This is a genomic window from Arthrobacter sp. Ld5, assembly GCF_051172775.1.
Taxonomy (GTDB): domain Bacteria; phylum Actinomycetota; class Actinomycetes; order Actinomycetales; family Micrococcaceae; genus Arthrobacter_D.
In genome coordinates this window covers 1-56,067 of the sequence record NZ_JBPKBO010000002.1, presented here as the reverse complement: position 1 = coordinate 56,067, position 56,067 = coordinate 1, and the positions used below count along the sequence as shown (strand labels likewise).

General features: G+C 70.3%; 52 protein-coding genes (1 of these 52 only partly in view). 26 read left to right on the top strand and 26 right to left on the bottom strand.

Annotated elements, in window-relative coordinates:
• Positions 1–900 carry the 5' portion of an APC family permease gene (locus ACSGDB_RS00640; protein ID WP_434992166.1) on the bottom strand. The gene continues 567 nt to the left of window position 1, outside the view, so only the first 900 of its 1,467 coding nucleotides appear in the window; its start codon is at positions 898–900; the stop codon falls past the left edge of the window.
• A gap of 143 nt (positions 901–1,043) precedes the next feature.
• Between ACSGDB_RS00640 and ACSGDB_RS00635 the strand changes: the two genes are divergently transcribed.
• Complete coding sequence (locus ACSGDB_RS00635) at positions 1,044–1,715, top strand: pentapeptide repeat-containing protein (RefSeq protein ID WP_434991988.1); 672 nt, start codon at positions 1,044–1,046, stop codon at positions 1,713–1,715.
• Here ACSGDB_RS00635 and ACSGDB_RS00630 read toward each other — a convergent pair.
• Positions 1,662–2,699 carry a CPBP family intramembrane glutamic endopeptidase gene (locus ACSGDB_RS00630; protein ID WP_434991986.1) on the bottom strand — a complete coding sequence of 346 codons (1,038 nt, stop codon included), beginning with the start codon at positions 2,697–2,699 and terminating at the stop codon, positions 1,662–1,664. The two genes, ACSGDB_RS00635 and ACSGDB_RS00630, sit on opposite strands and share 54 nt — an antisense overlap.
• 4 nt (positions 2,700–2,703) lie before the next feature.
• Positions 2,704–3,426 carry a YoaK family protein gene (locus ACSGDB_RS00625; RefSeq protein WP_434991985.1) on the bottom strand — a complete coding sequence of 241 codons (723 nt, stop codon included), beginning with the start codon at positions 3,424–3,426 and terminating at the stop codon, positions 2,704–2,706.
• Between the two features lie 131 nt (positions 3,427–3,557).
• Between ACSGDB_RS00625 and ACSGDB_RS00620 the strand changes: the two genes are divergently transcribed.
• Together ACSGDB_RS00620 and ACSGDB_RS00615 are read left to right on the top strand one after the other, a co-directional pair.
• A complete protein-coding gene (locus ACSGDB_RS00620; RefSeq protein WP_434991983.1) occupies positions 3,558–5,366 on the top strand; it encodes a gamma-glutamyltransferase family protein in 1,809 nt (602 codons plus the stop codon).
• 23 nt (positions 5,367–5,389) lie between these two features.
• Entirely contained in the window at positions 5,390–6,115 is a 726-nt protein-coding gene (locus ACSGDB_RS00615; protein WP_434991982.1) for a GntR family transcriptional regulator, read from the top strand.
• Here the strand turns inward: ACSGDB_RS00615 and ACSGDB_RS00610 are convergent.
• The 3 genes from ACSGDB_RS00610 to ACSGDB_RS00600 are packed head-to-tail and all read right to left on the bottom strand — an operon-like array spanning position 6,084 to position 8,903.
• Positions 6,084–7,340 carry a phospholipase D-like domain-containing protein gene (locus ACSGDB_RS00610; protein WP_434991980.1) on the bottom strand — a complete coding sequence of 419 codons (1,257 nt, stop codon included), beginning with the start codon at positions 7,338–7,340 and terminating at the stop codon, positions 6,084–6,086. The genes ACSGDB_RS00615 and ACSGDB_RS00610 overlap by 32 nt on opposite strands.
• Positions 7,341–7,392: 52 nt before the next feature.
• On the bottom strand, positions 7,393–8,136 hold the full coding sequence (locus ACSGDB_RS00605; RefSeq protein ID WP_434991978.1) for an MBL fold metallo-hydrolase: 744 nt from the start codon (positions 8,134–8,136) through the stop codon (positions 7,393–7,395).
• A 32-nt stretch (positions 8,137–8,168) separates the two neighbouring features.
• On the bottom strand, positions 8,169–8,903 hold the full coding sequence (locus tag ACSGDB_RS00600) for an SOS response-associated peptidase (RefSeq protein WP_434991976.1): 735 nt from the start codon (positions 8,901–8,903) through the stop codon (positions 8,169–8,171).
• Between the two features lie 211 nt (positions 8,904–9,114).
• Here ACSGDB_RS00600 and ACSGDB_RS00595 point away from each other — a divergent pair, with 211 nt between their 5' ends.
• Complete coding sequence (locus ACSGDB_RS00595; RefSeq protein WP_434991974.1) at positions 9,115–10,035, top strand: phosphodiesterase; 921 nt, start codon at positions 9,115–9,117, stop codon at positions 10,033–10,035.
• Between the two features lie 39 nt (positions 10,036–10,074).
• On the opposite strand, the gene ACSGDB_RS00590 is transcribed toward ACSGDB_RS00595, so the two are convergent.
• From ACSGDB_RS00590 to ACSGDB_RS00580, 3 genes are all read right to left on the bottom strand, one after another.
• The gene (locus ACSGDB_RS00590; RefSeq protein WP_434991972.1) at positions 10,075–10,878 is read right to left on the bottom strand and encodes an MSMEG_6728 family protein; all 804 of its coding nucleotides are present in this window, start codon (positions 10,876–10,878) and stop codon (positions 10,075–10,077) included.
• Between the two features lie 42 nt (positions 10,879–10,920).
• A complete protein-coding gene (locus ACSGDB_RS00585; RefSeq protein ID WP_434992163.1) occupies positions 10,921–12,336 on the bottom strand; it encodes a stealth family protein in 1,416 nt (471 codons plus the stop codon).
• Positions 12,337–12,627: 291 nt separating this feature from the next.
• A complete protein-coding gene (locus tag ACSGDB_RS00580; RefSeq protein ID WP_434991971.1) occupies positions 12,628–13,263 on the bottom strand; it encodes a DUF1684 domain-containing protein in 636 nt (211 codons plus the stop codon).
• A 74-nt stretch (positions 13,264–13,337) separates the two neighbouring features.
• On the opposite strand from ACSGDB_RS00580, the gene ACSGDB_RS00575 reads away from it, so the two are divergent.
• Together ACSGDB_RS00575 and ACSGDB_RS00570 are read left to right on the top strand one after the other, a co-directional pair.
• Complete coding sequence (locus ACSGDB_RS00575) at positions 13,338–14,090, top strand: TSUP family transporter (RefSeq protein ID WP_434991970.1); 753 nt, start codon at positions 13,338–13,340, stop codon at positions 14,088–14,090.
• Positions 14,091–14,167: 77 nt separating this feature from the next.
• The gene (locus ACSGDB_RS00570) at positions 14,168–15,448 is read left to right on the top strand and encodes a cell division protein PerM (RefSeq protein WP_434991968.1); all 1,281 of its coding nucleotides are present in this window, start codon (positions 14,168–14,170) and stop codon (positions 15,446–15,448) included.
• Between the two features lie 17 nt (positions 15,449–15,465).
• Here the strand turns inward: ACSGDB_RS00570 and ACSGDB_RS00565 are convergent, their stop codons facing one another.
• On the bottom strand, positions 15,466–15,927 hold the full coding sequence (locus tag ACSGDB_RS00565) for a hypothetical protein (protein ID WP_434991966.1): 462 nt from the start codon (positions 15,925–15,927) through the stop codon (positions 15,466–15,468).
• A 39-nt stretch (positions 15,928–15,966) separates the two neighbouring features.
• On the opposite strand from ACSGDB_RS00565, the gene purN reads away from it, so the two are divergent.
• Together purN and ACSGDB_RS00555 are read left to right on the top strand one after the other, a co-directional pair.
• Positions 15,967–16,557 carry a phosphoribosylglycinamide formyltransferase gene (gene purN, locus ACSGDB_RS00560; RefSeq protein WP_434991965.1) on the top strand — a complete coding sequence of 197 codons (591 nt, stop codon included), beginning with the start codon at positions 15,967–15,969 and terminating at the stop codon, positions 16,555–16,557.
• Position 16,558: 1 nt separating this feature from the next.
• Complete coding sequence (locus ACSGDB_RS00555) at positions 16,559–17,575, top strand: magnesium and cobalt transport protein CorA (RefSeq protein ID WP_434991964.1); 1,017 nt, start codon at positions 16,559–16,561, stop codon at positions 17,573–17,575.
• A gap of 72 nt (positions 17,576–17,647) precedes the next feature.
• Here the strand turns inward: ACSGDB_RS00555 and ACSGDB_RS00550 are convergent, their stop codons facing one another.
• The gene (locus ACSGDB_RS00550) at positions 17,648–20,365 is read right to left on the bottom strand and encodes an alpha-amylase family glycosyl hydrolase (protein ID WP_434991962.1); all 2,718 of its coding nucleotides are present in this window, start codon (positions 20,363–20,365) and stop codon (positions 17,648–17,650) included.
• A 154-nt stretch (positions 20,366–20,519) separates the two neighbouring features.
• Between ACSGDB_RS00550 and ACSGDB_RS00545 the strand changes: the two genes are divergently transcribed.
• Entirely contained in the window at positions 20,520–21,122 is a 603-nt protein-coding gene (locus tag ACSGDB_RS00545) for a DUF6318 family protein (protein ID WP_434991961.1), read from the top strand.
• A gap of 40 nt (positions 21,123–21,162) precedes the next feature.
• On the opposite strand, the gene ACSGDB_RS00540 is transcribed toward ACSGDB_RS00545, so the two are convergent.
• Positions 21,163–22,515, bottom strand: coding sequence for an MFS transporter (locus ACSGDB_RS00540; RefSeq protein WP_434991960.1), 1,353 nt, complete (start codon positions 22,513–22,515; stop codon positions 21,163–21,165).
• A gap of 178 nt (positions 22,516–22,693) precedes the next feature.
• On the opposite strand from ACSGDB_RS00540, the gene ACSGDB_RS00535 reads away from it, so the two are divergent.
• From ACSGDB_RS00535 to ACSGDB_RS00515, 5 genes are all read left to right on the top strand, one after another.
• Positions 22,694–23,677, top strand: a complete 984-nt coding sequence (locus ACSGDB_RS00535) for an endonuclease domain-containing protein (protein WP_434991958.1) — start codon at positions 22,694–22,696, stop codon at positions 23,675–23,677.
• A 125-nt stretch (positions 23,678–23,802) separates the two neighbouring features.
• Positions 23,803–25,404, top strand: coding sequence for a bifunctional phosphoribosylaminoimidazolecarboxamide formyltransferase/IMP cyclohydrolase (gene purH / locus ACSGDB_RS00530; protein ID WP_434991957.1), 1,602 nt, complete (start codon positions 23,803–23,805; stop codon positions 25,402–25,404).
• A gap of 139 nt (positions 25,405–25,543) precedes the next feature.
• Positions 25,544–27,766 (top strand): NADP-dependent isocitrate dehydrogenase, encoded by a 2,223-nt coding sequence (locus tag ACSGDB_RS00525; RefSeq protein WP_434991955.1) that lies wholly within the window; start codon positions 25,544–25,546, stop codon positions 27,764–27,766.
• A 134-nt stretch (positions 27,767–27,900) separates the two neighbouring features.
• Positions 27,901–28,974: a hypothetical protein gene (locus tag ACSGDB_RS00520; protein WP_434991953.1), complete on the top strand. Its 1,074-nt coding sequence runs from the start codon at positions 27,901–27,903 to the stop codon at positions 28,972–28,974.
• Between the two features lie 88 nt (positions 28,975–29,062).
• Positions 29,063–30,628 (top strand): hypothetical protein, encoded by a 1,566-nt coding sequence (locus tag ACSGDB_RS00515; protein WP_434991951.1) that lies wholly within the window; start codon positions 29,063–29,065, stop codon positions 30,626–30,628.
• Positions 30,629–30,691: 63 nt separating this feature from the next.
• Here the strand turns inward: ACSGDB_RS00515 and ACSGDB_RS00510 are convergent, their stop codons facing one another.
• The 8 genes from ACSGDB_RS00510 to ACSGDB_RS00475 form a co-directional block, all read right to left on the bottom strand.
• Positions 30,692–31,771, bottom strand: a complete 1,080-nt coding sequence (locus tag ACSGDB_RS00510; RefSeq protein WP_434991950.1) for a Gfo/Idh/MocA family protein — start codon at positions 31,769–31,771, stop codon at positions 30,692–30,694.
• 114 nt (positions 31,772–31,885) lie between these two features.
• A complete protein-coding gene (locus tag ACSGDB_RS00505) occupies positions 31,886–32,980 on the bottom strand; it encodes a substrate-binding domain-containing protein (RefSeq protein WP_434991949.1) in 1,095 nt (364 codons plus the stop codon).
• Positions 32,981–33,048: 68 nt separating this feature from the next.
• Entirely contained in the window at positions 33,049–34,350 is a 1,302-nt protein-coding gene (mmsB, locus tag ACSGDB_RS00500) for a multiple monosaccharide ABC transporter permease (RefSeq protein WP_434991947.1), read from the bottom strand.
• Positions 34,351–34,374: 24 nt separating this feature from the next.
• Positions 34,375–35,913: a multiple monosaccharide ABC transporter ATP-binding protein gene (mmsA, locus tag ACSGDB_RS00495; protein ID WP_434991946.1), complete on the bottom strand. Its 1,539-nt coding sequence runs from the start codon at positions 35,911–35,913 to the stop codon at positions 34,375–34,377.
• A gap of 125 nt (positions 35,914–36,038) precedes the next feature.
• Positions 36,039–37,262 (bottom strand): ROK family transcriptional regulator, encoded by a 1,224-nt coding sequence (locus ACSGDB_RS00490; RefSeq protein ID WP_434991945.1) that lies wholly within the window; start codon positions 37,260–37,262, stop codon positions 36,039–36,041.
• Positions 37,263–37,294: 32 nt separating this feature from the next.
• The gene (locus ACSGDB_RS00485; protein ID WP_434991944.1) at positions 37,295–37,816 is read right to left on the bottom strand and encodes a gamma carbonic anhydrase family protein; all 522 of its coding nucleotides are present in this window, start codon (positions 37,814–37,816) and stop codon (positions 37,295–37,297) included.
• Positions 37,817–37,859: 43 nt separating this feature from the next.
• Positions 37,860–38,720, bottom strand: coding sequence for a formyltetrahydrofolate deformylase (gene purU, locus ACSGDB_RS00480; protein ID WP_434991942.1), 861 nt, complete (start codon positions 38,718–38,720; stop codon positions 37,860–37,862).
• Positions 38,721–39,845, bottom strand: coding sequence for an FAD-dependent oxidoreductase (locus tag ACSGDB_RS00475; RefSeq protein WP_434991940.1), 1,125 nt, complete (start codon positions 39,843–39,845; stop codon positions 38,721–38,723). It lies immediately after the preceding gene.
• A 325-nt stretch (positions 39,846–40,170) separates the two neighbouring features.
• Here ACSGDB_RS00475 and glyA point away from each other — a divergent pair, with 325 nt between their 5' ends.
• The 6 genes from glyA to ACSGDB_RS00445 are packed head-to-tail and all read left to right on the top strand — an operon-like array spanning position 40,171 to position 45,207.
• A complete protein-coding gene (gene glyA, locus ACSGDB_RS00470; RefSeq protein ID WP_434991938.1) occupies positions 40,171–41,472 on the top strand; it encodes a serine hydroxymethyltransferase in 1,302 nt (433 codons plus the stop codon).
• A complete protein-coding gene (locus ACSGDB_RS00465; RefSeq protein ID WP_434991936.1) occupies positions 41,466–41,648 on the top strand; it encodes a hypothetical protein in 183 nt (60 codons plus the stop codon). The genes glyA and ACSGDB_RS00465 overlap by 7 nt, the downstream gene beginning before the upstream one ends.
• Positions 41,626–42,516, top strand: a complete 891-nt coding sequence (locus ACSGDB_RS00460) for a bifunctional methylenetetrahydrofolate dehydrogenase/methenyltetrahydrofolate cyclohydrolase (RefSeq protein ID WP_434991934.1) — start codon at positions 41,626–41,628, stop codon at positions 42,514–42,516. Before ACSGDB_RS00465 ends, ACSGDB_RS00460 begins: the two co-directional genes overlap by 23 nt.
• A gap of 54 nt (positions 42,517–42,570) precedes the next feature.
• The gene (locus tag ACSGDB_RS00455; protein ID WP_434991933.1) at positions 42,571–43,512 is read left to right on the top strand and encodes an ABC transporter ATP-binding protein; all 942 of its coding nucleotides are present in this window, start codon (positions 42,571–42,573) and stop codon (positions 43,510–43,512) included.
• Positions 43,505–44,377 carry an ABC transporter permease gene (locus tag ACSGDB_RS00450; protein WP_434991932.1) on the top strand — a complete coding sequence of 291 codons (873 nt, stop codon included), beginning with the start codon at positions 43,505–43,507 and terminating at the stop codon, positions 44,375–44,377. The genes ACSGDB_RS00455 and ACSGDB_RS00450 overlap by 8 nt, the downstream gene beginning before the upstream one ends.
• Complete coding sequence (locus tag ACSGDB_RS00445) at positions 44,374–45,207, top strand: ABC transporter permease (RefSeq protein ID WP_434991930.1); 834 nt, start codon at positions 44,374–44,376, stop codon at positions 45,205–45,207. The genes ACSGDB_RS00450 and ACSGDB_RS00445 overlap by 4 nt, the downstream gene beginning before the upstream one ends.
• 8 nt (positions 45,208–45,215) lie before the next feature.
• On the opposite strand, the gene ACSGDB_RS00440 is transcribed toward ACSGDB_RS00445, so the two are convergent.
• Complete coding sequence (locus tag ACSGDB_RS00440; protein WP_434991929.1) at positions 45,216–45,926, bottom strand: class F sortase; 711 nt, start codon at positions 45,924–45,926, stop codon at positions 45,216–45,218.
• Between the two features lie 15 nt (positions 45,927–45,941).
• The gene (locus tag ACSGDB_RS00435) at positions 45,942–46,721 is read right to left on the bottom strand and encodes a hypothetical protein (RefSeq protein WP_434991928.1); all 780 of its coding nucleotides are present in this window, start codon (positions 46,719–46,721) and stop codon (positions 45,942–45,944) included.
• A 169-nt stretch (positions 46,722–46,890) separates the two neighbouring features.
• Between ACSGDB_RS00435 and ACSGDB_RS00430 the strand changes: the two genes are divergently transcribed.
• Genes ACSGDB_RS00430 through ACSGDB_RS00410 form a run of 5 tightly spaced genes read left to right on the top strand, consistent with a single transcriptional unit; the run spans position 46,891 to position 50,958 of the window.
• Entirely contained in the window at positions 46,891–47,391 is a 501-nt protein-coding gene (locus tag ACSGDB_RS00430; RefSeq protein ID WP_434991927.1) for a hypothetical protein, read from the top strand.
• Positions 47,392–47,413: 22 nt separating this feature from the next.
• A complete protein-coding gene (locus tag ACSGDB_RS00425; RefSeq protein ID WP_434991925.1) occupies positions 47,414–48,247 on the top strand; it encodes an exodeoxyribonuclease III in 834 nt (277 codons plus the stop codon).
• A 16-nt stretch (positions 48,248–48,263) separates the two neighbouring features.
• Positions 48,264–49,307: a tryptophan--tRNA ligase gene (trpS, locus tag ACSGDB_RS00420; protein WP_434991923.1), complete on the top strand. Its 1,044-nt coding sequence runs from the start codon at positions 48,264–48,266 to the stop codon at positions 49,305–49,307.
• Between the two features lie 60 nt (positions 49,308–49,367).
• Positions 49,368–49,910 (top strand): 2'-5' RNA ligase family protein, encoded by a 543-nt coding sequence (locus ACSGDB_RS00415; RefSeq protein ID WP_434991921.1) that lies wholly within the window; start codon positions 49,368–49,370, stop codon positions 49,908–49,910.
• Positions 49,870–50,958, top strand: a complete 1,089-nt coding sequence (locus ACSGDB_RS00410; protein WP_434991920.1) for a YihY/virulence factor BrkB family protein — start codon at positions 49,870–49,872, stop codon at positions 50,956–50,958. The genes ACSGDB_RS00415 and ACSGDB_RS00410 overlap by 41 nt, the downstream gene beginning before the upstream one ends.
• Positions 50,959–51,041: 83 nt before the next feature.
• Here the strand turns inward: ACSGDB_RS00410 and ACSGDB_RS00405 are convergent, their stop codons facing one another.
• The 4 genes from ACSGDB_RS00405 to sdhC form a co-directional block, all read right to left on the bottom strand.
• The gene (locus ACSGDB_RS00405; RefSeq protein ID WP_434991919.1) at positions 51,042–51,830 is read right to left on the bottom strand and encodes a succinate dehydrogenase iron-sulfur subunit; all 789 of its coding nucleotides are present in this window, start codon (positions 51,828–51,830) and stop codon (positions 51,042–51,044) included.
• Complete coding sequence (sdhA, locus tag ACSGDB_RS00400; RefSeq protein WP_434991917.1) at positions 51,830–53,608, bottom strand: succinate dehydrogenase flavoprotein subunit; 1,779 nt, start codon at positions 53,606–53,608, stop codon at positions 51,830–51,832. The genes ACSGDB_RS00405 and sdhA overlap by 1 nt, the downstream gene beginning before the upstream one ends.
• A gap of 87 nt (positions 53,609–53,695) precedes the next feature.
• Positions 53,696–54,163 carry a succinate dehydrogenase hydrophobic membrane anchor subunit gene (locus ACSGDB_RS00395; protein WP_434991915.1) on the bottom strand — a complete coding sequence of 156 codons (468 nt, stop codon included), beginning with the start codon at positions 54,161–54,163 and terminating at the stop codon, positions 53,696–53,698.
• A gap of 6 nt (positions 54,164–54,169) precedes the next feature.
• A complete protein-coding gene (gene sdhC / locus ACSGDB_RS00390; RefSeq protein WP_052274151.1) occupies positions 54,170–54,553 on the bottom strand; it encodes a succinate dehydrogenase, cytochrome b556 subunit in 384 nt (127 codons plus the stop codon).
• A 231-nt stretch (positions 54,554–54,784) separates the two neighbouring features.
• Here sdhC and ACSGDB_RS00385 point away from each other — a divergent pair, with 231 nt between their 5' ends.
• Positions 54,785–55,939 carry a mannose-1-phosphate guanylyltransferase gene (locus ACSGDB_RS00385; protein ID WP_434991914.1) on the top strand — a complete coding sequence of 385 codons (1,155 nt, stop codon included), beginning with the start codon at positions 54,785–54,787 and terminating at the stop codon, positions 55,937–55,939.
• The last annotated feature ends 128 nt before the right edge of the window (positions 55,940–56,067 follow it).

Here is a 56,067-nt window from a genome sequence, read left to right as displayed (position 1 = left end):
CACGTTGGCCATGAGGTCGGAGCCGAACATCGCGCCCATCGCGTCGGCCGTGGCGATGTCCGCGGTGGCCAGCTCGTCCGCGGGCATGGCGGACGAGGTGGTCAGGATGGTCATCACGTACCAGATGGTCGCGAGGACGACGGCGACGACGACGAGCCGGCCGATCTGCCGCGCGGGGATGTTGACTTCCTCGGCGGACTGCGGGATGACGTCGAAGCCGACGAAGAGGAACGGCACCACGACGAGGACGGCGAAGAACCCGGCCGATCCGCCGGTGAAGAAGGGCTCCATGTTGGCTGCCGATCCGCCCGTGACGCTGCCGAAGACCAGGATCAGCCCGATGATCAGGAGGAACAGGACCACGAAGGTCTGCGCGGCCCCTGCGATCTTCACGCCGCGGATGTTGATGACGGTGACCACGACGGCCGCGATCGCGCCGACGAGCGCCCACGTCAGGTGCACCTCGTCGCCGGCGACCGTCCACAGGGGGATCCGGCTGAGCCCGGGGAAGATGTACTCGGCGGTCCGGGGGAGGGCCACGGCCTCGAAGGCGACGATCGTGACGTAGCCGCCGGTGATGGCCCAGGAACCCACGAGGGACCACCGGGGCCCCATGCCGCGCAGGAGGAAGTTGTGCTCGCCGCCCGCCTTCGGCATGGCCGCGGTCAGCTCGGCGTAGGTCAGGCCGACCACGCCCATGATGACGCCGCCGGTCACCATCGCGAGGACGGCCCCGCCGGTGCCGGCAGAGGCGATCCAGCCGCCGGTCAGGACCACCCAGCCGAAGCCGATCATCGCCCCGAATCCCAGGGCGAGGGCGTCCCAGTTGCCGAGGACCTTCAGGAGCGAGGCGTCCTGCGCGCCGGGCCCGGTCGTGCTGTCAGGTGTGCTGTCGTGCATCGGCATGGCCGCTCCATATCGTTCGGGGTGATCCAACTGTAGGAGCCCGGATGTTCCGGGCGAAGTGTTTCGTCGATGATTGGATGACACGAGGGCCCTGGGTCGGCAGGCCCGGACGAAGACGACGACGAACGGAGCCGGCGATGCCACCACACGCCTCGCGGAGCACGACGAACGCCCCACGCCTGTCCCTTCAGGCACCCACGCACCTCACGCCCATCGCGGCGCCGGGCCTGCTCGACGGCGATCACCGGGAGGGTGAGCACTACCGGAGGCTGGTGCTCGACGGCGAGGACCTGGCCGGGACCACCCTGCAGGAGTGCGTGCTGGAGGGCGTGTCCCTGAACGACGCGGACCTGCGGGGCGCACGCTTCATCGGGTGTTCCTTCGAGGACCTCTTCGCGCCGGTCCTCCGGGCATCGCGCAGCACCTGGCGCGAGACCTCGCTGCGGGGAACCCGCTGGGGTTCGGCCGAGCTGTACGACAGCCGGTTCGACGGCGTCCACCTCGACGGCGGGAAGCTCGACTACGTGAACCTGCGCAGCGCGCAACTGACGGACGTCCTCGTGAGCGGATGCATCATCGGCGAACTGGACCTCACCGGCGCCCGGGCCACCCGCCTGGCGCTGCGCGACTGCACGATCGGCACGCTCACGCTCGACGGCGCCCGGTTGAAGGACGTGGACCTCCGCACCAGCAGCTTCCGCGGCATCAACGGCCTCGACGGGCTACGCGGCGCGACGATCGACGAACAGCAGCTCCTACTGCTGGCGCCGTTCCTCGCCGAGGGCATGGGGCTGCGGGTCGAGGCCTGAGGCCGGGAGCTGCGACGGGAGTGGGCCGGGGTGCACCGGGCCCGGCACAGGGCCCGACGGGTCCAGCACGGGCCAGAGGGCGACGGTCCGCGTCCGGGCGACGCCCCGGCGGTCCGCCAGGCGGACGATGACCACGGCGGTGACGCCCATCGTCGCGAGGGACAGGAGGAGGCCGCCCAGCGACCCCTCGGTGGAGTTGACGTCCACCAGCCCGAACGCCCCCAGGACGAAGATGGTCATGTTGTTGACCGCGTGCACCGCGATCGCGGCCTCCAGCCCGCCGGTCCGCCAGGTGATCCAGCCCGCGAAGATCGCGAAGACCGCCACGTCGGCCTGCCCGAGGGGATCGTAGCCGTGCCCGAGGACGAAGAGCGGCACGGGCAGCAGGATCGCGAAGGCGGGGTGCCGGAGCCAGGTCCCGATGGCCTGCATGAGGAAGCCGCGGAACACGTACTCCTCGGCGGCGGCCTGGAACGGGACGGCGAGGACGGACAGGGCCAGCAGGATGAGCAGGGTCGAGGTCTCCGGTGGGACGGGCACCGGTTCCGCCTCCGCCGGGAAGAACACCCCGACGGCGAACGACAGCGCGAGGTTGACGAGGAACACGGCCACCGAGACGCCCGCGCAGACCGCGAGCCACCCCCAGCGGAGCCGTCCCGCCACGGAGGAGAGGAGGCCGATCGGCCGGGGGCCCGTGATCAGGACGGCCAGGGCGAGGGCGGGGATCATGAGGATCAGGGAGACGAGGGTGAACGCGAACATGACCGGGTTGCTGAGATCCAGTACCGACAGGGCGTCGAAGTACGGTCCGACGCCGGCGGGTGTGAGGCTCGCGAGCGCGAGCCCCGTGACGAGGACCATGAGGATGAAGACGACGTAGAACACGCCACCGAGCAGCGCGGTGAGGAGCGGCTTCCACCAGCGGTGCCGGGGCGAGGACCGCGCCAGGCGGTGGAATGCGAACTGCTGCTCAACCGGTTCCATGCGTCTACCGTAGTGCGGCTTCCCCGACATTTCCTGTGACGGCGGCCTTCCCGTCCTGCCGGTGCCGGACGTGCCCGAGGAGGGTGACGACGGCGGAGAGGACCGCGGACACCGCGATGCCGACCCACAGGTCGACGGTCAGGGCCAGGGCGCCGACGACGGCGCCGGCCATGATGAGGGCGATCGCCGAGGCCCGACGGGCCCAGAAGGGACTCTTCCCCCCGGCGAGGCGGGAGTCCGAGGCCAGGCCCGTGATGGTGGAGGTGACGACGACCGTGGTGATCTCGGCGACCTTGAGGCGCTTGGCGGTCGCCGCCTGCACGCCCATGACGGTGGCGAGCACCGATGTGGTGATGCTGCCGAGGATCTCCTCGGCAGTGACGTCGACCAGCGCGACGTAGACGGCGAGTCCGGTCAGGCCGACCGTCACGGCCAGGAGGGTGCTCGAGGTGCGGCCGGACCACCCCTCCGGCGCCCTCCGCAGGACCCGGCCGGCGAGTGCGGCGCCCACCATGAAGAAGACCAGGGCCAGTGCCGGCCGGAGGATGGGCAGATCGGCGCCGCCGGCGAAGGCCATGCCGAGGAGCACCACGTTGCCGGTCATGTTGCCCGTGAAGACGCGGTCGAGTCCCAGGTAGCCGACGGCGTCGATCACCCCGGTGGAGAACGTCAGGATGAGCATGAGCCACAGGTGGAGGCGGTCCGTGGCCACCCGGTTCTTCGTCACGATGATGTCCTTCAGTACAATGTGGGGCGAATGTATACGAAGTTTAGCTCTGGACGTCCGATTGTATTCAATGCGGACGGTCCCGCGACTGGTGTCGCACACCGCCGATCTCCCCTTCGAAAGGGTCAACGATGACGTACACGCCCCCGCCCGCCTTCACCACCCGCCCCACGCTCCAGGGCACGTTCGGCATGAGCGCCTCGACGCACTGGCTGGCCACCGCCTCCGCGCAGGCGGTGCTGGAGCGTGGCGGCAACGCGTTCGACGCCGCAGTGGCCGGGGCGTTCGTCCTCCACGTCGTCGAGCCCCACCTCAACGGTCCCGGCGGGGACATGACGGGCGTCTTCGCGACGGCCGAGGAACCCGGGCGGCCGGTGGTCCTCATGGGGCAGGGTCCGGCACCCGCGGCGGCCACCCGCGAGCACTACCTCGCCGAGGGCCTCGAACTCGTCCCGGGCGCTGGCGCACTCGCCGCCGCGGTGCCCGCCGCCGTCGACGCCTGGCTGGTCCTCCTCCGCGACCACGGCACGTGGGAACTCGGCGACGTCCTCGCCTTCGCGATCGGGTACGCGCGCGACGGCCACCCGGTCCTCGGCCGTGTGGGGGCGACGATCGCCGCCGTGGCGGACCTGTTCACCGAACACTGGCCCACCTCAGCGGCCCTGTGGATGCCCGAGGGCAGGCCGCCGCGGGAGGGTGAGGTGATCCGCAACGAGGCCTACGCCGGCGTGCTCGCCTCCCTCGTCGACGCCGGGGCCGGCGCAGCGACGCGAGCCGAACGGATCGACGCCGCGCGCCTCGAGTGGCGGACCGGGCGCGTGGCGCAGGCCGCCGTCGAGTTCGCGCGGACCCCGCACCGGCACTCCTCGGGGCTCGACCACGCCGGCGTCCTGGCCCTGGAGGACTTCTCGGGCTTCGAGGCGGGGTACGAGGAGGCCACCACCCTCGAGTTCCGCGGGTACACCATCGCGAAGACCGGGCCGTGGGGCCAGGGCCCGGCCCTGCTGCAGACCCTCGCGATCCTCGACGGGTTCGACGACGAACGGCTCGACCCGTCCACCGCGATCGGGGCGCACACCATTCTCGAGGCCCAGAAACTCGCGATCGCCGACCGGGAGGCCTACTACGGGGACGCCGACGTGCCCATGGAGTACCTGCTCTCGGCGGAGTACGCCGCCGAGCGGCGCGCGCTCATCGGCGACGACGCCTCCCGCGACTTCCGGCCGGGCAGCGTCCCGGGCCGCACCCCCTTCACCCCGCCGCTGCGCACCGACTACACGCCTCCCGCCCTCGTGGGCGGCGGCGGCTTCGCGGGGGTGGGTGAGCCCACGGTGTCCCGCAGCGGCGAGACGCGCGGCGACACGTGCCACATCGACGTCGTGGACGCCGCCGGGAACATGGTCTCCGCCACGCCGAGCGGCGGCTGGCTGCAGTCCTCGCCGACCATCCCCGAGCTCGGCTTCTGCTTGGGGTCACGGCTCCAGATGACGTGGCTGGAGGACGGCGCGCCGTCCACCCTCGAACCCGGCAGGCGGCCGCGCACCACGCTCACGCCGACGCTGATCCTGAAGGACGGCGCTCCCGTCGTCGCCCTCGGATCACCCGGCGGCGACCAGCAGGACCAATGGCAGCTGCTCTACATCCTGCGCACCGTCGTCGGCGGGTACACCCCGCAGCAGGCCATCGATGCACCGTCCCTCCACACCACGTCGATCCCCGGCTCCTTCTGGCCGCGGACCTGGGAGCCCGGCGGCGCCGTGGTCGAGGACCGGCTGGGAGAGGACGTCATCGCGGACCTCGAACGCCGCGGACACGTGGTCACGCGTGCGGGGGACTGGTCGCTCGGCCGGCTCTCGGCCGTCACCCGGGACCACGGAACCGGTGTGCTGTCCGCCGCCGCCAACCCGCGGGGAGCGCAGGGCTATGCCGCAGGGCGCTGAGGCCGTGCAGGCCGGCGGGCCCGATGCGGCCTGAGGCGGACGCGGGGGCGCCGCAGCGCGTCCTCGCGGCCCTCCGCCACGACATCATCTTCGGGGTCCTCGCGCCCGGCACCCGGGTCACCGAGGCAGCGCTCGCGACGAAGTACGGCGTCTCCCGCGTCCCCGTGCGGGAGGCGCTGCGGGCGCTCGAGGCGGAGGGCTTCGTCGAGTCCCGCCCCTACGCCGGCTCCACCGTGGCGGCGATCCCGCTCGACGACGCGGAGGACCTGTTCGCGGTGCGCGGCGTCATCGAGGCCACGATCGCGCGGCGCGCGGCGCGGCGGGCCGCCGCCCAGTTCGGCGCCGAGGCCCCGGACGTCGCGTGGTGGACGGCGCGGCGGGCCCTCGCGGACGTCCTCGACGAGGGCGACCGCGCCGTGGCGGCCGATGACCTGGCAACGCTCCCCGAGCTGAACATCCGCTTCCACCTCGGTGTCGCCGAGCTCAGCGGCAGCGCCTCGCTGACGGCCCTGCTCCGGCAGATCTCCGGGAAGATCGAGTGGCTGTACGCGGCCGACGTCGACCATCGCGGGAAGCAGTCCTGGGGCGAGCACCGCCTCGTCATCGCGGCGATCGACGCCGGCAACCAGGCGGAGGCCGGACGCCTGATGGCCGGCCACGTGGAGTCCTCGCAGCGCGGCTACCTGGAGCGCTTCGCGGCACCCGGGCCGCGCGGGGTCACAGGAACGGGCGCAGCGGAGCGAGGATGATCTCGCTGGCGCGGGCCACGACGTGGCGGCTCTCCCACTCCTCGCGCGTCAGCTCACGGCTGTTGGAGGAATCCACCGCGAAGATCTTCTCCATGGTCGTCGCCAGGTCCCGGTCGAAGATCTCGAGGTTGATCTCGTAGTTGCCGGTGAGGCTGAGGCGGTCGATGTTGGCGGTGCCGACCGTGCTCCACTCGCCGTCGACCGTGGCCGTCTTCGCATGGATCATGGAGTTCTGGTAGAGCAGGATCCGCACGCCGGCGTTGATAAGGGAGGAGTAGAACCCGCGGGACAGCCAGTCGGAGACCACGTGGTTGGAATCCTCGGGGAGGATCACCCGGACGTCCACGCCGCGGCGGCTGGCGCGCAGCAGGGCGTCGAGGATCTGCCGGTCGGGGATGAAATACGCGGTGGTGATGAAGACGTGCTTGTGCGCGCGGTTGATCGCATCCAGGTAGACCCCCCGGATGGGGTACACCAGCACGGCCGGGACGTTGTTGACCGCCCGGATGCGCGGCTCCCAGTAGGTGGCGCTGAGATCCGGCAGTTCGGGCCGCTTGGGGATGGCCCGGAGATTCCAGAAGCTGACGAACGCCTCGCGGAGCTCCCAGACGGACGCGCCGCGGATCTGGAGGTGCGTGTCGCGCCACTTCGTCGCGTACAGCGACCCGATGTTGTAGCCGCCCACGAATCCCACCTCGCCGTCCACCACGAGGACCTTGCGGTGGTCGAGGCCCGTGCCGCGGATGTTCGTGAAGACGATCGAGGGGCGGATGACCGGGAAGCGGTAGGCGTTCACCGCGGGGTGGAAGTCGTAGAAGAACGGGTTGACCACCAGGTTGGCGAAGCCGTCGTAGATGACGAAGACGTCCACGCCGCGGTCCGCCGCCCGGTTCACGGCGTCCCGGAAGCGTGCGCCGACCTCGTCGCCCTTCCAGATGTAGGTCTCCAGGAGCACCTGCTCCTTCGCACCGTCGATCGCGGCGATCATCGCCTCGAAGAGGTCCTCGCCGTACGTGTAGACGGTGGTCTCGGTGTCCGCGATCGTGGTGTGGAACGTGCCCGGCTGCGGGAAGGCCGGGCGCCGGGTGCGGCGGCTCCTCTCGTACGCGTCGACGGCGACGACCCCTGCGATGACCACCGCCTGCGCCGTGACCATGGCGAGCAGTCCGCGCTTCACCGTCCCGCGGGCGAAGCCCACCACCGTCTGACGCCTCAACCAGCCCATGCTGTCAGCGTATCGCGTCGCCCGGGCCGGTCGGCGTCGATCGGGGACGGACCTAGTGCCCGCCGACCTCCCTCGCCTGCGCGACCGCCGTCTCCACCCCCGCGAGCCAGGGGAACCCGTGGCCCGGCAGGACCGTCCGCGCGGCCGTGGAGCGCAGCGCGTCGAGGGACCGCAGGGCGGCGTCCATGTCCGCGGTGGCGGCGCGGGCGACCACCTGCGGGCCGGGATGGCCGGTGTAGGGATCGAGCGTGACGAGGGCGTCCCCACTGACGACGGCGTCGCGCTCCGGGAAGTGCAGCGCGCAATGGCCCTGCGTATGGCCCGGGGTGGGGACCAGCACGGGTGAGCCCGGGAGGGCCGCGGCCGCCTCGGGGGTCAGCGGCAGGGTGTCGCGCACCCCCCTGACCGCGACAGCCCCCGCGGCGGTAATGCGCAGCAGTCCCGGCACGGCCCGCGGATAGCGCAGCGGGTAGAGGAACGGGCTCCGTTCCCGGTCGTAGCTGTACGGGTGGGCCGCGATGCGGGCGTCCTCCGGGTGGCAGTAGACCGGGATGCCGTACCGCGAGCGCAGGTACTCGGCGGTCCCCACATGGTCGAAGTGCCCGTGCGTGAGCACGATGCCCCGGATGTCCCGCACCGTGCGCCCGATCCGGGTCAGCGCCGCGGGGAGCAGCCCCTTCGAGCGGGGCAGCCCGGTGTCGACGAGGAGGAGCCCGTCGTCGTCCTCCACGAGGTAGACGTTGGTCCTGGCGTGCTCGAGGAAGTGGATACCCGGGGCGATGTCCGTCCGGATCATGTGTCTGCCCTGCTCGTCGTCATCCTCCGACCCTAGGCGCCGTGGGGCGGCTCGGGCAGGGGCTCGATGAGGTCGGGGCCGTTGTTGCGGACCGACCCGACCCGTGTCCCGACGATCCGGGGTACCAGCTCCGGGTCCGGGATGGCGTCCAGCAGCCCCTGCACCACGGCGCGCGAGTCGTTGCGCGGATCCAGCCAGTCGGCGCGCAGCTCCGGCGGCAGGACCACGGGTGTGCGGTCGTGGATCTCGCCCAGGGCGTCGCTCGCGGGCCGGGTGATGATGGTGCAGCTGACCACCCAGGCCCCCTGCGGGTGCTCCGGGGACCTGGTCGCGGGGTCGCGCCAGAACTCGTAGAGGCCGGCGAAGCCGAGGAGGGAGCCGTCCGGGCCGTGCAGGTAGATCGGGGTCTTCGAACCGTCGTCGTTCTTCCGCCACTCGTAGTAGCCGTTCGCGGGGACGATCGCCCGGCGCTTGAGCGCGGCGGACCGGAAGGAGGGCTTCTCCAGCAGGGTCTCGCTGCGGGCGTTGATCATGCGGGCCCCGACGGACGCGGATTTCGCCCAGGAGGGGATGAGGCCCCAGCGCGCCGGTTCCAGCCGACGCGTCAGCTCCCCCGTGTGCGGGTCCAGCCGCTCGACGACGAGCCGCACGGTGTCGGTCGGTGCCACGTTCCAGGACGGCGGCACCTCGTCCTCCGCGGCCTCGTCCACCTCGAAGGCGTCGATGAGGTCCGCCCTGTTGCCCGCGATGACGAAGCGTCCGCACATGCCGGGGTCTCCTGTTCTCGTGCCCTGCCCGCAGGGCCCCGCGGGACCCGATGATCAACACCTCGCGGCGATACCCTACTCGACGGACGCCGACGCCACCTGTTTCCGGAGTGTTTCGCGCCGTGCCGTGGGGTGTTCACTGACAGGGACGCGACCTTCTGCTTTGATGGCAGACAAGCCAGCGTGCCCACCAGCTATCGGAGAAGGTTCCATGGTCCCCCGGACAGCAGAACACCCCCGGCCCCAGCACTTCGTCCTGCACATGAGCGACACGCACCTGCTCGGCGGAGACGCCCCCCTGTACGGGGCGGTGGACAGCGAGCGGAGGCTGCAGGAGGTGTTCGACGACCTCGAGGCGTCCGGGGCGCGACCGGACGCGATCGTCTTCACCGGCGACCTCGCGGACAAGGGGGAACCGGGCGCGTACGCGAAGCTGCGGGCGATCGTGGACCCCGCGGCGGAGCGGCTGGGGGCGAGGGTCGTCTGGGCGATGGGCAACCATGACGACCGCGCCGCCTTCCGGGCGGGCCTCCTCGACGAGGAGCCCGGAGGACGCCAGGACGCTCCCGTGGACGCCGTGCACTTCCTCGACGGCCTGCGCATCATCACCCTGGACTCCACGGTGCCGGGGCATCACCACGGGGAGCTGGCCGACGAACAGCTGCACTGGCTCGCCGCGGAGCTCGAGGTGCCCGCGCCGCACGGGACCATCCTCGCCCTGCACCACCCGCCCGTCCCCAGCGTCCAGGACCTCGCGGTGCTCGTGGAACTGCGCGACCAGCGCTCCCTGGCCGACGTCGTCCGCGGCTCGGACGTCCGCACCATCCTCGCCGGGCACCTCCACTACTCGACGACGGCGATGTTCGCCGGCGTCCCCGTCTCGGTGGCGAGCGCCACGTGCTACACGCAGGACCTCATGTTCGACGGCGGGGGCACCCGCGGCCGCGACGGCGCCCAGTCCTACAACCTCGTCCACGTCTACGAGGGGACGATCGTCCACTCCGTGGTCCCCGCCGGGCGGCACACGACGGTGGGGGAGGTGGTCCCGCGCGAGGAGACGCGGCGCCGCCTGGAGGCCCACGGGGTGGTCATCCCCGAGGTCGGCCGTACACGGCACCTCACCTCCGCCTGATCGCACGGACCGATCCTGCCGCCCGACCCCATGGCCTGGTCACGTGCGCAGGGTGGGGGGAAGGCCGACGCCGAAGAGCGTCCGCGGGTCCTGCAGCAGGGCCGGCGGATCGACGTCCGAGCGGCGTAGCCGGCCCTGCAGGCGGGCCGTACGCACCAGTCCGTCCTCGTGCATGAGGACCGGGCCCACGCGCCCGGTCCGGAAGCACCCGTCCGCGTCGGGCAGGGCCACGGCGTCGCCCTCCTCCACGGATTCCTCGAACGCGTGCAGTTGCCGCTGCCACTTCGGGGCGGCGTGACCGCCGGCCGGGACGTGCGGCATGAGCAGCACGGCGTCGTCGGCGGTGCCGGTAGGAGTGCACGCACCGCGCCAGATCCACAGGCGCCGGCCCGCGGGCTCGACCGGCTCGCTCTCGCGTTCCGGAGCGGGCCAGACGTAGGGAAGGTCCTCCGGCGCGCCGGGGAACCGGTGCCGGTAGATCTCCGGTGCCTTCTGGACCAGGTTCGACCGGTGGCTCAGGTGCAGCGCCGGGTCGCCGAACCAGGGCGGCATCGGCACGTCCGGCTCCTCGAGCACGCGCGGGGCGAACTCGAGGATCTGCCGGTGCGTCGAGTCGGCGTGGCCGCGCGAAACCCACTCGGCCACCATGGCCAGGCCGTAGACGGTCAGCGCCGGGACGTACCCCATCCACATGCGGATGGCCGGGTGGCGACGCCAGCCGTAGTCGGGGATGACGAGGGCGCGCAGCGCCTGCAGCGTCTCGACGCGCTGCTTGCCGAGCCTCGCCTGATCGAGCACACGGGCGCTGGCCGCGAAGTCGGGGTACGGCAGGAAGGTCTGCATCGCGTCAGTCTGGCATGCGCCCCCGACACCCCGCGGCGGGGCTCAGACCTCCCAGGGAGCCTTGACCGGGAAGTACTTCTCGAGGAAGTCCGTCACGAGGTGGGCCCGCTCCTCGGCCGCGACCTCCGGGAAGCTGCCGTCGTTGAGGCAGAAGAAGTCCTGGTTGCGCTTGTCGAGCATCTTGTTCAGGCTCTTCAGCCCGGACCGCAGCGTGGTGTCCACGTACTTCACCTTCGCCATCTCCTGGGTGACGGCGCGTCCGGTGAGCAGCGCGTAGTAGTGGTACAGCGAGTTCGTGACCGAGATGTTGTCCTTGGCGCGGAACCGGGAGGCCGCCGTCGCCGCGAACTCCGCGGCGAACTCCGTCTCCATCTCGAGCAGGACGCTCTTCCGGAGGGGGGCGGCGGTGTGCTCGAGGTGCCGTGTGGTGATGCGGCCGAAGCGCTCGTGCAGGAGGCGGCGGTTAACGCGGGCGGCGTTCTCGAACCCGCTGCGCTCGGCGTCGTTGTCGCCCAGGCCGATGCGCGTGTCCGCCTCGATGAACTTCGTGACCCCGCCGGGGGAGAAGAACATGTCCGGGGCGACGGGGCGGCCGAAGAACATGTCGTCGTTGGAGTAGAGGAAGTACTCGGAGAGGCCGGGGATGTGCTGGAGCTGCGCCTCGACGGCCTGCGAGTTGTGCGTGGGGAGGACGGAGGGGTCACTGAAGTGCTCCTCGGACCGCACGAGCGTGACGGAGGGGTGGTCGGCGAGCCAGGCGGGGCGGTCGGAGTCGGTGGCGATGAAGATCCGGCGGACCCACGGCGCGAACATGTAGACGGAGCGGAGCGCGTACTTGAGCTCGTCGATCTGCCGGAAGCGTGCCTCGTGGTCGTCGCCCTCACCGACCACCACACCCTCCATGCGGGCCGCCCGCGCCGCCCGGTACTCGGGGCTGCTGCCGTCCACCCAGGAGAAGACGAGGTCGATGTCGAAGTCGATGTCCGTCGCGTGGTCCGCGAACATGTTGTCGATCGTGGGCCAGGTGAGTCCGTGGCGTTCCACCTCACCGCGCACCACCTCGGCGGCGGGGAGGGTGCGGCGGGTCAGGGAATTCTCCACCGGCAGTTCGATGGCGTTGTCCCCGAGCGCCCACAGTTCGATCTGCACACCGGCGGACGGGCCGTACGCGAGGCCGCCGAGGGGCTCGATGCGCGGCCGGAACAGGCGGAAGATGCGGGCCTTGCCGCTGCTCGAGAGGTGCCCGTCGCTCACGAGGAGGGTGGTGCGGCGCTTCGTGTCCACGGTGCGGGAGTAGAACGGCTCGTCCCGGCAGGCCTCGACGAGCGCGGCGCGCAGCTTCTCGCGGTCCTTGAGGTCCACGGCGATCACGGGCCGCTCATCGTTGCCGCGCACCAGCAGGAACCCGATGCCGGCGTCGTCGAGCGCGCGGCGGATGAACAGGAGGTCCTCGACCATCGCCTGGTGCGGCGTGCGGTCCTGGTTGACCAGCGTGAAACGCCGCTTGACGGTCGTGATGTCCGTGCGGCCCTCGAGCCGGGCCACCGCCGCGCGGGACGCCGATTCCAGGATTTCCGCTTCGTTCTCCGGCTCGGGTGCGCCGAAGTAGATGTCGTGTTGCGCGGCCGTGTCTGTAATCGGAGCCTCCGGAGAGTGGGTGGGTGTGGTCCCATGATAGGGCCTGCACGGGCACCCGACCCGCGGCCGGGCACCCTACCGTCCGCGGGTGAGGGAGTCCAGCACTCCGGGTCAGTACTCCCGGTAGAGCTCGCCCACCGGGACGTCGTCCGCGAGCCGGTTGTCCGGGCCGGGCAGGGGGCAGGCCCAGGCCTCGTCGTAGGCGCACGACGGGTTGTAGGCGAAGTTGAGGTCCACCACGAGGCGTCCCGGCTCGCGTCCTTCGCCCAGGTGGGCCCCCTTGACGGTGTCCAGGACGTAGCGCCCGCCGCCGTAGGTGCCTCCCGGTTTGCCCGACGTGCCGTCGCGCAGCGGCAGGAACAGTCCGCCGCCGTAGGAGTCGAGCCGCCAGAGGGCGAGCTTCCCGAGGCCGGGCAGGACGACGCTGCCGAGGCGGCTGAACGGCACGACGCCGTCGGTGCCGGTCGCGACGTTCATCGCCTGCCCCGCGCCCGCGTCGTCCACTTCCGCCTCGAACCGGAAGGCCGGATCGTAGGGTGCCACTGCCAGCCCGGCGAAGGAGCCCCTCGCGCCGTCCCGGAGGGCCGACGCCGGGTGGGCGCGGAACAGCGCGTCCCGGCCGTCGCGCCACAGGCCGTGGGCGTCCTCGGGCGACGCGGAGGCGGCGCGCTCGCGGACGTCGTCGTACAGGCGGAAGACGCGTCGGCGCCAGTCCGCGGTGGCAAGTGCGGTCGTGAGGGCCGTCATGGGCCCAGCGTACCGCCGTCACAGGACGGCAGCGGGGGAGGGACTGATGGTTGCCCGGGCGTACTGTTGATCGGGTGACTCTCGGGATCTTCTCCATCGTGCTGGCCTCGATCCTCGTGGGGGCCATCGCGCAGCGCATCGCCGGCCTGGGGTTCGCGCTGCTGATCGCCCCGTTCCTCGTGATCATCCTCGGACCGCACGAGGGTGTGCTCCTCGTGAACCTCTGCGGCGTCGTGTCCTCGGCGATCATCGTGGGCCGGGTCTGGAAGGACATCGACTGGAGCATGTTCCGCTGGCTCGTCGTCCCCTCCCTGTTCGGATCCATCCCGGGGTCCTTCCTCGCGGTGGCCCTCCCGTCCGCGCCGCTGTCGGTGACGGTCGGCGCCGTGGTTCTCGTGGCACTGAGCGTCTCCCTGCTGCTCCAGCGCTCCGACGTCGTGGTGCGCGGCAACACGCCGAAGGCGGTCGCGGGCTTCGCCGCCGGTGTCACGAACTCGATGGCGGGGGTCGGGGGGCCGGCCGTCAGCGCGTACGCCCTCCTCGCACGCTGGCCCCAGCGCCCCTTCGCCGCGACGCTCCAGCCCTTCTTCGTCTGCATCGGCTCGGTCACCCTCGTGACGAAGCTGCTCCTCGACCCGGCCCAGGCGCCCGTCCTCGCGCCCTGGATGTGGATCGCGATCGGACTGGCGATCGTGGCCGGCATCTTCGCCGGGGAGAAACTCGGCCGCTTCGTCCGCGACCACCAGGCCCGCCTGTTCGTCATCGTGATCGCGTTCATCGGTGCGGGCCTCGCGGTCGTCAAGGGCCTCGTCGACATCCTCGGGTGACCGCCGCCCCGCCGTCGCCGGGCGCCGCCCCGCGTCGGTGGGCGGCGCGTGCCCGCGGCGGTGGCACCATGGGAGGGATGAAAATCCCTGCCAAGCCCCGCGCCCTACCCATGCCCCTGTGGCTCCAGGGGGTGCTCGAACTCGGACAGGCCGCCGTCATCTCCGCCCTGCTGGTGGTGCTCCCGGTCGCCGCCGTATGGCTCACCGGGGGATTCGCCGACCGGACGGCGGACTCCGCCGCCCGCCTCGCAGGCCAGGGCTGGCTCCTCATGCACGGGGTGCCCCTCGTGCTGCACTTCCCCCCGGGGGTCGCCGGGGCGGAGGCGGCGTCGGGGCTGCTGCACGTGGTTCCCCTCGGCCTGATCCTCGTGCCGCTCCTCCTCGCCTGGCGCGCGGGGCGCCGGCTGGCCCGGGCGTCCTACACCGACCAGCTGTGGCAGGCGCTGCTCGGAGCCCTCATCACCTACGCGGCGATCGGCGCGGGCATCGCCTATGTGTCGGGCACCCCGGACGCCTCCGTCCCGCTCGTGGCCGGAGCCCTCATCCCTCCCGTGTCCGCCGGGATCGGGCTGATCACCGGCGCCTACCGGGAGGCGGGCGCCTGGAGCCGCCTGGTGGGCGTGGACTTCGCCGCCTGGGTGGGCCGGGCCAGCCAGCACTCCCGCTGGGCGGGGTCCTACGCCTGGTCGGTCGTCCGGGCGGGCTTCATCGCCGTGCTGGTCGCCGCGTGCCTCTCGGCCGCACTGCTCGCCGTCGCGATCGGACTGAACTGGGCGGGGGTGGCCTCGATCTACGAGCGCATCGACGGCGGGATCGCCGGCGCCACCGTCCTCACCCTGCTCCAGCTCGGGTTCCTGCCCAACCTGGCCCTCTGGGCTCTGGCCTGGTCCACGGGTGCGGGCTTCGCGCTCGGCACGGGGAGTTCGCTCACGCCGCTCGCGAGCACCGTCGGCCCCCTGCCCGCCGTGCCCGTCCTCGGTGCGCTCCCCGCCGGCACGCTCGAGTACGGATACGCGGCCCTGGCCATCCCGGTCCTCGCCGGGCTCCTCGCCGGCTGGTGGTTCTTCCGCGAGGGCGAGAACCATTTCGACGAGTGGCTCGTGCTGCAGAGCAGCAGGCGGTGGCTCACCGCGACGGCGTCGACCCTCGCCCTCTCCGCGCTGATCGGCCTCGCCGCGGGGCTCGTCGGCGCCGCCGTCGCCCTCCTCTCGCGCGCCTCGCTCGGCCTCGGCCGCTTCACCGACCTCGGGCCGGACCCGCTGGCGGTCGGCCTGTGGCTCGCCCTGGAGGTCGCCGCCGGTGCCCTGCTCGGGTACGCCCTGGGGCCCGTGCTGGAGCGGGAGCCGCGGCGGCGCTGAGCCCGGGGAGTCCGGCCCTACCCGCCACCGAAGCCGTCGAGGCTCCGCAGCCCGTCCTCGCAGTCCCGCTGGGCCTGCAGGGTGAGGGCGCGGGACATGCAGTCCTCGTACGTCTGCGTGATCGGCCAGAGGAGCACCGACGCGGCAGTACCCGCCGTGAGGAACAGGGCGGCCGCCAGCCCGACGGACAGCGCGAGCACGACGAACCGGGGGGACTTCGCGCCGATGGCCTTGACGAGCCCGACGACGCCGGCGGCGAGGGCGAACAGGGCCAGGAGGAGCGCCAGCACCTTCCACGGCAGCACCAGGCTGCTGGTCAGCGCGGCCCCGAGCAGGGCCAGGAGGAACAGGCGCAGCCAGAGCCTGGCGGACGCGGCGCGCGCTGCCGCGGGGTCGTCGGGGGCTGCCGGCCCGGCTCCGGGACCCCGCGGTCCGGTCCGGACGGTGTCCTGCTGCCTGGTGGTTCCTCGCCTCGCCATGGTTCAACCCTAGGCGAGGCGAGACCCTAAGGTTGAGTCATGCGCATCGTAGTCCTCGTCTCCGGCTCCGGATCGAACCTCCAGGCCGTGATCGACGCCGTCGCCGAGGGCCGTCTTCCCGTGACCATCGCCGCCGTCGGCGCTGACCGCTCCGGCACCGGTGGCGTCCGGCGAGCAGCCGCCGCGGGGATCCCGACGTTCGAGGTGGACTTCCGGCAGTACGGGGAGCGGTCGGACTGGAACCGCGCCCTCACCGAGGCCGTCGCCGCCCACGAACCGGACTACGTCGTGTCCTCGGGATTCATGCGGATCGTCGACCAGCACTTCCTCGATGCGTTCCCCGACCGCTACCTCAACACGCACCCGGCGCTCCTACCGAGCTTCCCGGGCGCCCACGGGGTGCGCGACGCCCTCGCCTACGGCGTCAAGGTGACGGGCTGCACCGTGATGATCGCGGACGCGGGGGTGGACACGGGCCCCATTCTCGCCCAGGCCGCCGTCGCCGTCCTGCCCGACGACACCGAGGAGACGCTCCACGAGCGGATCAAGGTGGAGGAGCGCCGGCTCCTGATCGAGACCCTCGCCGGGCTGGCTGCCGGTCGTGCGGGCGCCGCCGGGAACGGGGCCTGAGATGCCCCTCGTCGCGAACGCCGTCTACGTCGGCGGGAAGAAGCGCATCAACCCCGACACCCTCGACCAGACGTTCGAGCTCATGCGGGACAGCGGCGGCATGGGCTGGATCGGCCTGTACCGCCCCGAACGGATGGAGATCCAGGCTGTCGAGACGGAGTTCGGGCTGCACCCGCTCGCCGTCGAGGACGCCACCAACGGGCACCAGCGCGCGAAGCTCGAGCGCTACGGGGACACCCTGTTCGTGGTGCTGCGGCCCGCGCGCTACCTCGACGCCGAGGAGAAGGTGGAGTTCGGCGAGCTGCACATCTTCATCGGCCAGGACTTCGTGGTGACCATCCGGCATGCCGAGTCACCGGACCTCGGGATCGTGCGGCGGAGGCTCGAGGCGGATCCGGAACTCCTCGGCGCGGGACCGCAGGCCGTCCTGTACGCCATGCTCGACCAGGTGGTGGACGAGTACGGGCCCGTCGTCCAGGGCCTGGAGAACGACGTCGACGAGATCGAGAACGAACTGTTCGGGGGAGCGCCGGACGTCTCGCGGAGGATCTACGAGCTGCACCGCGAGGTCATCGAGTTCCAGCGCGCCACGCAGCCCCTGGAGGACATGATGGACGCCCTGCTGCGGGGATCCGACAAGTACCGGATGGAGGACGAGCTCGCGCGGAACCTCCGGGACGTCCAGGACCACGTGATCCGTGTCGTCGAGCGGGTCAACACGTTCCGCGCGCTGCTGCAGAACGCCCTGACGGTGCACTCCACCCTCGTGGCCCAGCGGCAGAACGAGGAGACGACGCGCCTGACCGAGACGTCGCTCCAGCAGGGCGAGGAGGTCAAGCGCATCTCCTCCTGGGCTGCGATCCTCTTCGCGCCGACCCTGATCGCCTCGATCTACGGGATGAACTTCGATGTCATCCCCGAGCTGCACTGGGGGCTGGGTTACCCGTTCGCGCTGCTGCTGATGGTCGCGATGGGCGGCGGACTGTACTGGGCCTTCAAGCGGAACGACTGGCTCTAGCAGGACCGGGCCGGGACGCGGCGACGGCCGGGACGCGGGGTCCCGGCCGTCGCCGTGTGCGCTCCGGAGAAGCTAGCGCGTGGTGATCACATGCGTGCGGTGGTCGTACACGAAGGTCACCGGACCGCCCGCGTGCTGGAGGACGATGTTGCTGCCGTCCCGCCCGCCGCCGGCACCGTAGTTCTCGGTCCAGCCGCGGTTGAGGGCGGCCTTGTACTCGTAGGTGCCGGCCGGCAGGTCCGCGACCTCGAGGATCCAGGTCTGCGAGGCGTCGTCGAACGTCATCTGTGCCTGGTCGCACGCCGGGTCCCAGTCCCCGCCGCAGCCCAGCTCGGAGTCGAGGCTGCCGGCGACGGCCACGGTGCCGGGCTGCTCGATGACCGAGCCGACCGTCACGGTCCTGATGTCACTCACCGACGTCCCGAGCACGGCGCGGTACCGCACCTGGGTGCTTTCGGCGAGGTCGAGGGCCGCGAGATCGTCGACGGCGGTGTAGGTCGGCGACGAATCGTCCGTGCCGATGGCCGTCCACGCGCCTCCGGCGACGCTGCGCTCGAGGGTCACGGCGTACTCGGAGTTCTCCGGGCTCGCCGTGGCGGTCACCTCGACGTCGCCCGAGACCTGCGTGCCCTCGGCCGGCAGACCCATCGTCAGTCGTGCCTGCGGCACGGTGGCGGACGCCACTGCGGAGGTCCGGGTGTGGCGCGCGTTGTCGAGGACCACGGCGCGGTACTCGACGGCGGATCCGGCCGGCAGGGCACTGGTGTCGTGGTAGACGCTGTACGGCGCGTTGTCGTCCGTCCCGATGCCCGTCCACGCGGAGCCCGGGGTGCGGGCCTCGAACGTGACCTCGTAGAACGAGGACCCGGCGACATCGGCAGCCACCCTCATGCGTCCGTTGTCCTCGGCGGCGGGTGCGGGCTGCTGCAGGCCGATCGCGGGCGCGGCCTTCGACTTCGGGACGTTGCCCTTCAGCTCGTAGACCACCGTGGACAGGGCGGGGACGGTGACGGTGAGGGCGCCGTCGGCCGCGGACTTCGCGTGCTTCGGGGCGTCGCCGTAGACGAGGCCGAAGGTGCGCTTGCCGGCGTAGGTGGGGATCGCCGCGGTCTTCGGCTCGGTGCTGTTGTTCAGCGCCACCACGTACTCGCGCTGGTCCTTCGCGTCGGTCCGGGAGAACGCGTAGATGCCCGGTCCCTCCGAGGCATACCGGTGCTGGTGGGCGCCGTTGCGCAGGGCCGGGTGCTCCGCGGTGATCTCGGCGAGCGTCCGGATGCCCTGGTACAGGGGGTGGTCCGCGTCGAAGGTGTCCGTGGCATGGGTCGCGTCGGTGCCCAGCAGGTCGTCGTCGAGGTACTCGGGGACCTGGCTGGCGAACAGCGTCTGCCGGGCGTCCTGGTCGCCTCCGGGCCCGGTGAATCCCTGCTCGTCGCCGTAGTAGATCACCGGGTTGCCGCGCGAGAAGTACATCAACTCGTGGGCGAGGGTGTCCCGTGACACCAGCTCGTCGTCGGCGGCGCCGGGGTTGTCGCTCGCGATGAAGCTGCCGATCCGGCCCATGTCGTGGTTCCCGAGGAAGGTCGGGAGGCTGTAGGCGTTGGAATCGGCGTCCGTGTACCAGTCGTCACCGGCGAAGAAGCGCTCGAGGTCGGACGCCGGCGCGCCCTGCGAGGCGTAGCCGCGGGCGGCTGCCTGGAAGGGGAAGTCGAGGACCGACTGCATGCGGTTGCGCGTGGTGAACTGCGACGTGAAGGACTTCGTGGTGTCGAAGACCTCGCCGAACATGAAGAACTCGTCCTTGCCCTGCTCCTGCGCGTAGGAGAGCACCTCCGGGCCGAATTCCTGCCAGAACTCGTCGTTGACGTGCTTCATGGTGTCGATCCGGAAGCCGTCCACGCCGAAGTCCGCGATCCACGTCTTGTAGATGTCGATCATGCCGTCCACCACCACGGGGTGCTCGGTGGAGAGGTCGTCGAGGCCGAAGAAGTCGCCGTAGAAGGAGTCCTCACCGGCGAAGGTCGTGTCGCCGCGGTTGTGATAGAGCGTGGGATCGTTCAGCCACTCGGGGACCTTGAGGTTCTTGTCGGCCTCCGGGACCACCGGGACGTACGGGAAGGAGGTCTCGGCGTCGAGCGCGGGGAAGGTGTCGGTGCCCGCGTAGTCGCGGTCGTCGAAGGCGGTGCCGTCGGCGTCGCGGTACGGCTCCTCGTCCTTGGAGATGTACGGGGCGCGCTCCCCGGCGTCGTACCCGATGACGTCGGCCGTGTGGTTCGTGATGATGTCGAAGTAGACCTTCATCCCGCGCGCGTGGGCGGCGTCGATGAGCGTCCTCAGGTCCTCGTTGGTGCCGAGGTGCGGATCGATCTGCGTGAAGTCCGTGATCCAGTAGCCGTGGTAGCCGGCCGAGTTGTCCTCGGGCTGCACGGCGCGGTTCTTGAAGCTCGGCGTGAGCCAGATGGAGGTGGTCCCCATGCCCTGGATGTAGTCGAGCTCCTGGAGCAGTCCCTGCAGGTCGCCACCGTTGTAGTAGCCCTTGCGCGTGGGGTCGAAGCCGGACACCGACGGGTCGGGGCCGAGCCCGCCGTCGTCGTTGGCCGTGCTGCCGTTCTTGAAGCGGTCGGCCATGACGAAGTAGAAGTTCTCGTCCGTGACCGCGGCGCGCAGCGAATGCTGGGCCGAGGCGGAGGAGGAGTCGGCCGGGTTCTTCGGGGCCGCGAGGGCGGGCGGTGCAGCGACGGAACCGGCAACAAGGGCGGTCAGCACGACGACGGTGGCGTGGCGTGGTTTCACGGGGTCTCCTTCGGGGGTCAGCCCCCAGCGTGTCCGACCTCACACCGCGAGTCAATCCTCCGCGCGCAATTTACGCGAAAACTATTCCGGGCGCCGATAGAGTGGTAGTGGCCTCAGGCCACTACCGTTTTCGCCGGACACCGTTGGGACCACCATGACCTTCCCCCGCCTCGCAGCCACCGCCGCCCTCACCTTGCTGGCCCTCACGGCCTGCGGCGGCACCTCCTCGACCGCGCCGGCCACCCCGGCCGACGCGTCGCCGTCGCCCGCCAGTTCGGCGGGCCCCGCCGCGAACATCCCGGTGCCCGCGACCAACGAGCTGGTGGGGGAGCCCGACGCCGACGGCGCGCGGGCGTTCCTCTACTACTACTTCGACGTGAAGGCGTACGTCCTCCAGACCGGGGACGACGCCGCGCTGCTCGAGCACGTGGACGGTGCCGAGGGCGAGCAGGCCGAGGCCGAGCGGCTGCGCTCCGTGTACGCCGACGGCGGCTGGGTGCTGGGCGGGCAGCCCAAGGTGGAGAACGTCTACCTCACCACACCGGAGGAGGACGTGTCGGAGGGCACCGACGTCACCGCGCTGATCCCCGTCAACCCGGATGCGTACACCGAGTTCGCCGAGGACGGCACGATCCTCACGCAGCGCCCGTTCTCCCCCGAGGGCACCGTCTACACGGCGACCGTCCGCTTCACCGACGGCGCCTGGAAGGTGCTCGCCCTCGAGGAGACCCCGGACGCGGAGCTTCCCGAGTCCTGAGCCGGTCCGGCGACCCGTTCCCGGTGCGTCCGGGCCCGGGTCACCGCAGCCGCGCGGCCTTCGTCTCGGGCGCGTTGAACGCCATGAACACGACGGCGAGGACTACGAGGCCGCCGATGAGCGCGAAGGTGGCCGGCAGCCCGAGGACGGGCCACAGCAGGGTGCCGAAGATCAGCGGCACGAGGCCCGCGCCGATGCGCGAGACCGTCGACGCCCAGCCGAACCCGCTGCCCCGCAGTTCGGTGGGGTACAACTCGGACACGTAGGTGTACAGCACGGGGATCGCGACCTGCACCACGAAGCCGAACCCGAGCAGCCAGGCCGTGGCGACGGCCGGCAGGTCCAGGGTCAGGGCGAACACCACGAGGAGCGCGGCCGATCCCGGACCGGTGATCGCCAGCAGCCACTTGCGACCCACGCGCTCCACCAGCAGCGCCGCGGCGATCACGCCGAGGAAGCCGACGCCGGTCATGAACGTGGTGGTGATGAACGCGACGGACTGCGCGTAGCCGGAACTGATCAGGATGCGCGGCATCCACGTGAGGGCTCCGTAGTAGACGAGCAGGATGGTCAGGAACAGGCTCCAGGCCGTCAGGGTGATGCGCCAGTTGTAGCGCCACAGGCCCGTGAGCTGCCCCGAGATGCTCCCCAGCGACAGCCGCGGGGTGTCCTCGGGCTCGGGCAGGCGCCACGGACGGTCCTCGCCGCCGGTCCTCGCCACGAGGTCGTCGATGACGGCCCGGGCCTCGTCGCGCCTGCCGCGCTGCACCAGGTACAGCGGGGATTCCGGCACGCTGCGGCGCACCCAGAACACGAGGAGGGCCGGCAGCACCATGACGAGCATGGCGTACCGCCAGTCCCCGAACTGCGCGACGATCGCCGTCGTCACCACGCCGCACAGGAAGGCGCCGATGGGCCACCACGCGTCCATCGCCGTCAGGACACGGCCGCGCTGGCGCCGCGGCGTGAACTCGCCGACGAGCGCGTAGTCCACGGGGATGCAGCCGCCGAGGCCGAAGCCGGCCAGGAACCGGAACACGCAGAACCACACGATGTCCGGCGAGAAGGCCCCGAGCACCGTGAAGAGGGCGAAGACGAGCAGCGTGAGGGCGAACGCCTTCTTGCGGCCGATCAGGTCCGCGACGGAGCCCCACGCGAAGGCGCCGACGGCCATGCCGATGAGGTTCGACGTCGCGATCCATGCCGCCTGCCCGGGGGACAGGCCCCAGTCGCCGATCAGCAGCGGGATGAGGTAGGCGTTCAGGGTCACGTCCCAGGCGTCGAACATGAAGCCGAGGCCGCCGATGAGGAAGATCTTCCCTTGGACCTTCCAGCGCCAGGGGAGCTCCTGCACCACCTGGTCGCCGGTGGGGAGAGATGTGTCGGTGCGCATGGTGCCTTCGGGGTGGGGGCGGGTACTGCGAGAACTGTACGCATCTTTCGTCGCCGAGAAGACAGAAAAGACCGCTCGACGGCCCTCCGGCCGGTCTTTTCTGCCCTCTCGACGCTGCGCGGGGACGGGGAGTTGTGGACAACGCCCCCGAAGGCCCCGGCCCGACCGACGATGGGTCATGGACCCCGATGCCCACTACGCCGCAGCACTCCTGCGCCTGACCACCACGCGCTGCTTCTCCGTCGAGGCGGCCCGGACGCTGGGACTGCCCGGACATGTCCTGCGACGCTCCGTCTACCGGCGGTCCTCCCGGAGCATCCGCTTCCTGGACAGCGCGCCGCCGGAGGTGTCCGACGTCGTCGCCTGCCTCGGCACGCTCTCGCCGGGTACGGTCGCCAGCAACGAGACCGCTGCGGCCCTGTGGGGGCTGCCGCTGCCGCGACGGTCCGACGACGCACCGATCCACCTCACCCGCCCTCCCGGGACCACTCGCCCCCGGAGGGCGGGCGTCGTCGGGCATGTCGCCGCGCTCGGCGAGGACGACGTCGTCACCGTCTACGGCGTCCCGCTCACCTCGCCGGCGCGCACCTGGTGCGACCTCGGGGCGCGTCTGCCGTTCCCGGCACTCGTCGCCGCGGGGGATGCCCTGCTCCGGCGTCCCGATGCGCCGCGGCGTGCGGCAGCGATCAATCTCCCGGACCCGCTGTGCACCCTCGACACGCTGTCCGCTGCGGTGGCGACGAGGCGCGGTGCACGGGGACAGGCCGCGGTGCGCGCGGCGCTGCCGCTCCTGCGATCCGGGGTGGACTCCGCGCCGGAGAGCATGCTCCGGATGCTCATCCTGGATGCAGGCCTGCCCGAGCCGGAGGTGAACCGGTGGATCCTGGACGAGGACGGACGCGTGTCGAGACCGGACCTCCAGTACCGCCGGCAGCGCGTGGCGCTCGAGTACGAGGGCGAGCACCACCTGACGGATCCCCGCCAGTGGGCGCGCGACATCGAGCGGGACGAGCGGCTGCGTGCACTCGGCTGGACCGTGCTCCGGTTCACCAAGCGGCATCTCGGCGCCGGACGCGAGGATGCCATGGCCCGCATCAGGTACGCCCTGGCGGTCGCCGGACAGGATGCAGTCCGCGATCGCCGGTCGAGAGGACAGAAATGACCGCTCGTCGGTGCTCCGGCCGGTCTTTTCTGCCGTCTCGGCACCCGGCGTCATCTCGGGGTACCGGCCGACGCGCCCCTATAGACTGGAGGGCGACCCAGCGAAGCGACCTGACGGAGATCTGCGTGAGCCTGCCCCACCTCGACCGTGTCCCCATCCGCCGAGCACTGATCTCGGTGTTCGACAAGACCGGCCTGGAGGAGTTGGCGCAGGGCCTGCACCGCGCGGGCGTCTCCATCGTCTCCACGGGCTCGACGGCGCAGCGCATCGCCGCCGCGGGCGTCCCCGTGACCGAGGTCTCCGAGGTGACCGGCTTCCAGGAGACCCTCGACGGGCGCGTGAAGACCCTCCACCCCAAGGTCCACGCCGGCATCCTCGCCGACCGCCGCCGCCAGGAGCACATCGACCAGCTCGCCGAACTCGACATCGAGGCGTTCGACCTCGTGGTCGTGAACCTGTACCCCTTCGTGGAGACCGTGCGCTCCGGTGCCGGGCCCGACGACGTCGTCGAGCAGATCGACATCGGTGGACCCGCGATGGTGCGGTCCGCGGCGAAGAACCACCCTTCGGTCGCCGTCGTCGTCGATCCCGCACGCTACGGCGACGTGGTCACCGCGGCCGCGGAAGGCGGCTTCGATCTCGGGGCACGACGCCGGCTGGCCGCACTCGCCTTCGCGCACACGGCCGCCTACGACACCGCCGTGGCGTCCTGGACCGCGGAGCAGTTCGAGGCCGAGGACGGATTCACCTGGCCCGGCTACGCAGGGCTCGCCCTCGAACGGTCCGAGGTGCTGCGCTACGGCGAGAACCCGCACCAGCAGGCCGCGCTGTACGTCGAGAAGGGGGCCACGCCGGGCATCGCTCAGGCGGACCAGCTGCACGGCAAGGCCATGAGCTACAACAACTTCGTGGACGCCGACGCGGCCCTCCGCGCCGCCTTCGACTTCGACGAGCCGGCCGTCGCGATCATCAAGCACGCCAACCCGTGCGGCGTCGCCGTCGGGTCGGCCGGGGCCGAGGACCCGATCGCCGACGCGCACGCGAAGGCCCATGCCTGCGATCCGGTCTCCGCGTTCGGCGGCGTCATCGCCGCGAACCGCGAGGTCACCGCGGGCATGGCGCGGACCGTGAAGGAGATCTTCACGGAGGTGGTGATCGCCCCGGCGTTCTCCGCCGAGGCCGTCGAGATCCTCGCCCAGAAGAAGAACATCCGGCTCCTGACCCTGCCGGAGGGCTACGGGCGCAACCCGGTGGAGTTCCGCCAGGTGTCCGGCGGCGTGCTCATGCAGGTCGCCGACGCCCTCGACGCCGACGGCGACTACCCCTCGGGCTGGACGCTGGCCGCCGGCGAGGCCGCCGACGACGCCACGCTCGCCGATCTCACCTTCGCCTGGAAGGCGTGCCGCGCCGCGAAGTCGAACGCCATCCTGCTGGCACGCGACGGTGCGTCCGTCGGCGTCGGCATGGGCCAGGTCAACCGGGTCGACTCGTGCAGGCTCGCCGTCGAGCGGGCCAATACCCTCGGCGGCAGCGAGCGGGCCCGCGGGTCGGTGGCGGCGTCGGACGCGTTCTTCCCCTTCGCCGACGGCCTCCAGATCCTGCTCGACGCCGGCGTGCGGGCGGTCGTGCAACCCGGCGGTTCGGTGCGCGACCAGGAAGTGATCGACGCCGCGAACGCGGCCGGCGTCACGCTCTACCTGACCGGCGCGCGCCACTTCTTCCACTGAGCCCGAGCCCGTCCCTGCCGCCGCGGGCGCCGTCCCCCGCCGCCTGCCCGGCGGGGTCCGACGGAATCACGGTAGGTTAGAGCCGATGGGCAACCCCCAACCACCCGAACACGCCAGAGCACCAGGGAGACGCCAACCCATGGCCAAAATCATCTACACCCACACCGACGAAGCGCCGATGCTGGCCACCTACTCGTTCCTGCCGGTCATCGAGGCGTTCGCGTCCACGGCCGGCGTCGAGGTGGAGACCCGGGACATCTCGCTGTCGGGGCGCATCATCGCCCTCTTCGGTGACCACCTCACCGAGGACCAGCGGATGGCGGACGCCCTCGCCGAGCTCGGTGCGCTGGCGAAGACGCCGGACGCGAACATCATCAAGCTGCCGAATATCAGCGCATCCATCCCGCAGCTGAAGGCGGCGATCGCCGAGCTCCAGGGCCAGGGCTACGCGCTGCCGGACTACCCGGACCACCCGTCGACGGACGAGGAGAAGGAGATCCGCGCCCGGTACGACAAGGTCAAGGGCAGCGCCGTGAACCCCGTCCTCCGCGAGGGCAACTCGGACCGCCGGGCCCCCGCGTCCGTCAAGAACTACGCACGGCAGAACCCGCACAGCATGGGTGCCTGGACGCCGGAATCGAAGACCAACGTGGCGCACATGACGAGCGACGACTTCCGCTCGAACGAGCAGTCGGTCGTCATCCCCGCGGACGGCACGGTCTCGATCCAGCACGTCGCCGCCGACGGCACCGTGAGCGTCCTCAAGGACTCGGTCCCCGTGCTCGCCGGCGAGGTGGTGGACGGCACGGTGATGCGCGCCGCAGCCCTCAACGACTTCCTGAAGGCCCAGGTCGCGCGGGCCAAGGAGGAGGGCGTGCTCTTCTCGGCGCACCTGAAGGCCACCATGATGAAGGTCTCCGACCCCATCATCTTCGGCCACGTGGTCCGCGCCTTCCTGCCCGATCTGTTCGAGCAGTACGGGGCCCAGCTCACCGCGGCCGGCCTCAGCCCGAACAACGGCCTCGCCTCCATTCTCGGCGGACTCGACAAGCTCCCGGAGGACGTCCGCGACGGCGTCCAGCGGGCCATCGCGCAGGGCATGGAGGACGGCCCCGCGATCGCCATGGTGGATTCGGACAAGGGCATCACCAACCTGCACGTGCCGAGCGACGTGATCGTGGATGCGTCCATGCCCGCCATGATCCGCAGCTCCGGCCACATGTGGGGACCGGACGGCAAGGAGGCCGACACACTGGCCGTCATCCCGGACAGCAGCTACGCCGGCATCTACCAGGTGGTCCTCGACGACTGCCGGGCCAACGGCGCCTTCGACCCGACCACCATGGGCACCGTCCCGAACGTGGGCCTCATGGCGCAGGCCGCCGAGGAGTACGGCAGCCACGACAAGACCTTCGAGATCCAGGCCGCGGGCACGGTGCAGCTGGTCGACGGCACGGGTGCCGTGCTGATCGAGCACGACGTCGAGGCCGGCGACATCTGGCGTGCCTGCCAGACCAAGGACGCCGCGATCCTCGACTGGGTGAAGCTCGCCGTCACTCGCGCGCGTGCCTCGGCGACCCCCGCCGTCTTCTGGCTCGACGAGGACCGCGCGCACGACGCGAACCTCATCGCGAAGGTGAGGGAGTACCTGGCCGAGCACGGGACGGACGACGTCACGCTCGAGATCATGACGCCCGTGGACGCCACGGCGTTCACCCTCAAGCGCATCCGCCAGGGCGAGGACACCATCTCCGTCACCGGCAACGTGCTGCGCGACTACCTGACGGACCTGTTCCCGATCCTCGAACTGGGCACCAGCGCCAAGATGCTCTCCGTGGTCCCCCTCATGAACGGCGGCGGGCTCTTCGAGACCGGGGCCGGCGGTTCGGCCCCCAAGCACGTGCAGCAGCTCGTGAAGGAGAACCACCTCCGCTGGGACAGCCTCGGCGAATTCCTCGCCCTGGCCGTCAGCTTCGAGCACCTGGCGACGACGACGGGGAACAAGCGCGCGCAGATCCTCGCCGACACGCTCGACCGGGCGACGGGCACGTTCCTGCTCGAGAACAAGTCCCCCAGCCGCCGTGTCGGGGAGATCGACAACCGGGGGAGCCACTACTTCCTCGCCCGCTACTGGGCCGAGGAACTGGCCCGGCAGGAGCAGGACGCCGAACTCGCGGAGAGCTTCGCGCGTGTGGCCGAGGCGCTGACGGGCAACGAGGACACCATCGTGTCCGAGCTGCTCGCCGTCCAGGGCGCACCCGCGGACATCGGTGGCTACTACCACCCCGACGTCACGAAGGTGACCGAGGTGATGCGTCCGTCGGCGAAGCTGTCCGAGGTCCTGGCGATCCTCGCCGCGTAGACCCCCAGCTCCACGAAAGAAGCCGGTGTACCGCTCGCGCGGTACGCCGGCTTCTTTCGTGCACGCACTGTTTACAGGAGATGCTCAGCAGGTTTAGGGTTTCTGCAAGGTCTCAGCCTGGGGGTGGTAGTGCGATGAACGCTCATGAGCGTCGGTCTCTCTCCTCCAGCGTCCGCGCCCTGCTGCTGGCGGCCGCCGGGTCCCTCGGCCTGATGGCCCTCGGTGCGTCCACGGCCGCCGCGGCCGAGGCACCTGCCGGTCCCGGACTGCTCGGCTCCGTCACCGCGACCGTCGACTCGACGGGAGTTCCTGCGGCTCTGTCTGCGATCACCGACCCGGTGCAGGCCGTCGACGCCGGGCCCGTATCCGACCCGCCGTCGCTCCTCCGGGAGGTCCCCGGGCTGTCCGACCTCGTAGCGGGGATCCCCGCTGTCGCGAGCACGCCGGCCGGTACCGTCCTCGAGCCCGTGACAACCCTCGTCGACGGCGTCGTCGCCGACGTGCCCATCGTCCGATCGGTGGTGCCCGCGGGCACGGTCACCGGGGTGACGGCGCCCGTCGTCGGTGTCGTCGACGGCACCGTGGGCGGTGTCACCGCGCCGGTGCTCGACGTGGCCGCACCCGTCGTGCAGATCATCGACCCGGTCGTCGACGTCGTCGTTCCCGTCCCGGACCTGGCCCGGCCCGCTCCGGTGCCGGTCCCGGTGCCGGTCCCGGTCCCGGTTCTCCCCTCGGGTGCTGAGGAGACCCTCCCCGAGGTCGACCCGGTACCGGTCGCGCCCCGGGCCGTCGAGTCCGACGATGACATCGCCGACCCTGCTCCGGGGACCCAGGCGGTTGCCGGCACGGTGCGAGCCGGCACGGCGCAGCCCGCGGTGCCGACAGGATCGGCGCCCTCGGGTCTTCCTGACGAGGCTCCGCAGGCCGACCTTCCCGCAGTGGTCGCCGTGCCGAGCCTCGCCGCGCTGATGCCGGCCGTTGTCTCGCTGATGCCGGCCGTCGGGGATCCCGCCGCCACGCCCGCCGTGCCTGCGCTCTCCGGAGGCGTCACCTCGTCCATGACGGGAGGGGGCGCCGCAGCGCCGCTCGCGGCGTTGAGTGCTTCGGCCTTTCTGATCCTGCCGGTCCTGGGGGCCGTCGGGCGGCGTTCGACGTCGTCGAGTCTCCCTGCCGGCCCGAGCCTCGAGCCCGGTTCATCTCCTGATTAGTGGTGGCCTCGCCGCGCTTTCGGCGCGCGGCTGACGGCCCATGGCGCCACGGGCGCCGCTCAACCACTTCGATTCACAGGAGAACATCATGCATACATGCATTCAGCGCGGGCTCTACGGAGTCCTTCTGGCCGGGGGCGTCCTCGTCCTCGGCGCAGGAACCGCCACAGCGGCGGACCTGTCGACGACGGAGAGCACGGCGGTCGACGCCGGGCTGGGAGCCGTCATTACGGTCCCCCTACCTTCCGGCACGACGAGCGGATCGGCCATCGAGGACACCGCCGCCCTGGTGGCGGAGTCTCTGGTGCCCGATGGCTCCGTCGGCTCCGTCGGGTCCGCGGAGAGCGGGCTGCTCGGCGGGGGGATTCTGGACGGGAACGTGATCGCCCCTGAGGTCGTGGTGCCGGTGACTGTATCCGGCAATTCGGTCTCGGTGCTCGGCGATTCGGCAGTAACCGGTAGCGCCGGCTCCACCGGGGAGACCGCCGGGGGAGCCGCCGGTGGCAGCACCGGGTCGACCGGTTCAACGACCGGTTCGACCGGTGGTCTGCTGGATGGCGGCATCCTCGGCGGTAACGTGATCGCCCCGGAGGTCGTGGCGCCGGTGACGGTCGGCTGCAACGGCGTGGCCGTGCTCGGCGACAGTGCCTCGGAGTGTGCGGCGGGGTCGACCGGGGAGACCGCTGGGGGAGCCTCCGGTGGCAGCACCGGTTCGACCGGTGGTCTGCTGGATGGCGGCATCCTGGGCGGGAACGTGATCGCCCCGGAGGTCGTGGCGCCGGTGACGGTCGGCTGCAATGACGTGGCCGTGCTCGGCGACAGTGCCTCGGAGTGCGCGGCGGGGTCGACCGGGGAGACCGCCGCGGGAGCCTCCGGTGGCAGCACCGGCTCAACCGCTGGCTCCACCGGTGGTCTGCTGGATGGCGGCATCCTGGGCGGGAACGTCATCGCCCCGGAGGTCGTGGTGCCGGTGACCGTCGGCTGCAACGGCGTGGCCGTGCTCGGTGACAGTGCCTCGGACTGCACCGCCGGATCGAACGGTGAGACCGCTGGCGGAAGTACTGGTGGCAGCACTGGTGGAACGACGGGCGGAGTTCTGGACGGGAACGTGATCGCACCTGAGGTCGTGGTGCCGGTGACGGTCGGCTGCACCGACATCTCCGTGCTTGGTGGCAGCAGCACCGAATGCGGCACGCCAGCAGGAACCCCGGCAACGCCGGTGACGCCGAGCACCCCGATGACACCGACCGTGCCGAGCACACCGGTGTCGCCGAGCACCCCGATGACACCGACCGTGCCGAGCACGCCGGTGTCGCCGAGCACGCCTGACGCGCCGGTCGCTGCAGTCCCGGGAACTCCGGAGACCGAAGGTGCCGGAGACAGCGGCCCTGATGGCGCTGACACCCCGTCCGGTACTCCTGCCGGTATCGTCACCGCCGGGACCGCGGTCGAGCCCGGCACGCTGATGGCCGCGTCCGCCGGCACCACAGGCATGGCACCGGCGACGACGCCTGCTTCCCGTACGGCGGACACCCCGGAGGTCCTCGCCTCGACCGGCTTCGGAAGCCGACAGGCCCTGCTGCTCGGTGCGCTGCTCCTGCTCGGCGGTGCGGGCGGCACCCTGGTGGGACGGCGCCCGAAGGCCGTGGCCTAGGAGATCGACGACACAGCGGGCCCGCAGCACGAGCTGCGGGCCCGCTCCCGGTGCACGGACCGGTCAGGCGGCGTCGTTCGCGTAGCGGAGCCCGATCTGCGCGCGAACGCCGTCGAGCAGGCGCATCGTCCTGACGGTGTCATCGATCGGCATCGTGGGGCTCTCCGTGAGTCCCTGCTGGATGCAGCGGGTCACCTCCCGCAACTCGTACGTGTATCCGCCGCCCACCTGCTCGAAGTGCTCCACCCGGGCGTCCGCCTGCCCGACCTTGATCTCCAGTTCCTTCGGGTTGTGCAGGGGCCCTCCGCCGGTCTTCAGCCAGCCCTTCGAGCCGCACACTGTCGCCTGACCGGGGCAGGAGGCGATGAACGAGGACGACAGCTGGGCGTAGGCCCCGCTCCCGTAGCTCAGGGTGACGGCGTTCTGCAGGTCGACGCCGTCGCTGTTGAGCGTGCCCATGGCGGAGACGGAATCGGGGAAGCCGAGGGACCCCAGCGCCCAGGTGAGCGGATAGACCGTGAGGTCCAGCAGCGCACCGCCTCCTGCCGCCGGGTCCCAGAGCCTGCTGGCCGGATCCTCGGGGGCGGTGAACCCGAGGTCTGCCTGCACCCACCGGATCTCGCCCAGCTCGCCCGAGTGGATGATCTCCCAGGCGCGGTTGACGCTGGGCAGGAAGCGCGTCCAGACCGCTTCCATGAGGAAGAGCCCTCGCTCGGCGGCGATGGCGGCGAGGTCCTCCGCCTCGGCGGCGTTGATGGTGAACGGCTTCTCGCACAGGACGTGCTTGCCCGCCGTGAGGGCGGCCCGGGCGACGTCGTAGTGCTGGCCGTGCGGTGTCGTGATGTAGACGACGTCGACCTCGGGATCGTCCACGAGGCGCTGGTAGCCCGTCACTCCGCCCTCGGTGCCGTAGCTGGTGGCGAACCCGAACCGTTCCGCGAAGGCGGCGGCGCTCTCCGCGCTGCGCGAGCTGACCGCGTGGAGCACCGCGTCCTCGAGCAGAGCGATGTCCTGCGTGACCTTGGCCGCGATCCCGCCCGTGGCGATCACGCCCCACTTCAGGGGTCTGCCGGTGGCGACGACGGGGCTGGGAGCGCCTGCTTCAGCGCAGGGGGGAACATTGATGCGGTGCTGTGGGTTCATGGACCCATCCTTGCCGCTGGCCCGGGCCGCGTCCATCCCGGACGTGGGAACGACGAAGCGCCCCGGCCGGAACCGGGGCGCTTCGAATTCTGCTGCCGGAGGACCGGCGCGGTGCTACTGGGTGAGGGGAGCCAGCGTGGGGTCGTCGGCGTACGCCTCGGCCGCGTTGTCCTTGGTGACGATCTGCGGCTCGAGGAGGTACGCGGGAACCGTCTTCACGCCGTTGTCGTAGGAGTCGGGATCGTTGATCTCCAGTTCGTTCCCGGCCTGCAGGTCATCGACCATCACGATGGCGTGTTCCACGAGGGCGCGCGTGTCCTTGTTGATCGTGGAGTACTGCTTGCCCTCCATGATCGACTTCACGGATTCGACCTCGGAGTCCTGGCCGGTGACGACCGGGATGGGCTTGCCGGCACCCTCGACCGAGGTCAGGATCGCGCGGGCGAGCGTGTCGTTGGGGGACAGGACGCCGTCGAGCTCCTCGGAGCTGTAGCTGCCGGAGAGCAGGTTGTCCATGCGCTTCTGGGCGTTCTCCGCCTTCCAGCCCTGGGTGACGACCTGGTCGAAGGTCTCCTGGCCGGACACGACGACGAGGTTGCCGTTGTCGATCTCGGGCTGGAGGATGCTCATGGCGCCGTCGAAGAAGACCTTCGCATTGGCGTCGTCCGGCGAACCGGCGAACAGCTCGATGTTGTACGGGCCTTCGGGCTTCGCGGCCTTCATGCCGTCCAGCAGGGCCTGGCCCTGGAGCTCGCCGACCTGGAAGTTGTCGTAGGCCACGTAGTAGTCGACGTTCTCCGTGTTGGTCAGGAGGCGGTCGTAGGCGATGACGGTGATGCCGGCATCCTTGGCCTGCTGCAGCTGGGTGCCGAGCTGGGCGCCGTCGATGGCGCCGACGACCAGGACCTTCACACCGTTGGTGATCATCGAGCTGATCTGGTTCTGCTGCTCGGAGACGCCGCCGTTGGCGAACTGCACGTCGGGATCGTAGCCGGCCTCGGTCAGGCCTTCGTTGAAGAGCTCCTCGGCGAGGACCCAGTTCTCCGAGGTCTTCTGCGGGAGCGCGACGCCGATGGCCGATCCTGCTTCGAAGCCTGCCGCTGCCGTCTCGCCGTCGGCGGACGGTGCCGCTTCTTCACGGCCGCACCCGGTCAGCGTCAGTGCTGATACCGCAGCGATCGCTGCGAGGGATTTTGCGAAAGTACGCATTCTTCTTCTCTTTCTCTTGCTTTGGTGGAAGGGGAAAACTGGGGGCCGGGGCCCGGCTGTGCCGGGTCCTAGACGTCGTGGGAGATGACTTCCTTCGTTCCGACGGCCTGTTCGGTCGGGCCGGGAGTCGGGGCTTCGGTGTCGACCTTCCGGCCGTCGCCGCCGCCACCGAACCTCCTGGTGATCAGCCCGATGATGGACGGCTTGCCCTGGCTCTTGCTGTAGACGTCGAAGGCGACGGCGATGAGCAGGACCAGGCCCTTGATGATCTGGGTGTCGTCGGCGCCGGCGCCGAGGAGCTGCAGTCCGTTGTTCAGGACGGCCATGACGAGGCCTCCGATGATGGAACCGACCACCGTTCCGACGCCACCCGTGACGGCGGCACCGCCGATGAACACGGCAGCGATGGCATCGAGTTCCCAGCCGACGCCGTCCGACGGACCGGACGCGGTGGAGCGCCCGACGAAGATCATGCCGGCGAGGGCCGCGAGGATGGACATGTTCATCATCACCATGAAGTTGACGCGCTTGCCCTGGACACCGGACAGCTCGGCCGCGTGGCGGTTGCCACCGACGGCGTACACGTGGCGCCCGGCGACGGTCTTGTTGGAGATGAACGCGTAGATGATGACGAGGGCACCGAGGATCAGGCCGGGGACCGGGAAGGACGTACCCGGGCGCCCGGTGGCGAAGAGGTAGGTCGTGTACAGGATGACCGCGGAGAGGAGGACCACCTTGGTGACGGGGACCCACATGGGAGGCACTTCGGCGTTGATCTTCTCCAGCTTCCGGCGGCCCCGGAACTCGTTGTAGATCACGAAGCCCACGAGGGCGAGGCCCAACAGCAGGGACAGGTTGTTGTACCCGATGTTGGGGCCGACCTCGGGCAGGTATCCGGCGCCGAGGTAGCGGAAGCCCTCGGGAACGGGGACGGTGAGGGAGTTGCCCACGGACTGGTTGGCGCCGCGGAAGATGAGCATCCCGGCGAGGGTGACGATGAACGCGGGTATCCCGACGTAGGCGACCCAGAAGCCCTGCCACATCCCGATCAGTGCGCCGAGCGCCAGGCCGAGCAGCACCCCCAGGTACCAGGGGATGCCCCAGTCGCGCATCGCGATGGCGACGACGATGCCGACGAACGCGGCGACGGAGCCGACGGAGAGGTCGATGTGCCCGGCGATGATGACCAGGACCATGCCGATGGCGAGGATGAGGATGTACGAGTTGCCGTTGAACAGGTTCATCATGTTGACGGACGTGAGCATCTTGCCGCCCGTGCGCCACTGGAAGAACAGGACGAGCGCGACCAGGGCGAAGATCATCCCGAACTGGCGGGTGTTCCCGCCGAAGATTTGCTTGAGGGAATTCATGGTGTCTTTCCTAGGGGCGAGGGGTCAGGCAGATTTTCTGCTGGCGGTCATGAGTTTCATCAGGGATTCCTGGTTCGCGTGCTCGCGTTCCACTTCTCCGGTGATGGCGCCCTCGAAGATCGTGTAGATCCGGTCCGAGAGGCCGAGCAGTTCGGGCAGTTCGGAGGAGATGACGATGACGCCCTTCCCCTGGTCGGCGAGTTTCTGGATGATGCCGTAGATCTCGTACTTCGCCCCCACATCGATGCCGCGGGTGGGCTCATCCAGGATCAGCAGCTCGGGGTCCGTGAACATCCACTTCGCGAGGACCACCTTCTGCTGGTTGCCTCCCGAGAGCTTCGCGACCCCCTCGTTGACGCTGGGCGTCTTGGTCCGCAGCGACTTGCGGTACTCCTCGGCCACCCGGAACTCCTCGTCCCGGTCGACGACGAGCCCGTGGGTGATCTTCTGCAGGTTCGCGGACACCGTGGTGGTCTTGATGTCGTCGAGGAGGTTGAGGCCGAGGCTCTTGCGGTCCTCGGTGACGTAGGCGAGGCCGGCGTCGATCGCCTGGGGCACCGAGCGCAGCGTGATCTCCTTGCCGTCCATGACGATCTGACCCGACTTGAAGGTGCCGTACGAGCGGCCGAAGACCGAGCGCGCGAGCTCCGTGCGCCCTGCGCCCATCAGCCCCGCGAATCCGACGATCTCGCCGCGCCGCACCTTGAAGCTCGAGTTCTTGCACACCAGTCGGTCGGGCACGGTGGGGTGTGCGACGGTCCAGTTCCGCACCTCGAAGAAGGTCTCGCCGATCTTCGGGGTGTGGTCCGGGAAGCGGGACTCGAGCGAGCGGCCCACCATCCCGCGGATGATGCGGTCCTCGTCCACGCCGTCCTCCTTGACGTGGAGGGTCTCGATGGACTTGCCGTCGCGGATGATGGTGATCGAGTCGGCGATCTGCTCGATCTCGTTGAGCTTGTGGGAGATCATGATGCAGCTGATGCCCTTGGCCCGGAGCCCCGCCATCAGGTCCAGGAGGTGCTGGGAGTCGGACTCGTTCAGGGCCGCCGTAGGCTCGTCGAGGATGAGCAGCTTCACCGACTTGCTGAGTGCCTTGGCGATCTCGACGAGCTGCTGCTTGCCGACCCCGATGTCCTTGATCTTGGTGGTGGGGTCCTCGCTCAGGCCCACGCGGGCCATGAGTTCCAGCGTGGCCCGGTTGACGTGATCCCAGTCGATGACGCCGAAGCGCGTGGGCTCGTTGCCCAGGAAGATGTTCTCGGCGATCGAGAGTTCGGGGATCAGCGCGAGTTCCTGGTGGATGATGACGATCCCGGCGGCCTCGCTGGAGCGGATGTCCTTGAAGCGGACCTCTTCGCCCTGGAAGATGATGTCGCCCGAGTAGTCGCCGTACGGGTAGAGCCCGGAGAGGACCTTCATGAGGGTCGACTTCCCGGCGCCGTTCTCACCGCAGATCGCGTGGATCTCGCCGGCACGTACCTCGATCGAGACGTCCGCGAGAGCCTTGACGCCCGGGAACTCCTTCGTGATGGAGCGCATCTCGAGGATGATGTGGTTCTTCATTGGTTCTCCCGCAGTGACGGCATTGTCTTGGTGCAGGCCCGATCACGACCCGAAGAGAATTGAACAGGGCCAAACCGTTGCCGTCAACTGTTGAACACAAAGGTCCCTCAAAATAGAGGAAATCTTTAAGTAACGATCCGGGTTGCGGGGGAGAGTCCCGCCTGGGCGAGGACGACGGCGGCGCCTCCGAGGGCCTCGGCGCGGTCGCCGAGCGAGGACATGCAGACGGTCGTCGTCTCGCCGATGATGGGCACGGCATGGCGGGCCAGACCGCGCCGGACCGGTCCGAGGAGGATCTCCCCGAGGTCGGTGAGCGGGCCTCCGACCACGATGGTCTCGGGGTTGATCAGGTTGGCCATGTGGGCGAGCGCCCGGCCGATGGCGACGCCGGCGTCGTCGATCACGCGGAGGGTCGCGGTGTCACCGGTGAGCGCCCGGTCGATGATCCGCCGGGTGTCCACCGGCCCGCTGCCCCCGCGGCCGAGCAGTTCGATCATGGTGGAGGTCGAGGCGACGGTCTCGAGGCAGCCGCGGTTGCCGCACCGGCAGACGAGTCCGTGTTCGTTGATGGTGGTGTGCCCCAGTTCCCCCGTGATCCCGACGTGGCCGTAGAACAGCGCTCCGTTCAGGACCAGGCCGGAGCCGATGCCGGATCCCACCTTGATGAACATCAGGTTGTCGACCGCGCTGTGCGGGCCCCAGGTCACCTGCGCCAGGGCGCCCAGATTGGCGTCGTTGTCGATGAAGACGGGGACGCCGAGCCGTTCGCCGAACGTCTCGTGGATGTTGATGCCCACCCATTCGGGCAGGATGGCACCCTGCACCACCGTCCCGGTACGCCGGTCGATGGGGCCAGGGATGCCGATGCCGGCACCGAGGAGCGCGCCCCGGGAGATGCCTCCGTTCTCGAGCAGGGTGTCCAGCAGGTCCGAGGCGGCGGTCAGCCCGTCCTGGGCGCTGTGGCCGAGCGGGAGGGGGACGGCGGCTTCCTGGAGGACCTTGTAGTTGGGTCCGGCGAGGACCACGCGCAGGTGCCGGCGGCCGATGTCGATGCCCGCGGCGACCTGCCCGGTGTCGTTCAGGACGACGGACAGGGCCCGTCGGCCCGAGCTGGTCGTGGGGACGGTGCTGACGATCCCCGTCGTGGCCATCGACTTCACGATGTTCGAGACCGTCGCCGTCGACAGGCCGGTCTGCCGGGCGAGTTCGGCCTGGGTCCGCGGCCCGCCGCTCATGAGGGCTCCGATGACGCGCTGCTGGTTCCGCTCGCGCAGGGCGGACTGCGATCCCGGTTTCGGAGGCGGGGCGCTCAGGCTCTTCCTCGCCGTCGAGGGGGATTCTGCGGGCATGGGTCCAAGGGTGCCGCACCTGCTCCTTGTCGTCAAGAAGTGAACGCTTGGCGATGCTCCTGGGCGAGAGTCTTGTAGCGGTCGGCGTTGGCGCGGACACCCGCGACCTCGTCGTCGTCGAGCTGCCTCCGCACCTTCGCGGGGACGCCGGCGACGAGCGAGCGCGGCGGGACGACCGTGCCCTCGAGGACGACGGCGCCGGCGGCAACGAGGGAGCCGGCGCCGATCACGGCACCGTTCAGCACCGTGGCGCTCATCCCGATGAGGCAGTCGTCCTCGACGGTGCATCCGTGCACCACGGCGCCGTGCCCGACGCTGACGCGGTCGCCGATCGTGGCCGGGTAGCCCGGATCGGCGTGGACCACCACGTTGTCCTGGAGGTTGGTCCCCGCACCGATCGAGATCGCGGCGGTGTCCGCGCGGACGCTGGCGCCGTAGAAGACGCTGGCGAACGCGCCGAGCGTCACCTCTCCGATGAGGGTTGCGGTCGGCGCCGTGAACGCCGAATCGCTGATGACGGGGGTCCTGCCGCGGAACGGGATGAGGTGGGTCATGGCGCCAGCCTAGGCGACCCGGCCTGCGGGCGGCCCGGCGGCGTCAGTTGAAGACGATCGTGCGACGACCGTCGAGCAGGACGCGTCGCTCGGCATGCCACTGGACCGCCTGCACGAGCGCGCGTCCTTCCAGCTCCCGGCCGATCGCCGTCAGCTGTTCGGCGGTCCGCGCGTGATCGACGCGGATGACCTCCTGCTCGATGATCGGTCCCTCGTCGAGGGCCCCGGTGACGTAGTGGGCGGTGGCGCCGATGAGCTTCACGCCGCGCGCGTGGGCCTGGTGGTACGGGCGGGCGCCCTTGAAGGACGGCAGGAACGAGTGGTGGATGTTGATGGCGCGGCCGAGCAGGTCCTCGCAGAGCCGGTCGCTGAGGATCTGCATGTACCGCGCGAGGACCACGAGTTCGATCCCGTGCTCGTCCATCAGCGCGCGCAGCCTGTCCTCGGCGTCGTCCTTCGTCTCGGGGGTCACAGGGATGTGGTGGAACTCGATGCCGTAGAACGCGGCGAGTTCCTCGAGGTCCCGGTGGTTGGACACGATCACGGGGATGTCGATGGCGAGCGTGCCGGAGCGGTGCTGGAAGAGGAGGTCGTTGAGGCAGTGCGCGGCCTTGGACACCATGATGAGCGTGCGCGTGCGGCGCGCGGACGGCGTGAGGGACCAGTCCATGGCGAACTCCCCGGCCACGGGTTCGAGGGCGGAACGGAGCTCCTCCTCCGGGGCCGCGGTATCGAGGGCCACGCGCATGAAGAAGGTGCCGGTGTCCGGGCTGCCGTACTGCTGCGACTCGGTGATGTTGGCGCCGACGCCGACCAGGGCGCCCGAGACACCGTGGACGATCCCGGGCCGGTCGGGGCAGGACAGCGTCAGGGAGAAGGAGCGCGGGGCGTCGGGGGAGGTCACCTACGCCAGATTACCGGCGGGCCCGGATTGTGACGCGATCGCGCGCAGTCGGCCTGCGGCCGCCGCGGCGGCGGCCCGCCCTGCCCGCGTGGCGCCGAGGGTCGACGCCGAGGCGCCGTAGCCGGCGAGCAGGAGCCTCGGTTCCTTCACCACGCGCACACCGTCCATGACGATGCCGCCGCCGGGCTCGCGGAGGCGCAGCGGCGCGAGGTGGTCCAGCGCCGGCCGGAAGCCGGTGGCCCAGAGCACGGCGTCGAAGGGCTCCTCCGTCCCGTCCGCGAACACCGCCGACCGTTCGCGCAGCTCGGCCAGCGGTCCGCGCGAGACGAGGACCCCGGCGTCGATGCCCGCTCGGTAGTCGGCCGTGAGCGGCAGGCCGGTCGCCGACACCACACTGGCCGGCGGGAGGCCCGCGCTCGTCCGGGCGTCGACGGCGGCCTCGACCTCCCGGCCCCACTCGGCGTCGAACGGGCGGCGGGTGAACGACGGCGAACGGCGGGTGGACCAGAGCGGCGTGGCGCCGGCGGCGTGGAGCTGGAGGACGAACTGCACGGCCGAGGTCCCCCCGCCCACCACGAGCACCCGCCGGCCCGCGAACTCCTCGGCCGAGCGGTAGTCGTGCGTGTGCAGCTGACGCCCGGCGAAGACGTCGCGACCGCGGTAGGAGGGCCAGTAGGGGCGGTCCCAGGTGCCGGTCGCGCTGATGACGACGTCGGCCACCCAGGCGCCGTCCGCGGTGGCCACGCGGAGGGGGCCGTCGTCGTCGCACGCCTCGACCCGGACTACCCGGGCCGGCCGGAGCACGGGCAGGGCGAAGGTCCGCTCGTAGTCGCCGTAGTACCGGTGGACCACCCGGGAGGCGGGTTCCTCCGGGTCCGGCGACCCGAGCCGCAGGCCCGGGAGGTCGTGGAGGGCGTGGGCGGCGTCGAAGGTGAGGGCCGGCCAGCGGTGCAGCCAGGCCCCGCCGGGCGCGGGATTGGCATCCAGGACCACGAAGTCCCGGCGCGGGCGGAGGCCCCGGCGCGCCAGGTGGTAGGCGCTGCTGAGCCCCGCCTGGCCGGCGCCGATCACGACGACGCGCACGCGTCGTCCCGTTCCGTCCGTTTCCCGTGCCGGCCCGTGCATGGCCACCACCTTCCCGCTGCGGGGCCGCCCGTCGGCCACCGTTCCAGTGATCCATCCGTGGATGCTCCACTGATGCGGAACCGGCCCCGCCGTCGTCGTATTCCGGCTAGCATGGGAGCGTCGCGACTGGCGTAGGGTGGGCAACCACCAGGAAGCGGCGGGAGGCCGGGATCCCTCGAGGGGGCAACCGCGCTTCCAGTGCAGACCACGGATCGCACGCCTGGGCCGCGGGTCACGTTCTACGAGCGGCCGGGGCGCGGACTGTGGTCCGGCCCCGCCCGCGACTCACGCTGACCCCTTGCGAGACCCAGAGAAGGATCGACCGATGACCACTTCGCCCATGGCTCCCTCCCACGCCGACTCCGTCACCAACGCTCCCCTGTCCGAGGTGGACCCGGAGATCGCCGCCGTCCTCCGGGACGAGCTGGCACGGCAGCGGGACACCCTCGAGATGATCGCCTCGGAGAACTTCGCCCCGCGCGCGGTGCTCGAGGCCCAGGGCAGCGTGCTCACCAACAAGTACGCGGAGGGCTACCCCGGGCGCCGCTACTACGGCGGCTGCGAGCACGTCGACGTCGCCGAGAACCTCGCGATCGAACGGGTCAAGGCGCTGTTCGGTGCCGAGTTCGCGAACGTCCAGCCGCACTCCGGCGCGCAGGCCAATGCGGCGGCGCTCTCGGCCATGATCAAGCCCGGCGACAAGATCATGGGGCTCTCCCTCGCGCACGGCGGCCACCTCACGCACGGCATGAAGCTCAACTTCTCGGGCAAGCTCTACGAGGTCGCGGCCTACGGCGTGGAGGAGGACACCCACCGCCTGGACATGGAGCGCGTCCGGGAGCAGGCGCTCGCCGCGAAGCCGCAGGTCATCATCGCCGGCTGGTCGGCCTACCCCCGCCAGCTGGACTTCGCGGCGTTCCGCGCCATCGCCGACGAGGTCGGCGCCCTGCTCTGGACCGACATGGCGCACTTCGCCGGCCTGGTCGCCGCCGGGGTCCACCCCAGCCCCGTCCCGCACTCCGACGTCGTCACCTCCACCGTCCACAAGACCCTCGCGGGCCCGCGCTCCGGCGTGATCCTCGCCAAGCAGGAATGGGCCAAGAAGCTCAACTCGAACGTCTTCCCCGGGCAGCAGGGCGGCCCGCTCATGCACGTCATCGCGGGCAAGGCCACGGCCTTCAAGATCGCCGGATCGGCCGAGTTCCGGGAGCGCCAGGAGCGCGTCCTCGAGGGTGCACGCCTCATCGCCGAGCGCCTCACGGCCCCGGACGTCACCGAGCACGGCGTCTCGGTCCTCACGGGCGGCACCGACGTCCACCTCGTCCTCGTGGACCTGCGGAACTCGTCGCTCGACGGCCAGCAGGCAGAGGACGTGCTGCACTCGGTGGGGATCACCGTCAACCGCAACGCCGTGCCGTTCGATCCCCGCCCGCCGATGGTCACCTCCGGCCTCCGGATCGGGACGCCGGCACTCGCGACCCGCGGGTTCGGTGCCACCGAGTTCACGGAGGTGGGCGAGATCATCGCGGCGGCGCTCAAGCCCTCGCCCGACGTCGACGCCCTGCGCGCCCGCGTGTCCGCCCTCGCCGCCGACTTCCCGCTGTACCCGGGCCAGGAGGAGTGGTAGATCCGTTCCCGCCCGGGGCCCTCACCTCGCGGGCCGCGGCGTCGACGGACTTCGACATCCCCACGGAGGAATGCTGCTTCACCGGCTGCTGCGACCGCGGCAAGGCGTTCCTCCTCGAGCAACTGGACGCGCACGACGACAAGGACCTCTCCCATGACCAACGCCCGCATCCTTGACGGCAAGGCCACCGCCGCCCGCATCAAGGAGGAACTCGCCGAGCGCGTGAGCGCCCTCCGGGAGCGGGGGGTGACCCCCGGCCTCGGCACGGTGCTCGTCGGGGACGACCCCGGCAGCCACTCCTACGTGGCGGGCAAGCACCGCGACTGCGCCCAGGTGGGCATCACGTCGGTGCGCCGCGACCTCCCGGCGACCGTCACCCAGGCGGAACTCGAGGCGGTCCTCGACGAGCTGAACGACGACGACGCCACCACCGGCTACATCGTGCAGCTCCCGCTGCCCGCGCACATCGACACCAACGCGATCCTCGAACGGATCGACCCGGCGAAGGATGCCGACGGACTGCACCCGATGAACCTCGGCCGGCTCGTCCTCAACGTGAACGCCGCGATGGACTCGCCGCTGCCGTGCACCCCGCACGGGATCGTCGAGCTCCTCCTCCGGCACGACGTCGCCCTCAAGGGCCTGGACGTGCTGGTCGTGGGACGCGGCGTCACGGTCGGCCGTCCGCTCGGGCTGCTCCTGACGCGCAAGCAGATCAATGCGACCGTCACCCTGGCCCACACCGGGACCGTCGACCTGGCCGGGCACCTCGGCCGCGCCGACGTCGTCGTGGCGGCTGCCGGGATCCCGCACATGATCACCGCGGACCAGCTCAAGCCCGGCGCGATCGTCCTCGACGTGGGCGTGAGCCGCGTCGAGGACGAGGAGACCGGCAAGGCGAAGCTCACCGGCGACGTCGACCCCGCCGCGGCGTCCGTGGCCGGCTGGCTCTCGCCGAACCCTGGGGGAGTGGGGCCCATGACCCGGGCGATGCTGCTGACGAACGTCGTCGAGGCCGCGGAACGCCGGGCCGCCCAGCAGTAGACACGCGGGTGCCCACCGGCTCGCGGCGAGGGGGTTCTCGCCTAGGCTGGGCGGGTGCACACCCACCTCGCAGGACCACCCGTCATCTCCGCGCAGCAGCTCAGCAAGCACTACGGCGAGTTCAAAGCGGTCGACGGCATCTCCTTCGAGGTCCCGGCGGGCGAGTCCTTCGGACTGCTCGGCCCGAACGGTGCCGGGAAGTCGACCACGATGCGCATGATCGGCGGGGTCTCGCAGCGGACCTCGGGCCGGCTCACCATCATGGGCCTCGACCCCGAGGACCACGGGCCCGAGGTACGCGCACACCTCGGGGTCGTGCCGCAGCAGGACAACCTCGACGAGGAACTCAAGGTCCGCGACAACCTCATCGTCTACGGCCGCTACTTCGGCCTCCCGATGAGCTACCTCAGGCCGAAGGCCGACGAACTGCTGGAGTTCGCCCAGCTCACCGACAAGGCCGGAGCGAAGGTCGACGCGCTGTCGGGCGGCATGAAACGACGCCTGACGATCGCGCGCTCGCTCATCAACGAGCCGAAGATCCTCCTGCTGGACGAACCCACCACCGGCCTGGACCCGCAGGCGCGGCACATCCTCTGGGACAGGCTGTTCCGGCTCAAGGAGTCCGGCGTGACCCTCATCCTCACCACGCACTACATGGACGAGGCGGAGCAGCTCTGCGACCGGCTCGTGGTCGTGGACAAGGGCCGGATCATGGCCGAGGGGTCCCCCGCGCAGCTCATCCGGGAGCACTCCACGCGGGAGGTGCTCGAACTGCGGTTCGGCTCGGAGCGCAACACCACGGTGGCGGGCGAACTGCAGGGCATCGGGGAACGCCTCGAGCCGCTGCCGGACCGCGTGCTGATCTACGCGCAGGACGGCGAGGCCGCGCTGGAGCAGGTCACCTCCCGGGGGCTGAAGCCCCTCACGTCCCTCGTCCGGCGGTCCTCCCTGGAGGACGTCTTCCTGCGCCTGACCGGGAGGAGTCTCGTTGAGTGAGCGGGAGCCCGCCGTCCGGGAAGCCCCCGGGGGCCCTCCGTACCGCCTCCACGCCCATGCGCCGGAGGTCTCCGCGCGCCGCGCGCGGTCCTTCGGATCCTGGTACTACGCCGAGCACGTGCTCCGCTCCATGCAGGGCTACCGCTGGACACTGCTCGCCTCCAGCGTCGGCACCCCGGTCATGTACCTCTTCGCGATGGGGGTGGGCCTGGCCACGCTCGTGGACCGGAACTCCGCCGACGCGTTCGGCGGTGTCGGCTATCTCGCCTTCCTCGCACCGGCCCTGCTGGCGTCCGCGACCATCATGACGGCGGCCACCGAGTTCACCTACCCGGTGATGGACGGCTTCAAGTGGCGGCGGGTGTACTACGGACCGCACGCCTCCCCGCTCGGCACCGCCCAGATCGTCAACGGGCACGTCCTCGCGATCACGGCGCGGCTGACCGCGACCACTCTCGTCTACTTCCTCATCGTCGCCGCCTTCGGTGCGTCGCCGTCCGCCACGGGAGCAGCCGTCATCCCCGTCGCCGTGCTCAGCGGACTGGCGTTCGGGCTCCCGCTGATGGCCTACTCGGCGAGCGTCGAGGAGGACAAGGGCCAGTTCGCGCTCGTCATGCGCTTTCTCGTGACGCCCCTGTTCCTCTTCTCCGGGACGTTCTTCCCGCTCGACACCCTGCCGGTCTTCCTGCGGTGGATCGGGTGGATCTCGCCGCTGTGGCACGGGACGGAACTGGGCCGGAGCCTCACCTACGGGTACGCGATCCCGCCCTGGCTCGCCGTGGTCCACGTGCTGTACCTCGTGGTCCTCGCCGTCGTCGGGCTGCGGCTGGCACGCGCCGTCTACGCGAGGAGGCTCGGCCGATGAGCGCCCCGCTCACCGCCGAGGACTACGCGCTGGACGGCTCGCAGCGACCCCTGGCCGCGTTGTACTCGCGCAACGCGAAGGCCGTCATCGCACGCGGGCTCCTCGCGACCCGCAGCAGCAACTGGCTCATCATGGTGTCCGGCTTCTTCGAACCGGTGCTCTACCTCGTCTCCATGGGCGTGGGCCTGGGCGCCCTGGTCGGCACGGTCGAGGGCCCCGACGGCCGGCCGATCAGCTACGCGGCCTACATCGCGCCGGCCCTGCTCGCGGTCTCGGCCATGAACGGGGCCGTCTACGACAGCACATGGAACGTCTTCTTCAAGATGAACTTCGCCAAGCTGTACCAGGGGATGCTCTACACCTCGCTCGGGCCGCTGGACGTCGCGATCGGCGAGATCTTCCTGGCCCTCCTGCGCGGCGCCCTGTACGCGACCGGCTTCACCGCGGTGATGGCACTCATGGGGCTCATGACCACACCGGTGGCCCTGCTCATGATCCCGGCATCCGTGGTGATCGCGTTCGGGTTCGCGTCCTTCGGCATGGGGATCACCAGCTTCATGAGGACCTTCCAGCAGATGGAGTGGATCAACTTCGTGATGCTGCCGATGTTCCTGTTCTCGGCGACCTTCTACCCGCTCAGCGTCTACCCGCAGGGCATCCAGTGGTTCATCCAGGCGCTGCCCCTCTGGCACGGGGTGGAACTGCTGCGCCAGATCAGCGTCGCCTCCTTCACCCCGGCGACGGTCCTCCACCTCTGCTACTTCCTCGTCATGATCGCGGTGGGCCTGCTGCTGACGACCCTGCGCCTGAGGAAACTCTTCCTGCGCTAGATGTACTGCTAGACCACGAGCGTCGCGTAGACGACGTAGTTGTCGTCGAACTCGCCCGTCTCGGGGTTGTAGCCGTCGCACGTGATGAGGCGGAGCTCCGACCCCGGGGTGTTCCCGTACACCTCGAGGGTGGGGAACTCGTCCTTCCCGTACGCCTCGCCGCGCCGGAACTCGAAGACCGCCGTCGTGCCGTCCTCGCGTGTGACGCTCATGCGGTCGCCGGCGGTGAGGGAGCGCAGGTCGGCGAAGACGCCCTTGCCGCCGCCGGTGGCGTTCACATGGCCGAGCAGGACGGCAGGGCCTCGGTCGCCGGGCGTGGGGGACTGGTCGTACCAGCTGGCGGGCGCTCCCGGGCCGTCGGGCGGGACCTCGAGGCTCCGGTTCTCGCGCAGGCCCAGCTTCAGCAGGTCGGTCCGGACCCCGATCGACGCGATCTCGAGGCTGACGGGCGCAGAGGCAGGGAGGACTGCCGGCAGGGAGGGCGTCGCGGCCGGGGCGGGCGACGGCGCGGAGGTGGCGGACGCCGCAGAGGGTGCGGACGACGGCGCCGCTGTCGCGGGTGCATCCGGGGAGACACTCGCGGAGGCGCTCGGGGTTGCGGCGGACGACGTCGGCGCGGCCGCGGGGGCGTCCGCTGATCCACACCCGGCGAGGAGGAAAAGAGCGGCCACCGCCGGGGCGGTGACGCCCCAGCGGTGGCCGGTCACTCTATCGATCATGGTGAGTGATCGTGGTTATGCGTTGTCGGCCGTGCGGCGACGGACGACGTAGGTGCCGCCGGCTGCTGCCGCGAGGACCAGGCCGCCACCGAGGGCGATCATGCCCGCGGTGTTCGTGCCGGTTTCCGTGGCGACGCCGGTGTCGGCTCCACCGGACGGCATGGCGCCCATCTGGCCCTTCACGAGGGTGCCGCACAGGGCGGGCGAGGTGGCGCCGAGGGGGAGCTCGGGGTCGAGATCGCTCGGGGAAGCGAAGACCTCTTCGGAGACGCCGGCGGTCGCGGGATCGAGACCGTGCACGACGACGACGGCGGTGCCGGCCTCGAGGGCGGCCTTGGTGTCGGCGTCGAGGGTGATCTCACGCTGCACGTTGTAGGTGCCGCCCTGGCCACCGAGCGCCAGATTCAGGCCCTCCGCCGGCGTCGTGGCGCCGGAGGTGGTGAGCGTGGTCTTGATGCCGCCGTACAGGCCGGCACCCTCGGTGACGCTGACGATCCCGTCGCCGTTGGCGTCGTCGGCCATCGTGGGGCAGGTGCCCTGCGCGCCGCCGTGGACGTGCTGGACGTGGGGGTAGGGCCCGTCCATGAAGGTCTCGGCAAGGCCCGAGACCTGCAGGTTGACCATCGCGGTGTCGCCGGTCACGTCGACGGTGATGCTGCCGGAACCGGTGGTGCCGTTGAGCTGGCCGAGGGTCGACGAGTAGCTGGCATCAGCGGCCATCGCGGGGGCCCCTGCCATGGCGACGGTGCCGAGTGCGAGGGCGGGTACTGCCAGGAGACGCATCTTCTTGTTCATGGGTGTTCCTCCATAGGACGAATGAAGCGAGCCGGGAGGCGCGCGTGGGGGTAGTTCGGGGTGAGAACCATCACGGATGGGAAAACTGGAAGGAAACTTATCAAAGGCCGAAAGTTCGCCCGCGGTGGAAGCACCCGGAGTGCGGTCGCCGATGCGGGAGAATGATCAGATGCAGTCACTAGGGAGCAATGGGAGGCCTGCGGGCCGGGGTCCGAGCATGCGCATGGGAACGGCCGGGATGGCCGTCATGCTGGTCGTGTTCCTCGTCGCCGTGGTCTTCGCGGCCAACCAGAACGACGTCGTCGGCTGGTTGGTGGTGATCGTCTCCCTCGGCTGGCTCCTTGTGTTCAGCTACGTGGTCTTCAGCCTCCGGGGGGCGGCGCGGAAGGCGACGGCGCGGCTCGAGGCCCAGGGGGTCTTCGGGCCCGGCGGCCAGGGCCCGTCGGGCCAGGGCACGGTCCAGCCCGCAGGGGACAGGACCCGTGACCTCAAGCTCGACCACAGCTTCAAGATCGTCCAGGTGCAGGTAGGGGTGGTCAGGGAGTACCTCGGCACGGACGAGGGCATGGTCGAGCGCGCCCTCGAGACGATCGAGATCACCTCGCACAATGCCCGCTCCATGATGAAGGGGTCGAACGAAGGACCGGTCGAGGGCACCATTGTCGACTGAGCCGCATACCCCGCCGGGTACAGTGGATCGGGTGAGTCCGGTCTCGAATCCCCCTCAGAAACCCTTGCGTGTCGCCTCGGTCAACGTCAACGGGATCCGTGCCGCCTACAAGCGCGGCATGCAGGACTGGCTCGACGGGCGCGACGTCGACATCCTCTGCCTGCAGGAGGTCCGGGCTCCCGACGCCGTGGTCCGCACCCTGCTGGGCGAGGACTGGCACATCCTGCACACCGAGGCCGAGGCCAAGGGGCGCGCCGGGGTGGCCGTCGCCTCGCGTCGGGCGCCGACGGCGACCCGCACGACGATCGGCGATGCGTACTTCGACACGTCCGGCCGCTGGGTGGAAGCCGACTTCGCCGTGGACGGCGGAACCCTGACCGTCGTGAGCGCGTACGTGCACTCCGGCGAGGTGGGCACCCAGAAGCAGGACGACAAGTACCGTTTCCTCGACGCCATGACCGCCCGGTTGCCGCAGTTGCGTGACGGCGCAGACCACGCCGTCGTGATGGGGGATCTCAATGTGGGCCACACCCGGCTCGACATCAGGAACTGGAAGGGCAACCTCAAGAAGGCCGGTTTCCTGCCCGAGGAGCGCGCGTACTTCGACCGTTTCCTCTCGGACGAAAGCGGGTTCGTGGACGTGGCACGTCTGCTCGCGGGCGAGGTGGACGGCCCGTACACCTGGTGGTCCTGGCGCGGGCAGGCGTTCGACAACGACACCGGCTGGCGGATCGACTACCAGCTCGCCACCCCGGCGCTCGCGGGGAGCGCTGTGAGCGCCGTCGTCGACCGGGCGCCGAGCTGGGACACGCGCTTCTCCGACCACGCGCCGCTCGTCGTCGACTACCAGATCTAGAGTCAGGACAGCCTCCATGACACAGCCCACGCCCGCCGCGCACCCGGAACGGCGGCAGCGCATCCTCTCGGGCATGCAGCCCTCTGCGGGGTCGCTGCACCTCGGCAACTACCTTGGTGCCCTCGTGCAGTGGGTACGCCTGCAGGAGACCTACGACGCCGTCTTCTTCATCCCCGACCTGCACGCGATCACAGTGCCGCAGGACGCCAAGGAACTGGCGCACCGCACCCGGCTGACCGCCGCCCAGTACATCGCCGGCGGCGTGGACCCGGACCGGGCGACGCTCTTCGTGCAGTCGCACGTGCCCGAACACGCCCAGCTCGCCTGGGTGCTCAACTGCATCACCGGGTTCGGCGAGGCGTCGCGGATGACGCAGTTCAAGGACAAGGCGTCGAAACAGGGCACGGACGCCGCGAGCGTGGGCCTGTTCACCTACCCGGTCCTCCAGGCCGCGGACATCCTCCTGTACCAGCCCGACGGCGTCCCCGTGGGGGAGGACCAGCGCCAGCACGTGGAGCTCAGCCGCGACCTCGCGCAACGGTTCAACACACGGTTCGGTGAGACCTTCAGGGTGCCGGAGCCCTTCATCCAGAAGGAGTCCGCGAAGATCTACGACCTGCAGAACCCGACGGCGAAGATGTCGAAATCCGCCTCGTCCCCGGCAGGCCTGGTCAACCTCCTCGACGACCCGAAGGTGACCGCCAAGCGCATCCGGTCCGCCGTCACCGACGCGGGGACCGAGATCCGCTTCGACCGGGCCGACAAGCCTGGGATCTCCAACCTCCTCGCCATCTACGCCGGCCTGTCCGGGCGGACCGTCGCGGAGCTCGAGGCCGAGTACGAGGGGCGCATGTACGGCCACCTCAAGGTGGATCTCGCGGAGGTGGTGGTGGAGGCACTCGCCCCGGTCCGCAGCCGGGCGGAGGAACTGCTGTCCGATCCCGCCGAACTCGATCGCCTCCTCGCGAAGGGCGCGGCCAAGGCGCGCGCCCTGGCCGCTCCGACCCTCGCCGCGGTCTACGAGCGGGTCGGTTTCCTCCCCGCCGCGGAGTCCTTCTGACCGATGTGCGCCTCGACGATCCGACCCCGCGGAGCTGCGGACGCCACGTCCACCTCCAGCGTGACCGGTAGTTCCGTGGGGATCACCCTCCCGATCCCCGAGCCCCTCGCCGGGACCCTCGAGTTGTGGCGGGCGTCCTTCGGCGACCCGATGGCGGCCGTCGTGCCGCCGCACATCACCCTCATCACGACGACGCCGGCCACGGACTGGGACCGGACCATCGACCACGTGCGCGCGGTGGCCCGCCACCAGGCCCCGTTCACGGTGCGGCTGCGCGGCACCGGGTCCTTCCGGCCGGTCTCCCCGGTGGTGTACCTCAGGCTGATGGAGGGGTTCGACGAGTGCGTCGACCTCCACGCGCGGCTGCAGGCAGGGCCGCTCGAACGCGAGCTCGACTTCCCCTTCCATCCGCACGTCACCGTGGCGCACGACGTCTCGGACGCCGGCATGGACGCCGCCCTCGAGGAGCTGGGCACGTTCGAGGCCTCCTTCGACGTGCGATCCATGGGACTCTATGAGCACGTGCCGTCGGGGCTCTGGAAGCTGCGGGAGGAGCTGCACTTTGGTCAAGGCGCTGACACCTCCCAGACCGCCCCAGGGTGAACTGCCCTCCCCGGCGGACCTGCCCGGGCTGAACCGCAGGGTCGCCGAGGCTGCCATTCACCTGGGCCGGCTGAAGCGCTCCGGCGCCGGCGGGATGGAACTCCTCGCCGCCCGGGTCGAGCTCCTCCTGTCACGCATCAACACGGTCCGCGCGGTGCGGGTCTTCCAGCTGTACCTCCGGAGGCGCGGCCCGCTGATGGCCGCGGGTCTCGCGTACCGCCTCTTCTTCGCCATCGCGGCGCTGCTCGTGGTCGCGTTCGCCGCCCTGGGCTTCGTCATCGCCGGGAACGAGGACCTGCAGGACACCGCCGTGGACCTGCTCGACCAGGCCGTCCCCGGGCTGATCGACAGGGGGGAGGGGTCCACGGGTCTCGTGACACCCGATGCCCTGTTCGAGGCCACGAGTGGTCTTGGGTGGACCATCGTCATCTCCGCGGGTGTGATGGTGGTGACCGCCCTGGGGTGGATCGGAGGGATGCGCCAGGCCATGCGGGGGATGTTCGGACTGCCCCCCGCGCTCACGCACCCGGTTCTCCTCCGGGTCAGGGACCTCGCCACCCTCGCGCTGCTCGGGGTGGTGATGCTCGTGACGACGGCGCTCGGCGTGATCGCCACGAACACGCTCGGGGCGCTGCTCTCCTTCCTCGACCTGGCAGCGGCGACGCAGGGGCTGACCCAGGCCGGGGGCTTCGCGATCATGATCCTCCTGGACACCTTCGTCGTCGTGGTCCTGCTCCGCTCGTCCTCGGCCATCAGGATGCCGAAGCGGATCCTCCTGCAGGGGGCACTCACCGCCGGCCTCGGCACCTCGGTGCTCCGGTTCTTCTCCACGCAGATCGTCGGGCTCTTCGGCAACAGTGTGGTCCTGCTGTCGGTCGCCGTCGTCGTCGCCCTGTTCGTCTGGTTCTACCTCCTGAGCCAGGTGTACCTGGTCGCGACGGCCTGGTGCGCCGTGGGGGCGGCGGACGCCGCCGCCGAGTCCGCACGCCTGCACCACGCCAAGGCCGGATCGCTGCGGCAGCGCAGCCGGCGCGGGAACCGCACCTAGCCCCCGGGACGCGGAAGAGGCGGCCCGTCGTGACGGACCGCCTCTTCCACGTGCTGCCGGCCGGGGATGCCCGGCGTCGCGGCTCAGATCTTGCGGCTCAGGATCGCCTGCTTGACCTCGGAGATCGCCTTCGTGACCTGGATGCCGCGCGGGCATGCCTCGGAGCAGTTGAAGGTCGTCCGGCAACGCCAGACCCCCTCCTTATCGTTGAGGATCTCCAGGCGCATGTCCCCGGCGTCGTCCCGCGAGTCGAAGATGAACCGGTGGGCGTTGACGATCGCGGCCGGGCCGAAGTACTGGCCGTCGGTCCAGAACACGGGGCACGAGGACGTGCATGCGGCACACAGGATGCACTTGGTGGTGTCGTCGTAGCGCTCGCGTTCCTCGGAGGACTGCAGGCGCTCCTTGCTCGGCTCGTGGCCCTTGCTGACCAGGAACGGCATGATCTCGCGGTACGACTGGAAGAACGGCTCCATGTCCACGATCAGGTCCTTCTCCACGGGGAGGCCCTTGATGGGCTCCACGAGGATGGGCTTGGAGGTGTCCAGGTCCTTCAGCAGCGTCTTGCAGGCGAGTCGGTTGCGCCCGTTGATCCGCATGGCGTCGGAACCGCACACACCGTGCGCGCAGGAGCGGCGGAAGGACACGGAGCCGTCGTGCTCCCACTTCACCTTGTGCAGGGCGTCCAGCACGCGGTCGGTCCCGTACATGGTGAGCTGCCACTCGTCCCAGTGCGCCTCGTCGGACACCTCGGGGTTGTAGCGGCGGACCTTCAGGGTGATGTCGAACGTGGGGATCTCTCCTCCGCCGCCGACGCCGGGCGCGAGCTCGACCTTGGACGCCGGCTCCTTCTCCATCGTTTCGGTGCTCATCAGTACTTACGCTCCATGGGCTGGTATCGGGTGAAGATCACCGGTTTGGTCTCGAGGCGGACCCCACTGGTCTGGACGGCGCTGGGGTCCTTGTAGGCCATGGAGTGGGTCATGAAGTTCTCGTCGTCCCGCTCCGGGAAGTCCTCCCGGAAGTGGCCTCCGCGCGACTCCCTGCGGTGCAGGGCCGCGGCGGTCATGACCTTCGCCATGTCCAGGAGGAACCCGAGCTCCACGGCCTCCAGGAGGTCCAGGTTGAACCGCTTGCCCTTGTCCTGCACCGTGATGCGCGTGTACCGCTCCTCCAGCGTATCGATCACGCGGAGCGCCTCGAGGAGCGTCTCCTCGGTGCGGAACACCTGGACGTTGGCGTCCATGATGTCCTGCAGTTCCTTGCGGATCAGCGCGACGCGCTCCCCGCCCTCCGAGCTGCGCGCCCGGTTCAGGAGTTCCTCGGTCTCGGCCGTGGGGTTCTCCGGGATGTCGACGAAATCGGCGGTGAGGGCGTACTCGGCGGCGGCGAGCCCGGCCCGCTTGCCGAACACGTTGATGTCGAGCAGCGAGTTGGTGCCGAGGCGGTTCGAACCGTGGACGGAGACGCAGGCGACCTCGCCGGCGGCGTACAGGCCGGGGACCACGGTGTCGTTGTCCGCGAGGACCTCCGCCTTGACGTTCGTCGGGATGCCGCCCATGGCGTAGTGGGCGGTCGGGAAGACCGGCACCGGCTCCGTGTAGGGCTCCACGCCCAGGTAGGTGCGGGCGAACTCGGTGATGTCGGGCAGCTTCGCATCGATGTGCGCCGGCTCCAGGTGCGTCAGGTCGAGGAGGACGTAGTCCTTGTTCGGCCCGGCGCCGCGGCCTTCCCGGACCTCGTTCGCCATGGACCGCGCCACGATGTCACGCGGCGCGAGGTCCTTGATGGTGGGCGCGTAGCGTTCCATGAAGCGCTCGCCCTCCGAGTTGCGGAGGATGGCGCCCTCGCCGCGGGCCGCCTCGGACAGGAGAATGCCGAGGCCTGCGAGACCGGTCGGGTGGAACTGAAAGAACTCCATGTCCTCGAGGGGGATGCCGCGGCGGAACGCGATGCCCATGCCGTCCCCGGTCAGGGTGTGGGCGTTCGAGGTGGTCTTGTAGACCTTGCCGACGCCGCCCGAGGCGAACACGACGGACTTCGCCTGGAAGATGTGCAGTTCGCCCGACGCGAGATCGTAGGAGACGACGCCAGCGACGCGCTTCTCGATGCGCGTCACGCCGTCCACCGTGACCTCCTGGTCGACCATCAGGAGGTCCAGGACGTAGTACTCGTTGTAGAACTCGACGTTGTGCTTGACGCAGTTCTGGTAGAGCGTCTGGAGGATCATGTGCCCGGTGCGGTCGGCCGCGTAGCAGGACCGCCGGACGGGCGCCTTGCCGTGGTCGCGCGTGTGGCCGCCGAAGCGCCTCTGGTCGATGCGGCCCTCGGGCGTGCGGTTGAACGGAAGGCCCATCTTCTCCAGGTCGAGGACCGCCTCGATGGCTTCCTTCGCCATGACCTCGGCGGCGTCCTGGTCGACGAGGTAGTCACCGCCCTTGACGGTGTCGAACGTGTGCCACTCCCAGTTGTCCTCTTCGACGTTGGCGAGGGCCGCACACATGCCGCCCTGCGCGGCTCCGGTGTGCGAGCGGGTGGGGTACAGCTTCGTCAGGACGGCGGTGCGGACCCGCTGGCCGGACTCGATGGCCGCGCGCATTCCCGCGCCGCCTGCTCCGACGATGACGACGTCGTACTTGTGGACCTGCATGCTGGTCGCTCTTTCTGTTGAAACCGTTGTGGGTGCATGAGTGCGCCCGGAGGCCGTCATGCGGGAACTGCCGGTCTGCGGCAGGGACTACGGGGCGGGGCAGTAATCCGCGACGTGGGGTACCCCGTTGATCACGGGGCAGGGGTCGAAGGTGAAGATCACGAGCGTGCCGAGGACCACGATGACCACGGTGGACGTGTAGAGGACACCCTTCAGCCACATGCGCGTGCTGTTCTTCTCGGCATAGTCGTTGATGATCACCCGGATGCCGTTGGTCCCGTGCAGCATGGCCAGCCACAGCATCGTCAGGTCCCAGATCTGCCAGACGGGACTCGCCCACTTCCCGGCGACGAAACCGAAGTCGATACCGCTGATGCCGTCGCCCGCGACGAGGTTCACGTAGAGGTGCACGAAGATCAGCACCACCAGGACCGCCCCCGAGATGCGCATGAACAGCCAGGCGATCATCTCGAAATTGCCGCGCGAGCCGGAGGTACGGGAGTAGCCCGGGGACACCCGGCCGGAGCGGGGGCTTTCAATGGTTGGCGTAGCCATGGGGTACTAACCTCCGAAGACGTGCGAGAGATGGCGGATCGAGAAGGCGATCATGACGACCGCCCAGAGGCCGACGACGCTCCAGAGCATCTGGCGGTGGTACTTGGGACCCTTCTTCCAGAAGTCCACGAGGATCACGCGGATGCCGTTGAAGGCGTGGAAGACGATCGCGGCGACGAGTCCGAGCTCTCCGAGACCCATGATCGGGTTCTTGTAGGAGGCGATGACGGCGTCGTACGCCTCGGGGGAGACCCGCACGAGCGAGGTGTCCAGGACGTGCACGAGGAGGAAGAAGAAAATCACGACCCCGGTGATGCGGTGGGCCACCCAGGACCATTGGCCTTCCCGGCCACGGTAGAGGGTGCCCGTTGGTGACAGTGTCTTCGGCATTGAATTGACCTCCCTGCATCGCGAGGGCGTTAGCGCGATATACGCAGGGATTACGCCGGTGCGACAGCACTCTTCAGATAAGAATAATCTAGGTGGGTGACAATCCCGGTTCAATGTAGGACCCCCTTCCCTGTGACGTTGTTAACACCGGCGACGCCGCGACGTCGGCACCGGTAGCGGCGTTCCCGCGGGAAGGGCGCGGTCGGGCAGGCGTCGGTTACCGTGGAACGGATGAGTACCGAGAGGGCGGCTGCCCACACCCCTGAGACCGATCGCGTCGAGGACACGCTCGCGCGCTTCCACGGCGTGATCCCCGCGGGAGGCACGGGCACGCGCCTGTGGCCGCTCTCGCGGGCGGCCGCACCCAAGTTCCTGCACGACCTCACCGGTTCCGGCAGTACCCTGATCCGCGCCACGTACGACCGCCTGCGCCCGCTCTGCGACGGGCGGATCATGGTGGTCACCGGCATCGTCCACCGGCGCGCGGTGCTCGCCCAGCTCCCCGAGATCGAGGACCTGAACCTCGTCCTCGAGTCGGAGCCCAAGGATTCCGGGGCCGCGATCGGGCTCGCCGCCGCCATCCTGCACCGGAGGGACCCGCGGATCATCATGGGGTCGTTCGCCGCCGACCAGGTGATCGCCCCGGTCGACGTCTTCCAGGACGCGGTCCGCGAGGCCATCCACACGGCCGCCCGCGGCTACATCGTCACCATCGGCATCAAGCCGACCCACGCCTCTACCGGCTTCGGGTACATCCGCGCCGGGGAGCCCCTGGCCGTGGACGGGGCGCCGAGCGCGCACGCCGTCATCGAATTCGTGGAGAAGCCCTCGCAGGACGTCGCCCACGGCTACATCGAGAGCGGCAACTACTCCTGGAACGCCGGCATGTTCGTCGCGCCGGTGGACCTCATGCTCAAGCACCTGTCCGCCAACGAGCCCGAGCTCTACGCCGGCCTGACCGAGATCGCGGAGGCGTGGGACACCCCCCGCCGCGTCGAGGTGGCCCGCCGTGTCTGGCCGACGCTGCCGAAGATCGCCATCGACTACGCCGTCGCCGAGCCCGCCGCCGCCGCGGGCGACGTCGCCATGATCCCCGGCGAGTTCAGCTGGGACGACGTGGGCGACTTCGCGGCCATCGGCCGGCTCAACCCGGCCGAGGAGAACAGCGAACTCACGGTGATGGGGGAGGGAGCGCGCGTCTTCTCCGAGAACGCCTCGGGCATCGTCGTCTCGGACACCAAGCGGGTGATCGCGCTCATCGGGATCGACGACGTCGTCATCGTGGACACCCCCGACGCGCTGCTCGTCACCACCAAGGAGCACGCCCAGGAGGTCAAGACCGCGGTCGAGAGACTCCGCGCCAGTGGCGACACCGACGTGCTCTAGGTGTACTGGGCTGGGACGTTGTTGACGCGGGGGTCTTGAAATGGAGGAGGACCTCCGGGCTAAGTGGAGCTGTCTAGTTCCCACACTTCGTGCTCGGAGGTCCTCGTGTCTCACGTTAACGCCCGCCT

Coding starts and splice junctions, on each gene's coding strand:
- mmsB (WP_434991947.1), bottom strand. CDS start 34,350: ATGAATTCCCTCAAGCAAATCTTCGGCGGGAACACCCGCCAGTTCGGG.
- ACSGDB_RS00545 (WP_434991961.1), top strand. CDS start 20,520: ATGACCTTCCCCCGCCTCGCAGCCACCGCCGCCCTCACCTTGCTGGCC.
- ACSGDB_RS00630 (WP_434991986.1), bottom strand. CDS start 2,699: ATGGAACCGGTTGAGCAGCAGTTCGCATTCCACCGCCTGGCGCGGTCC.
- ACSGDB_RS00555 (WP_434991964.1), top strand. CDS start 16,559: ATGCCCCTCGTCGCGAACGCCGTCTACGTCGGCGGGAAGAAGCGCATC.
- ACSGDB_RS00540 (WP_434991960.1), bottom strand. CDS start 22,515: ATGCGCACCGACACATCTCTCCCCACCGGCGACCAGGTGGTGCAGGAG.
- ACSGDB_RS00610 (WP_434991980.1), bottom strand. CDS start 7,340: ATGGGCTGGTTGAGGCGTCAGACGGTGGTGGGCTTCGCCCGCGGGACG.
- ACSGDB_RS00635 (WP_434991988.1), top strand. CDS start 1,044: ATGCCACCACACGCCTCGCGGAGCACGACGAACGCCCCACGCCTGTCC.
- ACSGDB_RS00605 (WP_434991978.1), bottom strand. CDS start 8,136: ATGATCCGGACGGACATCGCCCCGGGTATCCACTTCCTCGAGCACGCC.
- sdhC (WP_052274151.1), bottom strand. CDS start 54,553: ATGCCGAAGACACTGTCACCAACGGGCACCCTCTACCGTGGCCGGGAA.
- ACSGDB_RS00615 (WP_434991982.1), top strand. CDS start 5,390: ATGCGGCCTGAGGCGGACGCGGGGGCGCCGCAGCGCGTCCTCGCGGCC.
- ACSGDB_RS00535 (WP_434991958.1), top strand. CDS start 22,694: ATGGACCCCGATGCCCACTACGCCGCAGCACTCCTGCGCCTGACCACC.
- ACSGDB_RS00505 (WP_434991949.1), bottom strand. CDS start 32,980: ATGCGTACTTTCGCAAAATCCCTCGCAGCGATCGCTGCGGTATCAGCA.
- ACSGDB_RS00475 (WP_434991940.1), bottom strand. CDS start 39,845: ATGCACGGGCCGGCACGGGAAACGGACGGAACGGGACGACGCGTGCGC.
- ACSGDB_RS00620 (WP_434991983.1), top strand. CDS start 3,558: ATGACGTACACGCCCCCGCCCGCCTTCACCACCCGCCCCACGCTCCAG.
- ACSGDB_RS00515 (WP_434991951.1), top strand. CDS start 29,063: ATGCATACATGCATTCAGCGCGGGCTCTACGGAGTCCTTCTGGCCGGG.
- ACSGDB_RS00585 (WP_434992163.1), bottom strand. CDS start 12,336: ATGGTCGAGGACCTCCTGTTCATCCGCCGCGCGCTCGACGACGCCGGC.
- ACSGDB_RS00445 (WP_434991930.1), top strand. CDS start 44,374: ATGAGCGCCCCGCTCACCGCCGAGGACTACGCGCTGGACGGCTCGCAG.
- ACSGDB_RS00385 (WP_434991914.1), top strand. CDS start 54,785: ATGAGTACCGAGAGGGCGGCTGCCCACACCCCTGAGACCGATCGCGTC.
- ACSGDB_RS00520 (WP_434991953.1), top strand. CDS start 27,901: ATGAACGCTCATGAGCGTCGGTCTCTCTCCTCCAGCGTCCGCGCCCTG.
- ACSGDB_RS00595 (WP_434991974.1), top strand. CDS start 9,115: ATGGTCCCCCGGACAGCAGAACACCCCCGGCCCCAGCACTTCGTCCTG.
- ACSGDB_RS00490 (WP_434991945.1), bottom strand. CDS start 37,262: ATGCCCGCAGAATCCCCCTCGACGGCGAGGAAGAGCCTGAGCGCCCCG.
- glyA (WP_434991938.1), top strand. CDS start 40,171: ATGACCACTTCGCCCATGGCTCCCTCCCACGCCGACTCCGTCACCAAC.
- trpS (WP_434991923.1), top strand. CDS start 48,264: ATGACACAGCCCACGCCCGCCGCGCACCCGGAACGGCGGCAGCGCATC.
- ACSGDB_RS00600 (WP_434991976.1), bottom strand. CDS start 8,903: ATGTGCGGACGCTTCGTCATCGCGGGCAACAGGGCGGACCTCATCGAC.
- ACSGDB_RS00565 (WP_434991966.1), bottom strand. CDS start 15,927: ATGGCGAGGCGAGGAACCACCAGGCAGCAGGACACCGTCCGGACCGGA.
- ACSGDB_RS00485 (WP_434991944.1), bottom strand. CDS start 37,816: ATGACCCACCTCATCCCGTTCCGCGGCAGGACCCCCGTCATCAGCGAT.
- ACSGDB_RS00435 (WP_434991928.1), bottom strand. CDS start 46,721: ATGAACAAGAAGATGCGTCTCCTGGCAGTACCCGCCCTCGCACTCGGC.
- ACSGDB_RS00570 (WP_434991968.1), top strand. CDS start 14,168: ATGAAAATCCCTGCCAAGCCCCGCGCCCTACCCATGCCCCTGTGGCTC.
- mmsA (WP_434991946.1), bottom strand. CDS start 35,913: ATGAAGAACCACATCATCCTCGAGATGCGCTCCATCACGAAGGAGTTC.
- ACSGDB_RS00405 (WP_434991919.1), bottom strand. CDS start 51,830: ATGAGCACCGAAACGATGGAGAAGGAGCCGGCGTCCAAGGTCGAGCTC.
- ACSGDB_RS00580 (WP_434991971.1), bottom strand. CDS start 13,263: ATGACGGCCCTCACGACCGCACTTGCCACCGCGGACTGGCGCCGACGC.
- ACSGDB_RS00590 (WP_434991972.1), bottom strand. CDS start 10,878: ATGCAGACCTTCCTGCCGTACCCCGACTTCGCGGCCAGCGCCCGTGTG.
- ACSGDB_RS00525 (WP_434991955.1), top strand. CDS start 25,544: ATGGCCAAAATCATCTACACCCACACCGACGAAGCGCCGATGCTGGCC.
- purN (WP_434991965.1), top strand. CDS start 15,967: ATGCGCATCGTAGTCCTCGTCTCCGGCTCCGGATCGAACCTCCAGGCC.
- ACSGDB_RS00440 (WP_434991929.1), bottom strand. CDS start 45,926: ATGATCGATAGAGTGACCGGCCACCGCTGGGGCGTCACCGCCCCGGCG.
- ACSGDB_RS00395 (WP_434991915.1), bottom strand. CDS start 54,163: ATGGCTACGCCAACCATTGAAAGCCCCCGCTCCGGCCGGGTGTCCCCG.
- ACSGDB_RS00430 (WP_434991927.1), top strand. CDS start 46,891: ATGCAGTCACTAGGGAGCAATGGGAGGCCTGCGGGCCGGGGTCCGAGC.
- sdhA (WP_434991917.1), bottom strand. CDS start 53,608: ATGCAGGTCCACAAGTACGACGTCGTCATCGTCGGAGCAGGCGGCGCG.
- ACSGDB_RS00510 (WP_434991950.1), bottom strand. CDS start 31,771: ATGAACCCACAGCACCGCATCAATGTTCCCCCCTGCGCTGAAGCAGGC.
- ACSGDB_RS00460 (WP_434991934.1), top strand. CDS start 41,626: ATGACCAACGCCCGCATCCTTGACGGCAAGGCCACCGCCGCCCGCATC.